56 protein-coding genes, 1 tRNA gene and 1 other RNA gene (1 of these 58 cut by a window edge) are annotated in these 57258 nt (G+C 66.9%); 38 read left to right on the forward strand and 20 right to left on the reverse strand.

The window, feature by feature from the left end; all coding sequences use genetic code 11:
- The 3 genes in view from GD627_RS06295 to GD627_RS06305 are tightly spaced (each overlapping or abutting the next) and all read right to left on the reverse strand, a layout consistent with a single transcriptional unit that may run on beyond the window.
- On the reverse strand, positions 1-385 hold the 5' end (the start) of the coding sequence (locus GD627_RS06295) for an NAD-dependent epimerase/dehydratase family protein (protein WP_152271833.1). The gene continues 617 nt to the left of window position 1, outside the view; 385 of the gene's 1002 nt are visible here — the first part of the coding sequence; its start codon is at positions 383-385; its stop codon lies beyond the left edge, outside the window.
- A complete protein-coding gene (locus tag GD627_RS06300) occupies positions 382-3009 on the reverse strand; it encodes an alpha/beta fold hydrolase (protein ID WP_152271834.1) in 2628 nt (875 codons plus the stop codon). The genes GD627_RS06295 and GD627_RS06300 overlap by 4 nt, the downstream gene beginning before the upstream one ends.
- A complete protein-coding gene (locus tag GD627_RS06305; protein WP_152271877.1) occupies positions 3003-4028 on the reverse strand; it encodes a 3-oxoacyl-ACP synthase III in 1026 nt (341 codons plus the stop codon). The genes GD627_RS06300 and GD627_RS06305 overlap by 7 nt, the downstream gene beginning before the upstream one ends.
- A 215-nt stretch (positions 4029-4243) precedes the next feature.
- On the opposite strand from GD627_RS06305, the gene smc reads away from it, so the two are divergent.
- Positions 4244-7888 carry a chromosome segregation protein SMC gene (smc, locus tag GD627_RS06310; protein ID WP_194265986.1) on the forward strand — a complete coding sequence of 1215 codons (3645 nt, stop codon included), beginning with the start codon at positions 4244-4246 and terminating at the stop codon, positions 7886-7888.
- Here the strand turns inward: smc and GD627_RS06315 are convergent.
- Both GD627_RS06315 and GD627_RS06320 read right to left on the reverse strand, forming a co-directional pair.
- Complete coding sequence (locus GD627_RS06315; RefSeq protein WP_152271835.1) at positions 7885-8616, reverse strand: glutamine amidotransferase; 732 nt, start codon at positions 8614-8616, stop codon at positions 7885-7887. The two genes, smc and GD627_RS06315, sit on opposite strands and share 4 nt — an antisense overlap.
- Complete coding sequence (locus tag GD627_RS06320; protein WP_152271836.1) at positions 8613-9842, reverse strand: MFS transporter; 1230 nt, start codon at positions 9840-9842, stop codon at positions 8613-8615. Before GD627_RS06320 ends, GD627_RS06315 begins: the two co-directional genes overlap by 4 nt.
- Before the next feature lie 62 nt (positions 9843-9904).
- Between GD627_RS06320 and ftsY the strand changes: the two genes are divergently transcribed.
- Entirely contained in the window at positions 9905-11092 is a 1188-nt protein-coding gene (ftsY, locus tag GD627_RS06325; RefSeq protein WP_146364425.1) for a signal recognition particle-docking protein FtsY, read from the forward strand.
- A 109-nt stretch (positions 11093-11201) separates the two neighbouring features.
- Here the strand turns inward: ftsY and GD627_RS06330 are convergent, their stop codons facing one another.
- Complete coding sequence (locus GD627_RS06330; RefSeq protein ID WP_152271837.1) at positions 11202-12872, reverse strand: hypothetical protein; 1671 nt, start codon at positions 12870-12872, stop codon at positions 11202-11204.
- A 235-nt stretch (positions 12873-13107) separates the two neighbouring features.
- Here GD627_RS06330 and GD627_RS06335 point away from each other — a divergent pair, with 235 nt between their 5' ends.
- The 16 genes from GD627_RS06335 to GD627_RS06405 all read left to right on the forward strand — a co-directional run bounded on the left by GD627_RS06335 (position 13108) and on the right by GD627_RS06405 (position 24316).
- A complete protein-coding gene (locus GD627_RS06335; RefSeq protein ID WP_152271838.1) occupies positions 13108-14406 on the forward strand; it encodes an ammonium transporter in 1299 nt (432 codons plus the stop codon).
- Positions 14403-14741: a P-II family nitrogen regulator gene (locus tag GD627_RS06340; protein WP_146364419.1), complete on the forward strand. Its 339-nt coding sequence runs from the start codon at positions 14403-14405 to the stop codon at positions 14739-14741. The genes GD627_RS06335 and GD627_RS06340 overlap by 4 nt, the downstream gene beginning before the upstream one ends.
- 159 nt (positions 14742-14900) lie before the next feature.
- Positions 14901-16484, forward strand: a complete 1584-nt coding sequence (gene ffh, locus GD627_RS06345) for a signal recognition particle protein (RefSeq protein WP_152271839.1) — start codon at positions 14901-14903, stop codon at positions 16482-16484.
- Between the two features lie 116 nt (positions 16485-16600).
- Positions 16601-17140 carry an NUDIX domain-containing protein gene (locus tag GD627_RS06350; protein WP_152271840.1) on the forward strand — a complete coding sequence of 180 codons (540 nt, stop codon included), beginning with the start codon at positions 16601-16603 and terminating at the stop codon, positions 17138-17140.
- Between the two features lie 4 nt (positions 17141-17144).
- Positions 17145-17654: a GNAT family N-acetyltransferase gene (locus tag GD627_RS06355; RefSeq protein WP_152271841.1), complete on the forward strand. Its 510-nt coding sequence runs from the start codon at positions 17145-17147 to the stop codon at positions 17652-17654.
- Positions 17655-17678: 24 nt separating this feature from the next.
- Positions 17679-17837 carry a hypothetical protein gene (locus GD627_RS16450; protein WP_153297119.1) on the forward strand — a complete coding sequence of 53 codons (159 nt, stop codon included), beginning with the start codon at positions 17679-17681 and terminating at the stop codon, positions 17835-17837.
- 76 nt (positions 17838-17913) lie between these two features.
- Positions 17914-18795 carry a VOC family protein gene (locus tag GD627_RS06360; RefSeq protein ID WP_152271842.1) on the forward strand — a complete coding sequence of 294 codons (882 nt, stop codon included), beginning with the start codon at positions 17914-17916 and terminating at the stop codon, positions 18793-18795.
- Between the two features lie 194 nt (positions 18796-18989).
- Positions 18990-19397, forward strand: a complete 408-nt coding sequence (gene rpsP / locus GD627_RS06365) for a 30S ribosomal protein S16 (RefSeq protein WP_146364409.1) — start codon at positions 18990-18992, stop codon at positions 19395-19397.
- 1 nt (position 19398) lies between these two features.
- A complete protein-coding gene (locus GD627_RS06370) occupies positions 19399-19641 on the forward strand; it encodes an RNA-binding protein (protein WP_146364407.1) in 243 nt (80 codons plus the stop codon).
- Positions 19642-19821: 180 nt separating this feature from the next.
- Positions 19822-20385, forward strand: a complete 564-nt coding sequence (gene rimM, locus GD627_RS06375; protein ID WP_146364405.1) for a ribosome maturation factor RimM — start codon at positions 19822-19824, stop codon at positions 20383-20385.
- Positions 20386-21177 carry a tRNA (guanosine(37)-N1)-methyltransferase TrmD gene (gene trmD / locus GD627_RS06380; protein ID WP_146364403.1) on the forward strand — a complete coding sequence of 264 codons (792 nt, stop codon included), beginning with the start codon at positions 20386-20388 and terminating at the stop codon, positions 21175-21177.
- Between the two features lie 231 nt (positions 21178-21408).
- Entirely contained in the window at positions 21409-21768 is a 360-nt protein-coding gene (rplS, locus tag GD627_RS06385; protein ID WP_146364401.1) for a 50S ribosomal protein L19, read from the forward strand.
- Positions 21769-21773: 5 nt separating this feature from the next.
- Entirely contained in the window at positions 21774-22484 is a 711-nt protein-coding gene (lepB, locus tag GD627_RS06390) for a signal peptidase I (RefSeq protein ID WP_152271843.1), read from the forward strand.
- A gap of 11 nt (positions 22485-22495) precedes the next feature.
- Entirely contained in the window at positions 22496-23254 is a 759-nt protein-coding gene (gene lepB / locus GD627_RS06395; protein ID WP_152271844.1) for a signal peptidase I, read from the forward strand.
- Positions 23251-23988: a ribonuclease HII gene (locus tag GD627_RS06400; protein WP_152271845.1), complete on the forward strand. Its 738-nt coding sequence runs from the start codon at positions 23251-23253 to the stop codon at positions 23986-23988. Before lepB (GD627_RS06395) ends, GD627_RS06400 begins: the two co-directional genes overlap by 4 nt.
- 7 nt (positions 23989-23995) lie before the next feature.
- Positions 23996-24316: a DUF2469 domain-containing protein gene (locus tag GD627_RS06405; protein WP_146364393.1), complete on the forward strand. Its 321-nt coding sequence runs from the start codon at positions 23996-23998 to the stop codon at positions 24314-24316.
- A gap of 3 nt (positions 24317-24319) precedes the next feature.
- Here the strand turns inward: GD627_RS06405 and GD627_RS06410 are convergent, their stop codons facing one another.
- On the reverse strand, positions 24320-24910 hold the full coding sequence (locus GD627_RS06410; protein ID WP_152271846.1) for a GNAT family N-acetyltransferase: 591 nt from the start codon (positions 24908-24910) through the stop codon (positions 24320-24322).
- A 41-nt stretch (positions 24911-24951) separates the two neighbouring features.
- Between GD627_RS06410 and GD627_RS06415 the strand changes: the two genes are divergently transcribed.
- Positions 24952-25545 (forward strand): 2'-5' RNA ligase family protein, encoded by a 594-nt coding sequence (locus GD627_RS06415; RefSeq protein WP_152271847.1) that lies wholly within the window; start codon positions 24952-24954, stop codon positions 25543-25545.
- 31 nt (positions 25546-25576) lie between these two features.
- On the opposite strand, the gene GD627_RS06420 is transcribed toward GD627_RS06415, so the two are convergent.
- Positions 25577-26476 (reverse strand): LPXTG cell wall anchor domain-containing protein, encoded by a 900-nt coding sequence (locus GD627_RS06420; protein WP_194265987.1) that lies wholly within the window; start codon positions 26474-26476, stop codon positions 25577-25579.
- A gap of 393 nt (positions 26477-26869) precedes the next feature.
- On the opposite strand from GD627_RS06420, the gene GD627_RS06425 reads away from it, so the two are divergent.
- From GD627_RS06425 to GD627_RS06455, 7 genes are all read left to right on the forward strand, one after another.
- On the forward strand, positions 26870-27226 hold the full coding sequence (locus GD627_RS06425) for a YraN family protein (protein WP_152271879.1): 357 nt from the start codon (positions 26870-26872) through the stop codon (positions 27224-27226).
- A gap of 109 nt (positions 27227-27335) precedes the next feature.
- Positions 27336-28004, forward strand: coding sequence for an STM3941 family protein (locus tag GD627_RS06430; protein ID WP_152271849.1), 669 nt, complete (start codon positions 27336-27338; stop codon positions 28002-28004).
- Between the two features lie 182 nt (positions 28005-28186).
- Positions 28187-29734, forward strand: coding sequence for a YifB family Mg chelatase-like AAA ATPase (locus GD627_RS06435; RefSeq protein WP_152271850.1), 1548 nt, complete (start codon positions 28187-28189; stop codon positions 29732-29734).
- Positions 29731-30993, forward strand: a complete 1263-nt coding sequence (gene dprA / locus GD627_RS06440; protein WP_152271851.1) for a DNA-processing protein DprA — start codon at positions 29731-29733, stop codon at positions 30991-30993. The genes GD627_RS06435 and dprA overlap by 4 nt, the downstream gene beginning before the upstream one ends.
- 52 nt (positions 30994-31045) lie before the next feature.
- Complete coding sequence (locus tag GD627_RS06445; RefSeq protein WP_152271852.1) at positions 31046-31573, forward strand: methylated-DNA--[protein]-cysteine S-methyltransferase; 528 nt, start codon at positions 31046-31048, stop codon at positions 31571-31573.
- 31 nt (positions 31574-31604) lie between these two features.
- On the forward strand, positions 31605-32543 hold the full coding sequence (locus GD627_RS06450) for a tyrosine recombinase XerC (protein WP_152271853.1): 939 nt from the start codon (positions 31605-31607) through the stop codon (positions 32541-32543).
- A gap of 181 nt (positions 32544-32724) precedes the next feature.
- Positions 32725-33228, forward strand: a complete 504-nt coding sequence (locus tag GD627_RS06455) for a DUF3145 domain-containing protein (RefSeq protein WP_146364373.1) — start codon at positions 32725-32727, stop codon at positions 33226-33228.
- Positions 33229-33307: 79 nt separating this feature from the next.
- On the opposite strand, the gene fabF is transcribed toward GD627_RS06455, so the two are convergent.
- From fabF to aceE, 6 genes are all read right to left on the reverse strand, one after another.
- Entirely contained in the window at positions 33308-34546 is a 1239-nt protein-coding gene (gene fabF, locus GD627_RS06460; RefSeq protein ID WP_152271854.1) for a beta-ketoacyl-ACP synthase II, read from the reverse strand.
- Between the two features lie 80 nt (positions 34547-34626).
- A complete protein-coding gene (locus GD627_RS06465; RefSeq protein WP_055240832.1) occupies positions 34627-34872 on the reverse strand; it encodes an acyl carrier protein in 246 nt (81 codons plus the stop codon).
- 114 nt (positions 34873-34986) lie between these two features.
- A complete protein-coding gene (locus tag GD627_RS06470) occupies positions 34987-36048 on the reverse strand; it encodes a beta-ketoacyl-ACP synthase III (protein WP_152271855.1) in 1062 nt (353 codons plus the stop codon).
- The gene (locus tag GD627_RS06475) at positions 36045-36995 is read right to left on the reverse strand and encodes an ACP S-malonyltransferase (RefSeq protein WP_152271856.1); all 951 of its coding nucleotides are present in this window, start codon (positions 36993-36995) and stop codon (positions 36045-36047) included. Before GD627_RS06475 ends, GD627_RS06470 begins: the two co-directional genes overlap by 4 nt.
- Before the next feature lie 109 nt (positions 36996-37104).
- The gene (locus GD627_RS06480) at positions 37105-38328 is read right to left on the reverse strand and encodes a PucR family transcriptional regulator (protein WP_146364365.1); all 1224 of its coding nucleotides are present in this window, start codon (positions 38326-38328) and stop codon (positions 37105-37107) included.
- A 201-nt stretch (positions 38329-38529) separates the two neighbouring features.
- Positions 38530-41274, reverse strand: a complete 2745-nt coding sequence (gene aceE, locus GD627_RS06485) for a pyruvate dehydrogenase (acetyl-transferring), homodimeric type (protein ID WP_146364363.1) — start codon at positions 41272-41274, stop codon at positions 38530-38532.
- 290 nt (positions 41275-41564) lie between these two features.
- Between aceE and GD627_RS06490 the strand changes: the two genes are divergently transcribed.
- The 6 genes from GD627_RS06490 to gndA all read left to right on the forward strand — a co-directional run bounded on the left by GD627_RS06490 (position 41565) and on the right by gndA (position 46086).
- On the forward strand, positions 41565-41984 hold the full coding sequence (locus tag GD627_RS06490) for a DUF3052 domain-containing protein (RefSeq protein WP_146364361.1): 420 nt from the start codon (positions 41565-41567) through the stop codon (positions 41982-41984).
- Positions 41981-42445, forward strand: a complete 465-nt coding sequence (locus GD627_RS06495; RefSeq protein WP_246165365.1) for a peroxiredoxin — start codon at positions 41981-41983, stop codon at positions 42443-42445. Before GD627_RS06490 ends, GD627_RS06495 begins: the two co-directional genes overlap by 4 nt.
- Positions 42442-43395, forward strand: a complete 954-nt coding sequence (locus GD627_RS06500; protein WP_246165366.1) for an NAD-dependent protein deacetylase — start codon at positions 42442-42444, stop codon at positions 43393-43395. The genes GD627_RS06495 and GD627_RS06500 overlap by 4 nt, the downstream gene beginning before the upstream one ends.
- A gap of 82 nt (positions 43396-43477) precedes the next feature.
- A tRNA-Val gene (locus GD627_RS06505) sits at positions 43478-43553 on the forward strand.
- 63 nt (positions 43554-43616) lie between these two features.
- On the forward strand, positions 43617-44531 hold the full coding sequence (locus tag GD627_RS06510; protein ID WP_152271857.1) for a serine hydrolase: 915 nt from the start codon (positions 43617-43619) through the stop codon (positions 44529-44531).
- A gap of 118 nt (positions 44532-44649) precedes the next feature.
- Complete coding sequence (gene gndA / locus GD627_RS06515; RefSeq protein ID WP_152271858.1) at positions 44650-46086, forward strand: NADP-dependent phosphogluconate dehydrogenase; 1437 nt, start codon at positions 44650-44652, stop codon at positions 46084-46086.
- A gap of 64 nt (positions 46087-46150) precedes the next feature.
- On the opposite strand, the gene epsC is transcribed toward gndA, so the two are convergent.
- From epsC to msrA, 3 genes are all read right to left on the reverse strand, one after another.
- Complete coding sequence (gene epsC, locus GD627_RS06520; RefSeq protein ID WP_146364353.1) at positions 46151-46735, reverse strand: serine O-acetyltransferase EpsC; 585 nt, start codon at positions 46733-46735, stop codon at positions 46151-46153.
- Positions 46736-46786: 51 nt separating this feature from the next.
- The gene (gene cysK, locus GD627_RS06525) at positions 46787-47722 is read right to left on the reverse strand and encodes a cysteine synthase A (RefSeq protein WP_152271859.1); all 936 of its coding nucleotides are present in this window, start codon (positions 47720-47722) and stop codon (positions 46787-46789) included.
- Between the two features lie 81 nt (positions 47723-47803).
- A complete protein-coding gene (gene msrA / locus GD627_RS06530) occupies positions 47804-48328 on the reverse strand; it encodes a peptide-methionine (S)-S-oxide reductase MsrA (protein ID WP_146364349.1) in 525 nt (174 codons plus the stop codon).
- Between the two features lie 128 nt (positions 48329-48456).
- On the opposite strand from msrA, the gene GD627_RS06535 reads away from it, so the two are divergent.
- The 3 genes from GD627_RS06535 to GD627_RS06545 all read left to right on the forward strand — a co-directional run bounded on the left by GD627_RS06535 (position 48457) and on the right by GD627_RS06545 (position 51139).
- Positions 48457-49362, forward strand: coding sequence for a Nif3-like dinuclear metal center hexameric protein (locus GD627_RS06535; protein ID WP_152271860.1), 906 nt, complete (start codon positions 48457-48459; stop codon positions 49360-49362).
- A gap of 67 nt (positions 49363-49429) precedes the next feature.
- Positions 49430-50170 carry a zinc ribbon domain-containing protein gene (locus GD627_RS06540; RefSeq protein WP_152271861.1) on the forward strand — a complete coding sequence of 247 codons (741 nt, stop codon included), beginning with the start codon at positions 49430-49432 and terminating at the stop codon, positions 50168-50170.
- Positions 50171-50173: 3 nt separating this feature from the next.
- On the forward strand, positions 50174-51139 hold the full coding sequence (locus tag GD627_RS06545; protein WP_246165367.1) for a reverse transcriptase-like protein: 966 nt from the start codon (positions 50174-50176) through the stop codon (positions 51137-51139).
- 3 nt (positions 51140-51142) lie between these two features.
- Here GD627_RS06545 and GD627_RS06550 read toward each other — a convergent pair whose 3' ends face one another.
- A complete protein-coding gene (locus tag GD627_RS06550; protein ID WP_152271862.1) occupies positions 51143-51907 on the reverse strand; it encodes a YaaA family protein in 765 nt (254 codons plus the stop codon).
- A 76-nt stretch (positions 51908-51983) separates the two neighbouring features.
- Here GD627_RS06550 and rnpB point away from each other — a divergent pair.
- The 3 genes from rnpB to GD627_RS06565 all read left to right on the forward strand — a co-directional run bounded on the left by rnpB (position 51984) and on the right by GD627_RS06565 (position 55360).
- An RNA gene (gene rnpB / locus GD627_RS06555) (RNase P RNA component class A) lies at positions 51984-52389 on the forward strand.
- A gap of 88 nt (positions 52390-52477) precedes the next feature.
- Positions 52478-53776: an MFS transporter gene (locus GD627_RS06560; protein WP_152271863.1), complete on the forward strand. Its 1299-nt coding sequence runs from the start codon at positions 52478-52480 to the stop codon at positions 53774-53776.
- A 117-nt stretch (positions 53777-53893) separates the two neighbouring features.
- On the forward strand, positions 53894-55360 hold the full coding sequence (locus tag GD627_RS06565; RefSeq protein ID WP_152271864.1) for a glyceraldehyde-3-phosphate dehydrogenase: 1467 nt from the start codon (positions 53894-53896) through the stop codon (positions 55358-55360).
- Between the two features lie 91 nt (positions 55361-55451).
- Here the strand turns inward: GD627_RS06565 and GD627_RS06570 are convergent, their stop codons facing one another.
- Both GD627_RS06570 and GD627_RS06575 read right to left on the reverse strand, forming a co-directional pair.
- Entirely contained in the window at positions 55452-56024 is a 573-nt protein-coding gene (locus tag GD627_RS06570) for a peptide deformylase (RefSeq protein WP_152271865.1), read from the reverse strand.
- A 41-nt stretch (positions 56025-56065) separates the two neighbouring features.
- On the reverse strand, positions 56066-57223 hold the full coding sequence (locus GD627_RS06575; RefSeq protein WP_152271866.1) for an acyl-CoA dehydrogenase family protein: 1158 nt from the start codon (positions 57221-57223) through the stop codon (positions 56066-56068).
- Positions 57224-57258 lie beyond the last annotated feature (35 nt).

Here is a 57258-nt window from a genome sequence, read left to right on the forward strand (position 1 = left end):
TGCCGGCACCTGAGCCGGCAATCGGCTCACCGAAGTGGGCCACGGACGGAGAGGACACAAAAACGACGTCGCGCACCCCGGCAGCCCGTGCAGCCCGCAGCAGGACCTGTGTGCCGAGGATGTTGGTTTCCTCGAACTCGTGCCATTCGCCGGTAAAGGAGACCTTCGCCGCGAGATGGATGACGGCATCCATTCCGTCGACAGCGCGGGCAGCGGCGGCAGGATCGGCAACGGACCCGGCGACGGAGTCCCGGCCCGGGATCCCCGGCCGGCGCTGGAAGGTGCGGACCTTGTGGCCCTTGGCCTCCAGCAGATCGGCTACGGCGCCGCCCAGCAGGCCGCTCGCTCCGGTGACCAGGACATTGCGCGGAGTCAGGGCGCTCATCGCTTGCCCCTGCCCAGGCTCGGCACTGGACCGCCGGCCAGCAGGCGCGACGCCCAGCCGGCCAGTGCCGTGCGGTCAATCTTGGAATTGTGCCGGATATCGGTGGGCATCTGCGGCAGCACCAACACCGCGGCGACGTCGAACCCGCACTGCTCCCGTACCCGGTCCCGCACGGCCGCGGTGAGTGCCGCCGGAGCAACTCCGGCCTTTCGGGAGGGAGGATCGGTTTCCACCACGGCCACGGGAACCTGCGCCCCCGCGGGTCCGACGCCCGCCAGTGCGGCCCGCCGCACGCCGTCGACAGCCTCGGCTGCCTGCTCGGCAGCGACCGGAGTCCGGACCCCGCCGGCGGTGGTGAGGATATGCCCGAGGCGTCCTTCCACCCACAGCCTGCCCTCGTCGTCGAAATGTCCGACGTCGCCGGTGCGGTGCCAGCCGTCAATGGACGAACTGCCGCTTTCGGTGATCCAGAGCCTGTCGTAGCGGTCCTTGACGTGCGGGGCGCTGACCAGGATTTCGCCGGTGCGGTTCGGCACGGTGAGCGGCTCGGTGCCGACGGAGCCGTCCGGGAAGACTTCGGCGATGGCCACATCGGCCCGGGAGACGGCAGTACCGACGCAGACGCCGTTGCCGGACCCTGCCGCGCGGATGCCTTCGAGGCTGATGTCGGTGACGGGAAGTGCTTCGGTCATGCCGTACGGGGTGTGCAGGGAGGCCTTGGGGACCAGGTCCTGCACCTGGGCCAGCAGCGGCTCGGCAATGGGTGCACCGGCCGAAAGCAGCAGCTCGACCTGTGCCAGTGCCGCCCGCTGCGGAGCGTCCAGCTCCCCGGACGTCGCGATCACGTTCGTCAATGCTGCCGGGGACGCGAAGATGGTGGTGGCGTTCACGGCCACCGCCGCATCCGCCAGTGCCGCCGCGGTGAGGGTGCGCGGCGACGTGACGTCCATGTCCGGTGTCACCGACGTCGCCCCCAGTGCCGGACCGAGCAGGGCGAACGGCGCGAAGCCGGCCACCAGCGAGGTCCCGGCACGCAGGTTGTAGGTGTCCTTGATGGCATCGCGCATCGCGGCCAGCTGCCGGTGCGTGTAGACCACGCCCTTGGCCGGTCCGGTGGAGCCGGAGGTGAAGAGGACGGCGGCGTCGGCGTCGGGATCCGCGGGGTACCAGGGCACCTCGGATCCGGCGCCGTCGGCAATGAGCTCCTCCACGGAGTGCTGAACGCCGAGCAGGCGTTTGCGCGCCGGTGACAGTTCGGACACGCTGATCCGCGTACCCGGCCAGCCGAAGGCCCGGGCACCGATGAGGGCGCGGTCGATGCCGATGAGGAACGCCGGCCCGGCGCCCTTGATGGCCCGGCCCAGTCCCTTGGCGCCCAGCCCGGCGTCGGCCACCACAATCACGGCGTTCAGGCGCAGGCAGGCGTAGATCAGCGACGTCAGTTCAATGCCGGGCGGAACCAGCAGGTTCACCCGGGTGCCGGGACGCACACCGGCCGCGGCGAGTCCCGCCGCGAGGGCATTCACCCGTTCGGCGAGTCCGGACCAGGACAGGGTGCGCGGTTCGGCGTCTGCGCCGCCGCCGTCCAGCGGTGCCATGTCGACGACGGCCGGCGTGGTGTCCGCGGCGCGTTCATCCAGTTCCGCGAGCATGGGGCGGAACGGCTCGCTGCGCCGCAGCGAGGTATCCGCAGGGGTTTCCACGGCTCCCTGCAGCCAGCTGAATACAGGCGAGGCGATATCCACGTCTTCGGCCAGCAGATGGCTTGCCCCTTCGAACCGGTGCACGGAGGAGGCCGGCATCCGTTCCAGCAGGTCACGCAGGTAGCGGTCGGAGAAAACGGGGTCCTTGGGCCCCCAGAGGACCAGGGACGGAACGTCCAGGCGGCGGATGCCGTCCGCGACGGTGTTGAGGGCACGCCAGCTGGGATGGGTTTCATCGGCGGGAATGTCAGCCACGAAGTTCGCCACACCGTGCCGGCGGGCCGCGCCGCGGTACGGCAGCGCGAACGCCTCGCGCACCGGAGCCGGCAGTGCGGGCTGTGCCAGGGAATGCGTCACCCGGATAAACGCGTCGGTGCTGCGGGTACCCCACGGATGAACCGCGGGATGCAGGGCCAGTTTCAGGGCCGGCGGCAGGGAGAAACCTGCCGGATGCACGGCGGTGTTGGTCAGCACCACGCCCGCGAGCTGGCGGCGGTGCCGCAGTGCCCAGCCCAGGGAAATCACGCCGCCCCAGTCATGGCCGACGGTCACCACGGGACCGGTGATCCCCAGCGTGTCCGTCAGGTTGCCGAGGTCGGTGATCCGGTCCTCCAGCCGCCGGAACGCGCCGGTGCGCTCGGAAAAGCCCATGTCCAGCTGGTCCACGGCCACCACGCGCCACGGCTTCTCCGCCGCGGACCCGGCGGCAAGGAGGCTGCGCCAGAGGTAGGACCAGGTGGGGTTGCCATGCACGCAGAGCAGGGTGCCGGCGGGTTCGATGCCGGCCTCGGCCAGATCAGGTCCGTTGTCGAGGACATGCCACTTGCGGACCGTTCCCGGAGCGTCGACGGCGGCGGTGGAGGGAACATGGACGAACGCGGACCAGGCGGAGGAAACGCCGGGCCAAAGCTCCTCTACCACGCAATCTCCATCATGGTGGTGTTCAGGCCGGAGCCCACGCCCATGCACAGGACCCGGTCACCCGGGTTCAGGGAGCGTGATTCCTGGGCCAGGGTCATCGGCAGCGAGGCCGGCCCCACATTGCCCCAGTTCGGGAACGTCATGGGCACCTTTTTACGGTCCAGGTCCACCGCCTTGATGATGGCGTTGGTGTAGGAATTGGACACCTGGTGGGTGACGTAGCGGTCCATCCCGGACCAGTCCCAGCCGTTGCCGTGGGCTTCATGCCAGGCATCGACCACCAGTTCCAGTCCGCCGTCGAGCAGGCCCTTGGTGTCGGTGTACATGCCGTCGATGCCGCCCACGCACAGTTCATGGTGCTGGGTGCCGGCACGGGAGACGCCGCCGAGGATGCGGTGCGAGCCCGGGTGCCGGTCGGCACGGCCGATGACGGCCGCTGCGGCACCGGAGCCGAGGGTCAGCGTGGCGAATTCGCGCAGGTAGTCGTCGCGGGTGGAGTCGGGCGCGTTCAGCCGCTCGAAGGTGGCTTCCTGCACGCCCTGGGAGTCCTCGCCCGCCACGATCAGGGCATAGTTGATCTGTCCCGAGTCGATCATGTTGGAGGCCAGGGTGACGCCGTTGACGAAGCCCAGGCAGGCGTTGGCCAGATCGAAGTTCAGGGCGGAGGAAGGAAGCCCCAGACCGTTGTGGATCTTCACGGCCACGGACGGTTCCAGATTGCGCCGTGTCACCGAGGTGTTGATGAGCAGCCCGATTTCGGACGCCTCGACGCCGGCTTCGGCCAGCGCCTTGGCTCCGGCCTCGGTGGCGCCGTCGTCGAACGCAGTGCCGGGAGCCCACCACCGCCTCTCGGTGACGCCTGCCACCCGCTCCAGCAGGCGCTTGGAGAGGCGCAGCCGTTTAAGCGAGGGCTCAAGGCGCTCGTCGAATTCACGTGAACTCATGACCACCGGAGCTTCAACGCTGTTCACGCTGAGGATGGCGGAGTTGGAGTGCTGGAAGTTGAAGTTCCCGGTCAAAATGCCTGCCTTGTCTGCTGCTGAACCTATCGCGCTGGCGGCCGCCGTGAAGCCTGCATCCACGCCCTAAAATCATATGACTCTTTCAAGAAGCCTACTGACCGGCCCGGCAATTCCGGGGGGAAAGGCCCGATTACGCTCTCCGAGTAGAGCGGAATTTTGACGGTAACCGCGTAGATTTAATGAATCAACCCCGGTAGGAGAGATTAACCCCCGTGCATCTGAAGACCCTGACCATGCGAGGATTCAAGTCCTTCGCATCGGCCACCACCTTTGAATTCGAGCCAGGTGTCACGGCGGTGGTGGGACCCAACGGGTCCGGAAAGTCCAACGTGGTGGATGCCCTGGCCTGGGTGATGGGCGAGCAGGGCGCCAAGACCCTGCGCGGCGGCAAGATGGAAGACGTGATTTTCGCCGGCACGTCCGGCGCCTCGGGCCGGCAGGCGCTTGGTCGGGCGCAGGTATCCCTGACCATCGACAACGCCGACGGCGCCCTGCCGATCGAATACTCCGAAGTCACCATCTCCCGCACGCTGTTCCGTGCCGGCGGGTCGGAGTACGCCATCAACGGCAGCCCGTGCCGGTTGCTGGACATCCAGGAGCTCCTGTCGGATTCGGGGCTGGGCCGCGAGATGCATGTCATCGTCGGCCAGGGACAGCTGGACAAGGTGCTGCACGCAACACCCGAGGAACGCCGCGGGTTTATCGAAGAGGCCGCCGGCATCCTCAAACACCGCCGGCGCAAGGAAAAAACCCTGCGCAAGCTCGACGCCATGCAGGCCAACCTGGCGCGGGTGACTGATCTCACGGCAGAACTGCGCCGCCAGCTCGGACCGCTGGGCAAGCAGGCCGCCGTCGCCCGCCGGGCCAAGACGGTGCAGCAGGACGCCCGGGACGCCCGGTCGCGCCTGCTCGCCGATGACCTGGCCACGCTGACCGCTGCCTGGCTGAAGGAAACCGCGGATGAGGACGCCCTGAAGGTGCGCCGCGCCGAGGCGGAGGCCGCCGTCGCCGCGGGGCGGCAGCGCCAGGCGGCCCTGGAAACCCTGGCCGCGGACGCGGCACCGCAGCTGAACGCCGCCCGGGACACCTGGTACGAACTGTCCTCGCTGCAGGAGAGATTCCGGTCCCTCGCCGCGCTCGCCGCCGAACGCGCCCGCCTGCTGGGCACGGCGGAACCCGCTGCGGGCAGCGGCCGGGATCCGGACCAGCTGCAGGCCTCCGCGGACCGGGTCCGGGCGGAAGCCGCAGCCCTGGAAGCCGATATTGAGGGCCGGCGGGCACTGCTTCAGGACGCCGTGAAGACCCGCGAGGCTGCCGAAGCCGACGCCGCAGCCGAGGAGAAGCGGTATGCCTCCCTCCTGCGTGCCGCCGCGGACCGGCGTGAGGGCCTGGCGCGGCTGGCCGGTTCGGTGGAAGCAGCCCGCTCCCGGGTGGCCTCATCCCGGTCCGAAGCGGACAGGCTGCGCGCATCGATCAGCGCTGCCGAGGAACGCCGCATCCGGGCGCAGGAGGAGTTCGGGCAGCTGGAAGGCTCCGCTGCCGGTGCCGAAGCGGGCGAAGCGGACCTGGACGCCGAGTACGAGGACGCGCAGGCAGCTGCGGAGGAAGCCGAAGAATCCCTGCGGCAGCTGCAGCAGGCGCGCCAAGACGCGGTCCGGGAAGCGGAGAACCTGGCCGCCCGCCGGGAGGCACTCGCCGTCGGGCTGGACCGGCGCGACGGCAGTGCCTTCCTGCGGGAAGCCGGGCTGCCCGGGGTGCTGGCGCCGCTGGCGGATCTGATCAGCATCAAGCCCGGCTATGAACGTACGGTGACGGCAGCCCTGGGAACGGCAGCCGATGCCCTGGCTGTCCGGGACCTCGACGCCGCCGCGCAGGCCCTGCAGCACCTCAAGGACACCGGAGAGGGGCAGGCCGCACTGCTGCTCGGCGGGACGACCGCTCCGGACCGGACTCTGCCGGCCGATCTTCCGTCCGGCGCAGTCCCGGTGCTGTCCCTGGTGAGCGTGTCCCTGGTGAGCGCCGACGCCGGAGTGCAGGAGGCGCTGGACGCCCTGCTGGGCCATGCCGTAGCGGTGGCGGACCTGGACGCGGCCGTGAGCGTGGTGTCGGCCGTCCCCGCAGCCACGGCCGTGACGGCGGACGGTGATGTCCTGACCGCCTACAGTGTCCGCGGCGGATCGGCCTCGGCCCCGGGACTGCTCGAAATCTCCGCAGCGGTGGAGGACACGGATGCCCGGCTGGCCGCGGCACGTGCCCGCGCGGAGGAAGCCGGCGCGGGAATCGAGGCTGCCGCCGCAACCGTCCGGGCGTGCCGGGTGCGTTCGGAGGCCGCCCTCGCCGCCCTGAACGAGTCCGATGCCCGGCTCGCCGCCGTCGCCGAACGGCTCGGATCCCTCGGCTCGGCCGTGCGTGCCGCCGCGGGGGAGGCCGAACGGCTCGCATCCCTGCTGGCCGCGGCCCAGGCCAACGTCGCGCAGGACGAAGCGGAGCTGGCTTCAGTGTCGGAGCGTCTTGCTGCCGCCGGCAAGGACCACCGCCCCGGCGAAGAACCCTCCGCGGACCGCCGGGACGCCCTGGCGCTCGCCGCCGCCTCCGCACGCCGGGCGGAAACGGACGCCCGGCTGGCCCTGCGCTCGGCCGAAGAACAGCTCAAGGGCGTGTCCGGCCGGGCCGAATCCCTCGAACGTGCCGCCGCTGCGGAACGCCGGACGCTTGCCGCTGCAGCGGAACGTGCCCGCCGCCGGGCCGGGGAACATGCCCGGGCGGTGGCCGTGGGCAAGGCGGCGGAAGCCGTGCTGGCCCACCTGCAGGTATCCCTGGAGCTGGCTGCGGGGGAGCGGACCCGGGCCGAGGAAGCCCGGAGCGCGGGGGAGGCCGAACTGGCCGCCGTCCGCAGCGCCGTCAATGACGCCGCGGCCGACCTGGCCCGGTTGACGGATTCGGTCCACCGCGACGAACTCGCCCGGGCCCGGCAGCGCCTGCGCATCGAGGCCCTGGAAGCGCGTGCCCTCGAGGAACTGGGCATGACCCCGGAGCACCTGGTGGCGAACTTCGGACCGGACCAGCCCGTCCCGGTGCCGGCCGAGCCGGTCAGCGGAGACAAGTGGGCGGCCCTGCGCGCACCGGTGGACGAGGACGGCAATCCGCTTATGGACGGCATTCCGTATGTGCGGGCCGAGCAGGAAAAACGGCTCAAACGTGCCCAACGGGACCTGGCCGCCCTGGGGAACGTCAACCCTCTGGCCCTGGAGGAATTCGCCGCCCTGGAGGAACGCCACCGTTTCCTGTCCACCCAGCTGGAAGATCTCAAGGCCACCCGCAGGGACCTGCTGGACATCATCGCCGACGTCGACCGCCGCGTGGAGGAAGTCTTCACCGCCGCCTACCGGGACACCGCGGAGCAGTTCACGCAGGTCTTCGGCCGGCTGTTCCCAGGCGGGGAAGGCCGCCTGGTCCTGACCGATCCGGACAACATGCTCACCACGGGCATCGAGGTGCAGGCCCGGCCGGCGGGCAAGAAGATCAAACGCCTGTCGCTGCTCTCCGGGGGTGAGCGGTCACTGACGGCCGTCGCCCTGCTGGTGGCCATCTTCAAGGCCCGGCCCTCGCCGTTCTATGTGATGGACGAGGTGGAGGCGGCCCTGGATGACACGAACCTGGGCCGGCTGATCAGCATCTTCGAAGAACTGCGCGAGTCCAGCCAGCTCATTGTCATCACCCACCAGAAGCGCACCATGGAAGTGGCTGACGCACTCTACGGCGTCACCATGCGCGGCGACGGCGTATCCACCGTCATCAGCCAGCGGATCCGGCGCGGCGGGCACCCCGGTCAGGAACCCGGCGCCCCGGAGGACTAGGCGGCGTAGCGCTGCACGAAGTTGCGCAGCACCCGCGGCGGCACATGGACGGCGGATCCCCGGACGGCGTCCATCACGGTCTCCGCCTCCTCCGGCGCGAAGTAGCCGGCATGCCGGTACACGGAGATCCGCGTCAGCAGCCCGGCCACATCCAGCTCGGGATGGAACTGGGTGGCGTAGAGGTTGGACTGCACCCGGAACATCTGCACCGGGCAGGTGGCCGAACCCGCAAGGTTCACCGCGTGCGGCGGCAGCTTCGCCACGGCTTCCTTATGCCCCACGTAGGCGGCAAAGCTGTCCGGGACGCCGGCCAGGAGCGGATCCCGGCGGCCGGCGTCCGTCAGCCGGACCTCAACCGGGCCCACCGGCTCGCCGTACTGCCGGTCTACCGTGGCTCCCTGGTGCCGGCCCAGCGTGCCGACCCCGTAGCAGGCGCCGAAGAAGGGGAAGTCGCGGGCCACGACGTCGTCAAGCAGCGCGGCCATCTCCGCTTCCACCCGCACCTGGACCGGGGACTTGGTCTCCTCCGGGTCGCTGGAGTTGAACGGGCCGCCGCCCACAATCACGCCGCTGTAGGCATCCAGGTCCACCGGCGGCAGCGGGCCGGCTTCAAGCCGCACCCGGTGCAGCTGCTCCTCGGCGAGCCCGCCGAAACGCAGGAAGGACGCGTATTCCTCGTCGGCGGCATCATCTTCGGCCCGGGTGGCCAGGAGCAGGAAAGGCTTCATTCCTCGATGGTAGTGGGGGCAGGGGCCGGTTTCGGGGCAGGAAGGGTTTCGCGCGCCGCCAGCCAGGCGAGGAAGCCCAGTGCGGCAATGGCGCCCGTGACGCCGAACGCCCACGAGTACCCCAGCGAATCCGCGAGCATGCCGGCGAGGATGGGGCCGGCGATCGCCCCGGTGTCACTGGCCATCTGGAACGTGGCCAGGACCTTGCCGCCGCTGCGTCCGTTGCCGATGATGTCACCGACCGCCGCCTGCTGGGCGGGATTGAGCAGCCCGGTGCCCATCCCGGCGATCACGGAAATGATCAGGAACTCGGGCACGCTGGAGCTGAAGCCCATCAGCCCGGTGGCCACGGCGTTCACCGCCAGGCCGATCAGGACCATGGGTTTGCGGCCCCAGCTGTCCGCGAGCCGGCCGGAGAAGGTCAGGACGACGGCGGTTCCGGCGGCGAACGCGGTCAGGGAAATGCCCGCCACTTCCGGTCCCGCGGACAGCGCCGCGGCTGCGAACAGCGGGACCAGGGCATTGCGCACGCCGAAGGAGGACCAGCCGTTGGCGAAGGAGGACGCCAGCGCTGCCCGGTAGGACGAATCCCGCAGGGCCTCCCGGACGGTCAGCACCGGCTTCACGGCAGCCGGCGCGTCATCGGCGCCGGCAACGGGACGGGTGTCCTTGAGCCGCAGGAAGACGACGCCGGCGGCCAGCACCAGGGCGGCGGCGTAGACCAGGAACGGCACGCGCAGTCCCAGGCCCGCGAGCAGGCCGCCGAGCAATGGTCCGCCGATATTGCCCAGCAGGAAGGAGGAGGCATAGGCGCTGGAAACCCGGCCGCGGACCTCCGGAGGTGCCAGCCGGATGATCAGTGCCATGGCCGAGATGGTGAACATGGTGGAGCCGATGCCGCCCAGGCCCCGGAAGACCAGCAGCTGCCAGTAACTCTGCGCAAAGGCACACGCGGCCGTGGACAGGGCCACAATCAGCAGCCCGGCAATGTAGACGGGGCGCTCGCCGAGTTTTTCCAGCAGAACCCCGCCGGCCGGAGCGAACACCAGCCGGGTGAACGCAAACGCACTGACAATCACCGAGGACGCCGTGACGCCGACGTCGAAACTCTGTGCAAACTGCGGCAGTACCGGTGCCACCAGGCCAAAGCCAAGGGCTATGACGAAGGCGGCCGCGATAAGGACCTGGATTTCCTGCGGGATTCGGATTTTAGGGGAGCGCACCATGATAAGGCGATTGTCTCAGATTCCCCGGGAGTCGAGGATCATCGTGTGAGAAGCTTGGGAGCGTGAATGAGACCCTTTCGATAGTGATCTATGTCCTTGTTGCGATCGCCGTTGTCGGCTTCTCCGCGACACTGCTGGTACGGACCCGGCGTACACCCAAGAGCATGTACCCCACCCGCCGGGACGCCAACGATCCGGTGACCGGAACCGGGGGCGGCACCGACACCCTGGAGGCACCGCCGGCGGAGACCGACGTCGTTGTCCCGGATGACCTGCGCGGCCTGGAGGAAACCCCCGCCCCGCCGGCGCCGTCCATCGAGACGCCCGAACCGGTGCAGGGCCGCCTGGCCCGGCTGCGCGCCCGGCTGGCCAAATCCAACAACGCGCTGGGCAAGGCGCTGCTGGCGCTGCTCTCCCGCGACACCATCGATGAAGACGTGTGGGACGAGATTGAGGAAACCCTCCTCCTCGCCGATCTGGGCACCGAACCCACCATGGAACTCGTGGACGCGCTGCGTCAGCGGGTCAAGGTGTCCGGCAGCCAGGACCCGCAGGAAGTCCACGCGATGCTGCGCGAGGAACTGATCAAGCTGGTGGACCCCACCATGGACCGTTCCCTCGCCGTGACCCGCCACGCCGAGACCCCGGCCATCGTGATGGTGGTGGGCGTCAACGGCGTCGGCAAGACCACCACGGTGGGCAAGCTGGCCCGCGTCCTCGTAGCCGAGGACAAGGATGTGCTGCTGGGCGCCGCGGACACCTTCCGTGCCGCCGCCGCCGAGCAGCTGGCCACCTGGGGACAGCGTGTGGGAGTGCCCACCGTCCGCTCCGAGATTGACGGCGCAGACCCGGCCTCCGTGGCCTTCGAAGCGGTCAAGGCCGGCATCGAGGGCGAGGTGGACGTGGTCCTGATCGACACCGCCGGACGCCTGCAGAACAAGGTGGGCCTGATGGACGAGCTCGGCAAGGTCAAGCGCGTCATCGAGAAGCAGGCCGCCGTGGACGAGGTCCTGCTGGTCCTGGACGCCACCACCGGCCAGAACGGCCTGACCCAGGCAAAGGTCTTTGCCGAGGTGGTCAACATCTCCGGCATTGTCCTGACCAAGCTGGACGGCACCGCCAAGGGCGGTATTGTCGTCGCCATCCAGCGCACCCTGGGTGTGCCGGTGAAGCTGGTGGGGCTGGGCGAAGGCGCCGATGACCTGGCGCCGTTCGAAGCCGAGAGCTTCGTGGACGCACTGCTGAGCTAGCCGCCCGCAGCACCACCCCGCAGCAGAAAGGGCCCCGTACTCGCTAGGAGTACGGGGCCCTTCCCTTTGTGCCGGAGTGACGGAGGCAGCCGGGATCAGTTCACCGGAATCAGAACGTGAAGTTCAGGATCGTCACGGTACCGGCGGTCAGCGGGAACGTCTGGGTGGCGGAACCGTACTCAAACCCCGGGACGGTCAGCCGTTCGGCGGCCGGCACGCCCTCTGCGGCGCGGCCGTCAATCAGGGTGCTGTCCTGGGAGGAGTAGGAGGCGCCGGTCATCTGCGTCATGGTGCCGGTGAGGGCCTTGCCCGGCAGCTGCAGGCTGACCTCGGTCTGGGCATCGGTTTCCGGGTTGTTGTTGTTCACTACGGCCACGCTCACGCTTCCGTCTGCGTGCCGCACCGCGTACGGGTAGGAAAGGCCGCCGCCCGCGGTATCGAGCTTCAGGAAGTCGCCCGGCTCCATCTCCGCGACCATCGACATCCCGTAGTAGTTGGACCGCTCGTCGACCTGGCCGTTGGGCTGCAGGTAGGCCCCGCCCACACAGATGGCGGACATGGGCGGACCGCCGGTGCAGGTGATCAGGGAGCTGTGGAAGCTGACCCTGGAGATGCCCATCTGTGCTGCGCTCAGGGCATAGTCCGCGCTCCACACCGCCGAGGCGTGCGTTTTGGTGGTTTCGTTGCTGCCCGGGCAGGCGGAGACGCCGGTCTCCGGGATCCACGCCTGAAGCCCGGCCTCCTGGGCAGGCTTCAGGCCCACCGCGCGGAAGTCGTTGGCGTGGTCATGGATGTACCTGCCCGTCAGGTTCGCCATGGTCGGTTTGCCCAGGGGATCCGAGCCCTCGCAGGAGGAGAGCGGGTAGTGATGGTAGGAAAGGATCCGCTCCTGGGGCAGCTCGGTTTTGGCGAACGCCGCCCACCAGGAGGACTCGTAGGTGCCCGGGCCGACAATGGGCACCTGCGGCGCCACAGCGTGCATGGCCTCGGCATAGGCCTTCAGCTCCACCAGATAGGCATCGATGCCGTAATCGGATCCGCGCAGGCCGGTCTTGGCGAACCCGTTGGGCTCGTTGCCCACCGTGACGCCGACGAGGCGCTCGCCGAAGGCGGCAGCGGCAGCCCTGGTCATGTCCGCGGCGCGTGCCGGATCGTAATGCCCCAGGTCCACCGTGAGGGAAATCTGCCCGTCCACGGCCTCCAGGAGCGTATTCACGCGCTCCAGATCGGCCGGGGTGACCGCCCGGACCGGATGGGCCTCGTCGCCGCTGAGGTTTCCGGGGATGGCTTCCCCCGTGGAGGTCCAGAAGAAACGCCGGTCCACGGCGTTGCCGCCGAAGCGCAGCAGCGGGCGGCCCAGCCCGGTCAGCGACTGCACCATCTCGGGGTTGTCTCCGGACAGCGACGGATCGGCGAGATCGGTGGCCTCCAGGGAAAGCCCGATCAGGCCGTCGGACAGCGACGTGCCGAGGGTTTCCGCCGCCACGTCGATGCTGAGCGGCTCTACCGGATTCAGCGGGGATCCGGCCGGCGGGCCGGCCTGTTCGTAGAACGTGAACTCCGGAGCGGGCGGCAGGGTCGGCTTCGCCGCAAGGGTGAAGGGTGTGCCGCTGGGTGCCGACGCGGCACCGGCGGTGTCCGGGTCCTCCTGGAGCAGGGGAACCGCCACGGCGGCGGCGGCGACAACTGCGACGCCGGCTACGGCGGCGAGTACCTTGGTGCGGCGTCGTACGGGCTTTTTCGGGTCCGGAGTGTTTTGGTCTGGGCTCGCGTGTGGCACGGGGCATGGTCCTTAGGGGTTTGAGACAGTGCCCTCATCCTAGCGACCCGGCTGGCCGGTTCCCCGCGTCCGCCGCGGACGGGGAAACCTCACGGAAACGTGCCCGACACGATCCTTTTACCGGGAGCAGTGGTCTGTAACCTCCCGGCAACACCACCAGCCCCACCCGGAAATCTGGCCCCGGCAGAGTGGTTTCCAGGTGGGAGAGGCCCGCCAAACGTGAAGGGACGTGAAGATGGATCTGTCAGCAGGTCACGTCTGGGTAATGGTTTCGGCAGCGCTCGTGCTGCTTATGACGCCGGGCGTGGCATTCTTCTACGGCGGCATGACCCGCGCCAAGGCCGCCTTGAACATGATGATGATGAGCTTCGTCTCCATCGGGCTGGTTGGCGTGGTCTGGGTACTCTGGGGCTTCTCCATGACGGGCGGGAACGGCGTCGCCGGCCTGTTCGGCAATCCCTTCACCTCCTTCGGACTGGAGGACATCCTCGGCAGCGAGGACCTGATCAGCGCCGGCTACGGCGCAACATTTGCCATCATCACCGTGGCCCTGATCAGCGGCGCGATAGCGGACCGCACGAAGTTCGGCGCCTGGGCAGTGTTCGTGCCCGTCTGGGTGACCCTGGTCTACTGCCCGCTGGCCTTTATGGTCTGGGGCGGCGGGCTGCTCGGCGCGGAGGGCGCGGTGGGCTCCGTGGTGGGTGAAGCCATCGACTTCGCCGGCGGTACCGTGGTCCACATCAACGCCGGCGTGGCCGGCCTGGTCCTGGCCCTGATCATCGGCAAGCGCAAGGGCTTCGGCAAGGACCCCAACCAGCGCCCGCACAACATCCCCTTCGTGATGCTCGGCGCGACGCTGCTCTGGTTCGGCTGGTTCGGTTTCAACGGCGGCGCCGCCGGCACCGCCGAAGAGGCAGGCCTTATCTGGATCAACACCCTCGCTGCTCCTGCCGCCGCCATGCTCGGCTGGCTGCTGACCGAACGGGTGCGGGACGGCCGCGCCACCTCCTTGGGTGCAGCATCGGGTGTTGTGGCCGGGCTCGTGGCCATCACCCCGGCGTGCGCCAACGTCAGCCCGCTGGGCGCGGTGGGGCTGGGACTGATTGCCGGTGTGCTGGCAGCCCTGGCCGTTGGTCTGAAGTACCGGTTCGGCTATGACGATTCGCTCGACGTTGTCGGCGTGCACCTGGTGGCCGGCCTGGTGGGCACCCTCGCCCTGGGCTTCATCGCCCTGCCGGTCGACGGCGCCGGCGGCGGCCTGTTCTACGGCGGCGGTTTCGGGCAGCTCGGCGCCCAGCTGGCCGCAGCGCTGGTCGCCATCGTGTTCGCCGGCGTCATGACCCTGGTGATCGGCCTGGCCATCCACAAGACCATGGGCTTCCGGGTGTCCGAAGAGGCCGAGGTCAACGGCGTGGACCTGAGCGAACACGCGGAAACCGCCTATGAATTCGGCGGACTGGGTACCGGCGGGTCCTTCACCCCCTTCCCGGAGACAGCACGCACCACCAGCACTAAGGAGACGGTCAACTCATGAAACTCGTAACCGCTATTGTCCGGCCGGAGAAGCTCGACGCGGTCCGGGGCAGCCTGGAAAGCTACGGGGTCCAGGGGCTGACCGTCAGCTCCGCCAACGGGTACGGCCGCCAGCGCGGACACACCGAGGTTTACCGCGGGGCCGAATACACGGTGGACCTGCTGCCCAAGGTCCGGGTGGAAATCCTGGTGGCCAATGACTGGGTCAACGACATTGTGGACGTGCTGGTCTCCACGGCCAACACCGGACGCGCCGGGGACGGCAAGGTCTGGGTGGTCAACGTGGAGGAGGCCCTGCGGGTCCGGACGGGGGAACGCGGAGACAGCGCCTTGTAGCGGCAGAAAACCGCAGGAGGAACCCGCCCGGCTGGAGCTCCAGCCGGGCGGCTCCGTGTGCGGGGAAGGGCAGAGGGGCAAATAGCCGGACCGGCTTGGTACCCTTAACAGCTGGGCCTGCCAACATGGCGAAGAACTGACGAAAGAAGTGCGCGGCGCGTGTTCAATTCACTGTCTGACCGGTTGACTTCAACCTTCAAGAACCTCCGCGGCAAGGGCCGGGTGACCGAGGCCGATGTCGACGCCACCGTACGCGAGATCCGCCGCGCCCTGCTGGACGCCGACGTCGCCGTTCCCGTGGTGCGGGCGTTCACTGCCTCCGTTAAGGAACGTGCCCTCGGCCTGGAGGTTTCCCAGGCCCTGAACCCGGGCCAGCAGGTAGTCAAGATTGTCAACGAGGAGCTCAAAGCCATCCTCGGCGGCGAGACCCGGCGGCTGCGCCTGGCGAAGAACCCGCCCACGGTCATCATGCTTGCGGGCCTGCAGGGTGCCGGTAAGACCACCCTGGCCGGCAAGCTTTCCAAGCACTTGAAGTCCCAGGGACACAGCCCGCTGCTGGTCGCCGCGGACCTGCAGCGCCCCAACGCCGTACGCCAGCTGCAGGTCAACGGTGAGCGCGCCGGCGTACCCGTCTACGCCCCGCACCCGGGTGTCTCCTCCGAGTTCGAGGCAGCCACCGGTGACCCGGTTGCCGTCGCCCGCCAGGGCATCGAGGAAGCCCGCACCAAGCTGTACGACGTCGTCATTGTGGACACCGCCGGCCGCCTGGGCGTGGACGCCGAACTGATGCAGCAGGCCGCGGACATCCGCGCCGCCATCAACCCGGACGAAGTCCTGTTCGTCATTGACGCCATGATCGGCCAGGATGCCGTCAACACGGCCCAGGCGTTCAACGAGGGCGTGAACTTCACGGGCGTGGTCCTCACCAAGCTCGATGGCGACGCCCGCGGCGGTGCCGCCCTGTCCGTGGCATCGGTGACCGGCAAGCCGATCATGTTCGCCTCCACCGGCGAGGCCCTGACCGACTTCGAGGTCTTCCACCCGGACCGCATGGCCAGCCGCATCCTGGATCTCGGTGACGTCCTCACCCTGATCGAACAGGCCGAGCAGAGCTGGGACAAGGACGAAGCGAACCGGATGGCGAAGAAGTTCGCCGACCAGGAAGACTTCACCCTCGACGACTTCCTCGCCCAGATGCAGCAGATCCGCAAGATGGGATCCATGAAGAAGATGCTCATGATGATGCCCGGCGCCGCCGGCATGCGTGAGCAGCTGGAAAACTTCGACGAACGCGAAATCGACCGCGTGGAAGCCATTGTCCGCTCCATGACCCCGCACGAGCGGGTAGCCCCCAAGATCATCAACGGTTCCCGCCGCGCCCGCATTGCCCGCGGTTCCGGCGTGCATGTCTCCGAGGTCAACGGCCTGCTGGAACGCTTTGTCCAGGCGCAGAAGATGATGAAGAAAATGGCCCAGGGCGGCGGCATCCCGGGCATGCCCGGGATGGCGGGACCCGGCGGTTTCGGCGGTGCACGCAAGAAGCAGCAGGCTGCCAAGGGCAAGAAGAAGGCCAAGTCCGGCAACCCGGCCAAGGCTGCCCAGGAACGCGCAGCGGCCGAGGCCCGGGCTGCCGGTGCCCGTAAGGCACTGCCGACCGGCAGTGCCTTCGGCGCCCAGGACGCGGATTTTGACCCCGCGTCCCTGAACCTGCCCAAGGGCTTTGATAAGTTCCTCGGTAAGTAAGGACCAGCCATCCCTTCCATAACGCCGGACCTCCTGTCCGGCGTTATGTGTTTAATAGCCGGTGGGCGCTTTCCGCTGCGCACCGGGGAACCCAGGCACCAAAGGAAGGGGCCAGCATGGCGGCACAGGGCCTGACCGGCTTTTACGGGTCGGTCTTCCGGCGCAGCATCACGGCCCGCGTTCTGATCCGCACCACGGATGACCGCGTGCTGCTGCTGCGCAACGGCGCGGACTGGGAGCTGCCCGGCGGTGTGGTGAAAAGCGGGGAGGATCCCCGCTCGGCCGCACGCCGCAGCGCCCGGGAAATCCTGGACCCGGGGTTCGACGTTGGCCGCGTCCTGGTGCTGGAGTATGTGCAGGGAGTCCAGGGGCAGGGGGACTCGATTGCCTTCCTGTTCGACGGCGGCACTATAACCACTTCCGTCACCTCCTTCACCGGCGCCGGCGGAGAGCGGGAGGCACGCTTCGTTCCCCTGGAGGACGGCGGCGGGGGACTGGCGGGGGAACGGCTGCGGGCCGCGCTTCAGGCCCTGGAACTGGGCACGATAGTGGAACTCGTAGACGGACAACCTGCCGTGCCGGCGCCCCTCGCCGCGCCGTCGGACCGCAGGATGATGCCTTCGATGGAGGGCTTCTCCGGAATTCTCGGACGCTGAAGTGATGGACGCCCGGAGCATCCGGGAGGCGGCGCCCGGGGACCTGCCGTTCCTGCCGGCACTGGAGGAAGCCTCCGACACCCTGCTCGGCGCAGCCGCGGGGATGCGCTCGGCCCCGGCGGACCTGCCGCCCGCGGCAACCCTCCCGGAGTTTGCCGCCGCCCGCGGCCTCCTGGTGGCCGGTTGGCCGCCCGTCGGCTTTGCCCGCCTGGAGGAGCTCGACGGACAGGCCCACCTTGAGCAGCTGTCAGTCCACCCCGATGCCGCCGGCGCCGGGCTGGGCCGGGCACTGGTGGAGGCAGCACTGGACTGGGCCCGCAAACAGGGCTACGTCTCCATGACCCTGTGCACCTTCCGCGATGTCCCCTTCAATGCCCCGTTTTATGCCAGCTGCGGCTTCGATGTTGTGCCTGCGCCCGACGGTGAACTGGCCGAACTGCGGCAACACGAAATCAGTGTCGGGATGGATTCCCTTGGACGACGAGTAGCCATGCGTGCCCCGCTGCGGCGGTAACTGGAAAAGCAGCGGCAGCAACACGTGTTCTACGATCCCGGCGATCCCGACGACGCCATAGTCGAAGGAGACACGAAGTCCTACGTGCCGCCGGTTATTTTCCTGACCATCTTCACGGTCGTCGGCGGCTTTTTCACGTATGCCATGGTGGAGACGACCATCAAAGCCAGGAGAAAAACGTAGGCGCAGGCGGTCTAGCCGTGCCGGCGTGACGAGGCAAGCATTAAGAAATAGGTGAAGCTTCAAGTAAGCTCATTGCATGAACCTTCAAGTAAATGACCTGCTGCCGTCCGATCTGTCCATGGGCACGGTAATGCTCAAGGTGGGAGACATGGCGACGGTCTCCGCCTATTACCGCGGCGCCATCGGACTGGACGTGGTCGCCGAAGCCGACGGCGGCATGTACCTGGGCCGCGGTTCCGTGCCCCTGGTGCATCTTGCTCCGGCGCCGGGGCTGCAGGTCGCCTCGCGGGGCGAGGCGGGACTGTTCCACACCGCCATCCTGTTCGAGACGCAGGAGGACCTCGCCGCCACCGTGGCCGCCGCTGCACGGTTTGACGCAGCAGCCTTTGCCGGGTCCGCGGACCACCTGGTCAGCGAGGCGTTCTACTTCACCGACCCCGAGGGTAACGGCATTGAGCTCTACTATGACAAGCCCCGCAACGACTGGGAGTGGAGGAATACGGCACAGGGCACGGAAGTGAAGATGGCTTCCCTCGCCCTGTCCCCGCAGGCCTACCTGCGCGAACATTTGAGCGAAGCGGCACTGGACGGACCCGGCGCCGCCGATGCCGCCGTCGGGCACGTCCACCTGCAGGTGGGGGACACGGAAACCGCCGCCGCTTTCTATATCGACACGCTCGGCTTCGAACGGACGGCCGGCTTCCACGGGCAGGCCCTGTTTGTTTCCGCCGGCGGCTACCACCACCACATGGCCATGAATGTGTGGAACAGCCGCGGTGCCGGTCCGCGCCGGGACACCCTGGGACTGGGTGAGGTGCTCATCAGTGTCCCCTCGGACGACGACGTCGCCGCGCTGGCGGACCGGCTCCGGTTCGCCGAAGTTGCCAGCCGCTCCACGGGTGCGGAACTGTGTTTCGAGGACCCGTGGAGCAACCGGCTCCGTGTCGCCGCGGGCTGAAAATCCGTTGATCCGCAGGACGGCGGCGAAAGTCGCAAAAGACGGAACCATCTGGCACAATGGTCAGGTACTCGATCTGCGCGGCCCCTCTCTCCGTGCATGCATCTTGTCCTTTTGAACCCCAACGTTATGGCCCGCCCCACGGGAGCAGAAGTACGGGTTCGCCCCATTTCAGATCAGGAGTGACCACAAAAGTGGCCGTAAAGATTCGCCTTAAGCGCCTTGGCAAGAAGTTCTCAGCACACTACCGCGTGGTTGTCATGGATTCCCGTGCCAAGCGCGATGGCCGTGCCATCGAAGAAATCGGACTGTACCGTCCGACCGAAGAGCCGTCGTACATCGACATCAAGTCGGACCGTGCGCAGTACTGGCTCGGCGTCGGTGCCCAGCCCACCGAGCAGGTCGCAGCACTGCTGAAGATCACCGGTGACTGGCAGAAGTTCAAGAACATCGAAGGCCAGGAAGGTACCCTGCGTACCAAGGCCCCGAAGGAGCCCTTCGTGGTTCCCGAAAAGAAGTCCGTGATTGTCCCCGAGGCCATCACCCCCAAGGCCAAGAAGGAGGAGGCTCCCGAGGCCTCCGCCGAGGCTGAGGCAGAGTAACTTGCTCGCTGAAGCGCTGGAGCACCTCGTGCGCGGAATCGTTGACAGTCCCGAGGACGTCAAGGTTTCCGCCAAGAGCAACCGCCGGGGGGAAACCCTCGAGGTTCGGGTTCACCAGGACGACCTTGGCCGGGTCATCGGCAGGCAGGGACGGACCGCACGCGCACTGCGCACGGTCATCGCCGCCCTTGCCAACGGTGAGCAGGTACGAGTGGACGTAGTGGACACGGACCGGCGCCGCTGACCCGATCGATGATCGGCTGCGGTGCAGCGGAAGCGAACAGTTCTTCATTGCAGTATCGGAAGTAAAGCAGTAACAGCAGCACACAGGATCCGGCCCCGACACCAGATAATGGTGAAGGGGCCGGATTTGTTTCAGGCGCCGGCCAACAAGGGCTTACGGCGCCCCCATAGAGGAGATTCCATGCAGTTACAGGTGGCACGCATCGGCAAGCCGCACGGCATCCGCGGTGAAGTTACCGTCCAGGTGCTCACCGACGCGCCCCAGGACCGGTTTGTTCCGGGTACCGAACTTACCGTCGAACCGGCCTCGAAGGGCCCGCTGACCGTGATCAGCGCCCGGTGGAACAAGGACATCCTGCTGCTGGGATTCGAGGAGGTCGCGGACCGTAACGGCGCGGAGGAACTGCGCGGCGTGAAGCTGTTCATCGACACCGAAACGGTGGATGAGGATGACGACGACGAAGGCTGGTACGAGCACGAGCTGGTGGGCCTGAAGGCACGGGTGGGCAACGACGTCGTCGGCACCGTCAGCGCGCTCCGCACCCTCACCGTCCAGGACCTGCTGGTGGTCGAGGACAGCCGCGGCGAGGAAATCCTCGTGCCGTTCGTCGAGGCGATCGTCCCCGAAGTCAACATCGAGGACGGCTACGTGCTGCTGACTCCGCCGGAGGGCCTCTTCGAGCTCAACAAGCCCGAGGATAAGAAGGAAGCAGCTCCGGCCGAGACGAAGGAAGCCGGACAGTAAGTGCGCATCGACGTCGTTAGTATCTTCCCGGAGTACCTCGCCGCCCTGGAGCTGTCCCTGATCGGCAAGGCCCGGGCCGAAGGCCTGCTGGACCTGGCCGTCCATGATCTGCGGGATTTCACCACCGACCGGCACCGCACCGTGGATGACACCCCGTACGGCGGGGGAGCGGGCATGGTCATGAAGCCCGAACCGTGGGCCCAGGCGCTCGAGGCGGTAGCCGGTGACGAAGCGGCCGGCGGCGGCGCCCGGCCGGTGCTGATTGTCCCCTCGCCTGCCGGTGCGGTTTTCACCCAGGCCATGGCCTACGAGCTCGCCGAAGAGAAGCACCTGGTCTTTGCCTGCGGCCGCTACGAAGGCATTGACGAACGGGTCCTGGAATGGGCCCGGGACCGCTTCGACGTCCGTCCCGTCAGCCTGGGCGACTACGTGCTCAACGGCGGTGAAGTCGCAGTGCTGGCCATGGTGGAAGCCGTGGGCAGGCTGGTGCCCGGCGTCGTCGGCAACCCCGAGTCCCTCGTGGAGGAATCCCACTCGGACGGACTGCTGGAGTACCCGGTGTACACCAAGCCCTCTGCCTGGCGCGAGCGTGCCGTCCCCGACATCCTGCTCAGCGGAAACCACGGCAAAATCGCCCGTTTCCGCCGGGACGAGCAGCTGCGCCGCACCGCGGCCCGCCGCCCGGACCTGATCGAAAAGCTCGACCCGGCGTCGCTGGACAAGGCGGACCGGGCCACCCTGGCGGCGCTGGGCTACGGCATCCGCGACGGCAGGATCTGCCCGCCGGCCTGATCCCGGTACGGATTAGTGCGGTTCACGGTCCGTATGGCAAAATAGGGAGTTGTGTCATCTGGGTCCGTACCTGCCACAGGGGGAACGCGGCCAACAGATCAGCACACCGGCAGCCCATCCTCGGTCCTGCCGGTCTATTTAGCTTCGACAGCATCCGTGCAGCCTTCGGGCGCATTCTTGCTGCCGTTACCAAAGTGAATGACCTGTGGCGTTCACCAGGAGTGATACACCATGCACATCCTAGATTCTGTTGACGCAGCTTCCCTGCGTACGGACATCCCCGAGTTCCGCGCCGGTGACACCGTCAAGGTTCACGTAAACATCATCGAAGGCAAGAACACCCGTGTTCAGGTCTTCCAGGGCTTCGTGCTCAAGCGCCAGGGCGACGGCCTCCGCGCGACCTTCACGGTCCGCAAGGTCAGCTTCGGCGTGGGCGTGGAGCGTACCTTCCCGGTACACTCCCCGGTCATCGACAAGCTCGAAGTTGTTTCCAAGGGCGATGTCCGCCGCGCGAAGCTGTACTACATGCGCGATCTGCGCGGCAAGGCAGCCAAGATCAAGGAAAAGCGCGACTTCCGTCCCGCCAAGTAACTTACTTGTCTGCAGCATCCGCCTCCGGGGATCCCTCCGCGAAGCACACGAAACGCCGGCCCCGGTTTGTGGGCTGGCGTTTTGTGCTATGTGCTCTCGCCGCGGCCGTGATCCTCGCCGCCCTCGTCCGGGCGTTCCTGTTCGATGTCTTCTACATCCCCTCCGACTCCATGCAGCCGCTGCTGGAACCCGGTGACCGGATCCTGGTTTCCCGCACCGCCTATGACACGGAGCAAATCCAGCGCGGCGATGTCGTGGTGTTCGACGGGCGGGGTTCGCTGGCTCCCCTGCACAGCGGACGCCCGGCAGTGGCCGACGCCGCGGTCACGGTGGGGCGCTGGCTCGGACTCGCCGGCAGCGACACGGTCTACGTCAAACGGGTTCTCGGCGTGGCCGGGGATCACGTGAGCTGCTGCTCCGACGGGGATCCCCGGATTACGGTCAACGGAACTCCGGTGGACGAGTCCTACGTTTATCCGGGGGATACTCCCAGCGACTCCGCGTTCGACGTCGTCGTCCCCGACGGCAGGCTGTGGCTGCTGGGGGACCACCGCTCCGTCTCGGCGGATTCCCGTTCGCTGCTGGGCGCACCCGGCGGCGGCCTGATTTCCACGGAACGCGTCATCGGAAGGGCGGAGCGGATTCTTTGGCCGCTCGAACGCGGTACCAGTATTGACCGGCTATCCTTAGGAGCCGAGTGGAACACGGAGAAATAAGAGGAAACGCAATGTCGCAGCAACCGGACCAGTCCCCTGACGGGACGCCCGGCTCCGGGGAACCGCGGAACCATGCAGCGAAGACGCCGAAGGAGAAAAAGCGCGGCTTCGGTGCCTGGGTCAGGGAAGTCCTGACCATCGTGGTGATTGCCCTGGTGCTGTCCTTCCTGATCAAGACGTTCCTGTTCCGGGCGTTCTACATTCCCTCCGGGTCCATGGAGGAGACGTTGGAAATCAACGACCGCATTTTTGTGAACCTCTTGGTTCCCCAGCCCATCGACCTGAACCGCGGCGACGTCGTCGTTTTCAAGGACACCAAGGGCTGGCTGCCGCAGACCCCCGAGAAGGCATCGAACCCGGTCCGTGAGGCATTGACCTTTGTGGGACTGCTGCCGGACGAGTCCCAGCAGCACCTGGTCAAGCGGGTCATCGGCACCGAGGGCGACCATGTGGTGTGCTGCGATGCGGACGGCAGGATCACCGTCAACGACCAGCCCCTGGACGAGCCCTACCTGTATCCCGGCGCCGCTCCCTCCGACGTCCCCTTCGACGTGGTTGTCCCCGAGGGCAAGGTCTGGGTGATGGGCGACCACCGCAACGCCTCCGCGGATTCCCGCGAGCACCAGTACGGTGAGGGCAACGGTTTCGTGGACGTGGAGGACATTGAGGGCAAGGCGGTCGTCACGGCCTGGCCCCTGAACCGCGTCGGCGGAGTCAGCAGTTACCCGGAGGTCTTCGAGAACGTGCCCGAACCGAGCGGCGGCCAGTGAGTTCCACGGCCAAGGCCCCTACCCTGCGGTATGAACGGACGTTTGCCGCCTCCGGGCACCGGATCCTTGCCGGGTGCGACGAAGTTGGCCGCGGCGCCCTCGCCGGACCGGTATCCGTGGGCCTGGTGGCTGTGGATTTGGCGGCCGTGCGGTCGCTCAAGGGGGTCCGCGACAGCAAGCTCCTGTCCGTGGCGGACCGGAATGCCCTGGTGCCGCAGATCAAGAAATGGGCCCTCGCCTGGGGCGTGGGCCATGCCACGGCCGCCGAGATCGACCTGCACGGGCTGACGGCGGCCCTGCGGCTTGCCGGAACCCGCGCCTGGGACCAGGTGTGCCTGACGGTCCGCCCCGACGTCGTGCTGCTGGACGGCAATTACAACTGGCTCTCGCCTGAGCAGCAAGGCAGCCTCTTTGACGATCCTGACCAGCCGGCCGCAGGCTGCACGGCGCCCGTGCACACCCGGATCAAGGCGGACATGCAGTGCCTGAGCGTGGCGGCGGCCAGCGTCCTGGCTAAAGTTGAACGCGACGCCATGATGGTAGAGTTTGCCGCTGCGAACCCGCATTATTCGTGGGAGATCAATAAGGGCTATGCAACCGGGGCCCACCGCGCGGCCATCGACGTCCATGGCCCTACTCCGCTGCACCGCATGTCCTGGCGGCTGGGGTCGAAGCCCCGCCCGGGGGAACCGGTGCCGGCGCCGGGGGACGACTTAAGCACAGTTGGGGGATGATAGGAATATGAGCGCCGAAGACCTTGAGAACTATGAAACGGACATGGAGCTCCAGCTGTACCGGGAGTACCGCGACGTTGTAGGCCTCTTCAGCTATGTGGTGGAAACGGAACGGCGTTTCTACCTGGCCAACCATGTGGATCTGCAGGCACGGTCCGCCGACGGCGAGATCTACTTCGACCTCACCCTGCAGGACGCCTGGGTCTGGGACGTCTACCGGTCCGCCCGGTTCGTCAAAAGCGTGCGGGTGATCACGTTCAAGGACGTCAACGTTGAGGAATTGACCCCCAACGATGACCTCACCCTGCCCAAGCCGGACGAACTGTAGCGTTTATTCCGTGGTCCCGGGGACGGCAGGAAGCCGCCGGGCGGCGTCCGCCCAGCTGAGCGCGGGCTCCTGCGGATCACCGCTGGCCAGACTGGAGATCCAGCCTTCCACCATCTCTCCCCGGTGGTTCAGCAGGTAGGGAACGGCGATGGGCTGCGGGAACCCGCAGCGCCAGACCGCCTTATAACTGGCGACGTTGCCGGCGTTTGCCGTCCAGGTCACCACGCTCCAGTCCAGCACCCCGAAGGCATGGTTTACTGCCAGCCGGACGGCGCGCGACATCAGGGCCCGGCCGCGGAATTCCGGTGAGACAACGAACCCCAGGGAGCCCGAGGCTGCGCCTTGGAAGCGCAGGTCAATGGTTCCCGCATAGCTGCCGTCGACGTCGAGGGCCCAGGACACCGTGTTGTCCTGCGGGACCGAAATGATCTCCAGATACTCCCGTGCCATTTCCGGGGTGTAATCCAGCGGAACGGTGGTCCACCGAACGGACAACGGATCCACGCAGCGCGCATGTACGGCGTCAAGGTCAGCCATCGTGTGCGGTCGAAGCAGGAGCGTATCGTCGCGTAGCACCGGAATCTCAAAAGCCATGCGGAACAGCCTAGCCGACGGTGCCCGCCTAGACTTTTCCCATGCCTGAATCCGATCCGCCGGGTTTTGACGCCAATCTCCGGCTCTATGCCCAGATGAAGCCCGACGGCGCGTCGCTGGCTCACCTGGTGTCCCTGCAGGGGGTACTGCCCTCCGGCGGCCGGCTGGTCCCGCGCCGGCAGCTGCACGGAACACTGATCCATTTTGGAAAAGTGAGGGATGTGTATTGGGTCATTCGTGAAGAAACGGGCATTTCCCGCGCCGCCTACGAATCTCTCCTCGGCGGATACATTGCCCGGACGGAGGCGCTGCTGCCGTCGTCGTCGTCCTTCCGGCTCGAACCGGCCGGACTGGCGGGGTTCGGTGCGCGGGGATCGACCCTGGTGGTGGAATACCAACCGACGGCGGAACTCACAACCCTGCACGGGCAGCTGTTCACGGTGCTGGTGGACTTCCTGACTGCGTGCGGCGTGTCCGATACGGCCGCCTTCATGGCGGCCGATCCGAACTTTATGTTTGCCTCAACACTGCGGCCGCACATCACCCTGGCCCGGGGATACTCCGGCCCCCTGCCGGCGCTGCGGCTGGAACCGGTGAGGTTGATACCGATGCCGGTGGTGTACCCCGGACACTGAAGCTGTCCGGGGTACACCGGCCGGTTAGGGCCTAGGCCTTCCTGCGGCGGGCCATCACCACCAGCGTCGCTCCGAGAGCGAGGATAGCGGCTCCGGCTACGGCAAGCCAGGTGCCGCCGGCGCCCGTGTGGGCAAGCCCCGCATCAGGTACGCGGGGGTTCGCATTGGCGGCAGCGGGGGGAGTGGTGTCCGTTCCCGCCGGCAGCAATGCTGCCACCGGGGTGCTGGACGGAGCGGACGGGGTGGACGGCGGGGTGACTGCTGCCACCGGGGTGCCGGGCGTGGTCGACGGGGTCGGGTCCGTGACGGGCTTTTCGGACGGCTTGTCCGTGGGGTTCTCCGAGGGCTTCTCGGACGGGGTGTCTGAGGGCTTGTCAGACGGCTTCTCGGACGGGGTGTCCGAGGGCTTCTCGGACGGCTTCTCCGACGGGGTGTCGGTGGGCTTCTCCGACGGCTTGTCAGACGGCTTGTCCGACGGGGTGTCCGAGGGCTTGTCAGACGGCTTTTCTGACGGCTTGTCCGAGGGCTTGTCAGAAGGCTTGTCCGTGGGTTTTTCGGACGGGGTATCCGTCGGTGTGGGCTCCGGGGTGGGATTCTCCGTGGGCTTTTCCGACGGGGTGTCGCACTCCGGGACCGTCATCAGCTCAGCAAGTTCCTGATGCTTGTTGTCCTTCAACGTGGGATCCCCGGGGAAGCTGGAATCCGGGTAGCGGAGTGTCTTCGGCCACTCGTACGTCCCCTTGAACTCGAGTACGTCCTGCTGGATTGCCCAGCCGGTTCCGCACACTTCGGAAGGCACCAGTGCTGAGACATCGGTGAACCACTCGTGGCCCGGCTGCTTGGCCAGGAAGTTCTGCTCCCCGGAGTTCTCCCAGGCGGCAGGCTTCTCGGGGTCCAGCTTCTGGTACAGGTAGACCCCTGTTTCGGTCACGGACGTATCCGACGAGGGAGAATGGGCCGGCTCCGTGGTCAAAGGACCTCCGGTCGCTGGCATGGCGGTGGCCAGAGCAGGCCCGCCGGTGGCAATCGACAGCCCTGCAATGGCTGCAAATCCGGCCACGAGAGCAGGTGTATTTCTCTTGCGGTTTCGCATGATTTCCTTTTGTGGATCGAATTACTCGTTTGCGTCGCTATCCTTGCGGGGGTATCTCAGTGTTTCCTTCAGGAATTACGCAGGCTCCGAGCAAGAACCGCGCAAAAATCGCATCCGCCCACCTTCTTAACCTCGACATACAGGGACCTGTGTGTTTGAACGGCGGGTTCTCCACAGCAGGAACACCCTGTCCTGCCGCACGCCCGGTCCGGAGGACAGGGTGGATGCATGATGAGAGCCAAAGACATCCTGGGCAGCCGCGGCGAGGAACTGGCCGCGCAGTACCTGACCAACGCCGGGTTACGCATCATCGACCGCAACTGGAGGTGCCCCGAGGGTGAAATCGACATAGTCGCGGTGGATGGGGCAACCCTCGTGGTTGTCGAGGTGAAGACGCGCTCATCCCTGGACTTCGGCCACCCTTTTGAAGCGATCAGTGACGCGAAGCTGGCACGCCTGCATTTGCTCGCCGGCGCCTGGGCACGCGCGCACAGCCGCTATTTCACCCACCGCAGGATTGACGCCGTCTCCGTTCTGGACAATGGACAGACCAGGCCGGAGGTGGAGCACCTGCGGGGCATCGGCTGATTTCGCCTGCAGATGGATATCGCCTCCGTGCTGCCGAGAGGGCGGGAACTCGTCCATGCCTGTCGTAGCATGGACGAAAACCAATGGGGGACTCTCAGTGCAAGATGGAGTGGAAACACCGGCAACGCCAATCGGGTCCCTTGAACCGGTGGTCTTTCCCATTCCCCGGTGGACCGTGTTTGCCCTGGCTGCCGGCTGCCTGGCTTTCGTCCTGCTGGGACTTTTCATCATCGATATCGCCGGGTCCAACTTCGGAAAAACCGTTGGAGCGATCTCCATTGTCTTTTTCGGAGCGGGCGGAGGGTTCGCCGTCCTGCGAATGCTGCGCGTACCGGTTGTCCTCACCTTGTCCGAAGAAGGCATTCTGGTGCAGGCCGGCGGGTTCATTCCATGGGACGACGTGGAGGAAATCGGGATCGGGCGAACCGGCGCCGGGCCCGCGGGACCAAAGATTATCGGGATCCGCCTGAAATCCAGCGAACGTTACATCGCATCGTTCACGCCGGAAGAGCAACGGTTGATGCGCGGAACCGCCAGAGCGGGCCGGGTTGCAGGCGCAGCTTTGCGGAACGCACCCATGCGATCAACCCGACGGGGTGCCAGGCAACTGGGATCCCTCCCGCAGCGGGATCCCGCGGCAATGGTGCAATGGGTCCGGAACGTCTCGGGATGGGACGTGACCCTTTCGCCGCTTGTTTTTGGGCGGCCCAGTGCAGGAGTCATACGCGACATCGAAACCTACCACCAGGCCGTTAGGAAACGTCGGCGACGTTTCTAGGGGCCTTTTCCACTCTTCCTCCCCAACCCCGATCCGCCGCCCGGGCGGGGCTCCGTGTCTACATCGGAGGACGGGAACTGCCCGGACCACTCGCTCCGGGAACAGTCTGGAGGCATGGAAACCAACTACACCCCCGGCACCCCACGGGGCCGCGCCGCGGTCGCTGAACACTGGGTAAGGCCGTGAGCCTGGGCAGGACCTATGGAGTAGGTCTGGTGGGGCTCCAGGGAAGAATAGTCGAAATCGAAGCGGACATCGGCCAGTCCCTGCCGTCCTTCGTTCTGCTGGGGCTGCCGGACGCCTCCCTGAACGAGGCCCGGGACCGGGTGAAGTCGGCGGCGAAAAACGCGGGGCTTCCCCTGAGCCGCCGGCGCATCACCGTGAATCTCATGCCGGCAGACGTTCCTAAACACGGCTCCGGCTTCGATCTGGCCATAGCCGTCGCTGCACTTTGCGCCGGTGGTGTGCTGCGAAACCCGGGCCGGTGCATCTTCCTCGCCGAACTTGGACTGGACAGCAGGCTCCGCCCGATCAGGGGCATACTCCCGGCAGTTATGGCCGCGGTTGCCGCCGGGTACAGCAACTTTGCCGTGGCGGCGGAGAACGCCGAGGAAGCTGCCCTGGTCCCTGCAGCCCACGTGCGCGGATACTCCTGCCTGGCCGAGGTGGCAGCCGATCTTGGTGCCGACCCCGGGCAGCTGAACTTTCCGTTGCCGGTTGCCCGGACCGGTCAGGAACCGGATCCGGAGGAGGGCGCGGCAGACGTCCGGTTTCCCGATCTCGCCGACGTAGCGGGTCAGGCCGAGGCCCGGTTCGCTGTCGAAGTGGCCGCTGCGGGAGCACACCATCTGTTGATGACAGGCCCGCCGGGGGCCGGAAAGACCATGCTGGCTGAGCGGCTGCCCGGCATCCTGCCGGATCTTTCCAATGACCAGGCCATGGAGGTCACAGCCATCCATTCCCTGGCCTGGCAGGGACGGCCGTGCCGGCAGCTGCTGCGCAGGCCGCCCTTCGAAAGTCCGCACCACACCGCATCCACGGCAGCGGTAATCGGTGGCGGTTCGGGTATTCCCCGTCCCGGCGCCGCATCCCGGGCGCACCGCGGCGTGCTGTTCCTTGACGAAGCGCCCGAGTATGAGCGGCGGGTTTTGGACGGCCTGCGGCAGCCCTTGGAAAGCGGCAGGCTGGTTCTCCACCGGGCCGCCGGAACTGCTGTATATCCGGCACGCTTCCAGTTGGTCTTGGCGGCGAACCCCTGCCCCTGCGGACTGGCCGCGGGTAAGGGGATTGAGTGCACCTGCACCCCGCAGCAGCGGCGCCGCTATTTCAGCCGGTTGTCCGGGCCGCTGCTGGACCGGGTGGATCTGCAGCTTTCCGTTCAACGGGTCTCCCTGGGCGACTATTTCGGTGGTCAGAGCACGGAGGCCAGCTCGGCCGTGGCGGCTCGGGTGCAGGAGGCCCGGAGGCTGCAGCGCGTGAGGTTGGGTCCACTCGGCTGCGAAACGAATGCCGAGGTTCCCGGTACCCTGCTCCGGAACAGCCTGCGGCCGCCGGTCGGGGCAACAGCGGCACTGGACCGGGCGATGGAACGGCAGCTGTTGACGGCCCGGGGTTACGACAGGGTGCTGCGGGTGGCCTGGACCGTCGCCGATCTCGGCGGACACGGAACACCGGACGCCGACGACGTCGGGCAGGCCCTGGCCTTCCGCCGGCAGGGGGCGGCAGCATGAGCGTCGACGCGGTGCTCACGGCACGCGCTGCACTATCCAGGCTGTTCGAACCCTCGGACATGGTAGGCCTGGCTCTCGTGGCGGCCGCCGGTCCGGAACAGGCCCTGCGGATCGCCACCGGGCAACAAGCGGCACCGCCGGCAGTGGCGGCCGAAACAGCCGGATACCTGTCTTCCGGCGGCAGCCGGGGAACCGCCCTCGCAGAGGGGCTCCAGCGGTGGGCGCCCAGGATTCCGGACCTGGCTCCGGGCCGGGACCTGGACGCCATACGGCGGCTGGGCGGGGAACTTCTTGTCCCCGAGGATTCCCGCTGGCCGGAGTCGCTGCGCCACTTGGACCTGGGCATGCCGCTGTGCCTGTGGGTGCGGGGCAATCTGACCCGGGGTCTTCCGGTCCTGGAACGGACCGTGGCAGTGGTTGGCTCCCGGGATTCCACCGGATACGGCGTATCCATAGCGGGGGACATTTGCGCGGGGCTGGCCGGCCGCGGATACACCGTCGTCTCCGGGGGAGCCTATGGAATTGACGCCCAGGCGCACCGCGCCGCACTCGCGTCGGCATCCGCCGGCACCACGGCCACCATAGCGGTCATGGCGTGCGGAGCGGACCGGTATTACCCGGCCGGCAATGAGGATCTGCTGCGCACGGTCGCTGCCCGCGGACTGCTGCTGTCCGAGGTTCCGCCCGGCTCGGCACCCACCCGCTGGAGGTTCCTCCAACGCAACCGGATCATTGCCGCACTGAGCGCCGTCACAGTGGTGGTCGAGGCACGGTGGCGTTCCGGAGCCCTGAACACTGCCCATCATGCCGCGGAGCTGGGGAGGGCAGTCGGTGCCGTGCCGGGCTCGGTATATTCCGCCAACTCCGCCGGGTGCCACCGCCTGCTGCGTGACGGGAGTGCGGTCTGCGTGACCGACGCACAGGAGATCGCCGAACTGGCCGGGCCGCTGGAAACCCCTGTGACGGATACCGCGGCCACCGACGGTGAACGTCCTGCGCGCCCGGGCGGTGCCGGTCCGGAGAAAGGCGGAGATCCCACCGGTAAGGGTTCAAACCATCGGGCAGTTCACGACGGACTAACCGTGGAGGACCTGCTCCTGCTGGATGCACTGCCCGTCCGCAGCGGAACCACCGTGGGCAAGCTGGCCACCGTCGCGGGCCTGTCCCCTCCGGGGGTACGTGCCGGGCTGGCCCGGCTGGAACTCGAAGGCCTGGCAGTACGGTCCGGCGCGGACCTATGGCGCCGCGGCCGCCACTAACTGAACCGGACCTGCATCTTCTGCTTCACCGTCTAGGAAGGGAAACACCATCATGATTACCCATAAATCCGTTACCTCCCCGATAGGAATGCTCACCCTCACGGCCCTGGACGGTGTCCTGGCCTCGGTCCGGCTCGGGCCGCCGCCCGCATCCGCCGGGGGAGGGCCGCCGTACGGGCTGGCGGCGGAGGATGGCTTTGAAGATGTCGAGCGGCAGCTGTCGGAGTACTTTGAGGGCACACGGTGCTGCTTCACCGTGGACACCAACCCGCTGGGCACCGAATTCCAGCGCAGGGTATGGGAGCAGGTCGCCTGCATCGGCTACGGCCGGACAGCGAGCTACAAGGAACTGGCGGTCCGGCTCGGGGATGCGGCCAAGGCCCGGAGCGTGGGTGCCGCGCTGGCCCACAACCCTCTGAACCTGATCGTTCCCACCCACCGCGTGGTCGGATCCAGGGGCGCCCTCACCGGATACTCAGGCGGGGTCGATGCCAAGCGGTACCTGATCGAGCTGGAGCGGGCACCACAGACGGAGCAGCTGCGGCGGACCTGCCTGCCCGCCGACAGCGTGCCTGCTTGAACGGCAGCCACAAAGAGAGAACAGTGAAGAGGTGACATCAAAAGCAACAGGTACCCACTGGCCGGCGGAATTCCGATCCGCCCTCGAAGGGTTTTGCCGGTATTTGACGGCGGAGCGCGGCCGGTCTGAACATACGGTCCGCGCCTACGAGTCGGATGTGTCCAAACTGCTCGACTACGCCGCGGCCTCGGGTGCCGGCTCCCTCCAGGACCTGGACCTGGGTGTCCTGCGCGGCTGGCTGGGGGAACTGAGCTCGGGCGGACAGGCCCGCGCCACCCTGGCCCGCCGTGCGGCAACAGCCCGCAGCTTCAGTAACTGGGCGCTGCGTGAAGAGCTGATCAGCGAGAATCCGGCCCTGCGGCTCAAGGCACCCAAGAAGGAAAAGACGCTTCCCGGCGTGCTGCGCAGCAGCCAGCTGAATGAGCTGTTCAAAACCCTGGAAGCAGCTGCCGCCGAGGGTGACCCCGTGGCCCTGCGGAACCGTGCCATGGTGGAACTGCTCTACGCCACGGGCATCCGGGTGGGGGAGCTCACCGGCCTGGACGTTGATGATCTCGACCCGGACCGCAGGACCCTGACCGTGCTGGGCAAAGGCAACAAGGAACGCACGGTGCCGTACGGACTGCCGGCTGCACTCGCGGTGGATGACTGGCTGCGCCGCGGCCGCCCCGGTCTGGCCACAGGGGACAGCGGCCCCGCGTTGTTCCTCGGCAGGCGGGGCGGAAGGGTTAACCAGCGCCAGGTCCGCAGCGTCGTGGCCGGGCTTCTGGACACCGTGCCGGACACCGCTGCCACCGGACCGCATGCGCTCCGCCATTCCGCGGCGACCCACCTGCTCGACGGCGGAGCCGACCTGCGTGCCGTTCAGGAAATCCTGGGCCACTCGTCCTTGGCTACCACTCAGCTCTACACACACGTGTCCGTGGACAGGCTGCGCCAAAGCTACAGCCAGGCGCACCCGCGGGCATAACCTCCCGCCGCGGAACACCGGCCCTCCGGACGGCCACTCCCCGTCGAAGCACCGCAAAAGGCTACATTGGCGCATCCGGGCAACTTGCGGCACAATGAGGGTCAGCGGACACATACGGCGCACAATCCGTCCATACAGCAAGGTCGTTGGGGAAGACGTACCTACAGCTATGGAGGATGGAATGTCTGTTGTGATGGCGCGAGGCGTACTGTTTGTGCACTCTGCCCCTTCCGCGTTGTGCCCCCATATCGAGTGGGCCATCGAATCCGTCGTGGAAAAGCGAACGGATTTTCAATGGAGCCCGCAGCCGGCCGCGCCCGGAATGGTACGGGCCGAAATTGCCTGGACCGGGCCGCAGGGCACGGGTTCCCTGCTCGCCTCCGCCCTTCGCGGCTGGGCACACCTCCGGTACGAGGTGACGGAGGACCAGAGTCCCGGAGCTGACGGCAGCCGCTGGGCCCATACCCCCGAGCTGGGCATCTTCCATGCGGCCACGGACGTGCACGGCAACATCATGATCTCCGAGAACCGCATCCGTTACGCATACGAGAACGGAGCGGGCGATCCCTCCGCTGTCTACCATGAACTCTCGCTGGCTCTGGGCGAGGCCTGGGATGACGAACTCGAACCGTTCCGGCACGCCGCACAGGGCGCTCCGGTGCGGTGGCTTCACCAGGTCGGCTAGATAAGAAAACTCCGTAGCAACGCATAAGGCGTCCGGTTCCCGCGGGAACCGGACGCCTTATGCGTTGCAGGGGCAACTGTCAGACGCTGCGCAGTACGGCGACGGCGTTGTGCCCGCCGAAGCCGAAGGAGTTGCTGAGCGCCACAATATCGCCGCCGCGCAGCTGGCGGCTGGAAGTCACCACGTCCAGTGGGATCTCCGGATCTTGATTCTCCAGGTTGATGGTTGCCGGAGCCTGCCGCTCGTACACCGCCAGGGCGGTAAGGACGGCCTCGACTGCGCCGGAGGCACCCAGGAGGTGGCCCATCTGCGACTTCGTGGCGGACACGGCAACCCCGTCGAGGGCCGTGCCAAGCGCCGCCTTGAGCGCGGTGTATTCCGGCTTGTCGCCCACGGGCGTGGACGTTGCATGCGCGTTCACATGGACCACGTCCTCCGCCTGCGCCCGGGCATCGGAGAGCGCGCCCTTCAGTGCCCGGGTGGCGCCCAGGCCCTCGGGGTCGGGGGCGGTGATGTGGAAGGCGTCGGCAGTGACCGCTGTTCCTGCGAGCTCGGCGTAGATCCGCGCTCCGCGGGCAAGGGCATGCTCTTCGCTTTCGAGCACCAGTGCGCCGGCGCCCTCGCCCATGACGAATCCGTCGCGGTCACGGTCATAGGGCCGGGAAGCGTGTTCCGGTTCGTCGTTGCGCCGGGACAGGGCCTGCATGGAGGAGAACGAGGCCAGCGGCATCGGGTGGATGCAGGCTTCCGCTCCGCCGGCGACCACGATGTCGGCCTTGCCGGAGCGGATCATGTCCAGGCCCTGATGCAGGGCTTCGGTTCCGGAGGCGCAGGCGGACACGGCAGTGTGGGCGCCGGCACGCGCACCGAGGTCCAGGCTGACAGCGGCAGCCGGCCCGTTGGGCATCAACATCGGTACGGTCATGGGCAGCACGCGCCGGGGCCCCTTTTCGCGCAGGGTGTCCCAGGCATCAAGCAGGGTCCAGATGCCGCCGATGCCGGTGGCGAAAGCAACACCGAGGCGGTCCTTGTCAATGTCGCCGTCCAGTCCCGAGTCTGCCCACGCTTCACGGGCAGCGACGACGGCGAACTGCGTGGAGGGATCCATCCGCTTGGCTTCGACGCGGGAAAGGACGTCGGTGGCCGGGGTGGAGGCCCGCGCAGCGAAGGTTACGGGGAGGGAGTACTTCTGCACCCACTCGTCTTCGAGCGTGCGGACGCCGGAGACGCCCTGGAGTGCGTTCTTCCACATGGTGGGAACGTCCCCGCCGATCGGCGTGGTCGCGCCAAGGCCTGTGATGACTACTTTGCGGGCCATGATTCACTCTCTTGAAGCAGTTGCGGGTGCAGGTTCCGGCAGAGCCGGGCGGCCGCCGCCGGGCAGCGGCCGCCGTGGGGTTATGCCTGGGCGTTGGAGATGAAGTCCACGGCGTCGCCGACGGTCTTCAGGTTCTTGACCTCTTCGTCCGGGATGCGCACGCCGAACTTCTCTTCGGCGTTGACGACGATGGTCATCATGGAAATGGAGTCGATGTCCAGGTCATCGGTGAAGGACTTGTCCAGCTCGACGGCTTCGGGGGCCAGGCCGGTCTCTTCATTGACGATCTCGGCGAGGCCGGCCAGGATTTCTTCGTTGCTAGCCATGGTGGCTCCTTTTCTTGTAGTGCCGGTGCGGGGACCGGTCGGTTTTCCAACCGCCGAAGCGGTGTGGTTTGGGGGCTGCGCCGGTCCGGACGGACCTGCACAACGGTGGTGCAGCTAGGGGAGGACAACAACCTGGGCGCCGAAGACCAGGCCCGCGCCGAATCCGATCTGCAGCGACAGCTTGCCGCTCAGTTCCGGGTGTTCCTTCAGCAGGCGGTAGGTGGCCAGCGGGATGGACGCGGCGGAGGTGTTGCCGGCGTCGGCAATGTCCCGGGCGATGATCACGGACTCGGGCAGTTTCAGCTGCTTGGCCATTTCGTCGATGATGCGCATGTTCGCCTGGTGCGGGACAAAGGCCGAAAGGTCCTCGGCCGTAATGCCGGCAGCATCGAGCGCCTGCTGGGCCGCCTTGGCCATTTCCCATACCGCCCAGCGGAAAACGGTCTGGCCGTCCTGGCGAAGGGTGGGCCAGAGCTTGGTCTCCCGGGCGGAGAGATCAGCGGCGTCCAGACCGCCGTCGGCCTCCGCGGCGAGGGAGAGTTCCCGGACGTCCAGCATGGAGTGGGTCATGCCGATCGCCCCGGACTTGCTGCCGTCCGATCCCCAGACCGACGGGGCGATGCCGGGGGTGTCGGACGGGCCGACGACGACGGCGCCGGCGCCGTCGCCGAGCAGGAAGGAGATGGTGCGTTCGGTGTTGTCGATGATGTCGGAGAGCTTCTCCACTCCGATCACCAGCACGTACTGGGCGGCACCGGAGCGGACCAGGGCGTCTGCCTGGGCAATGCCGTAGCAGTACCCGGCACAGGCGGCCGAAACGTCGTAGGCGGGCGCCGGGGTGGCCCCGAGCCGTTCGGTGATCTGGGTGGCCGCCGACGGCGTGGCATAGGGGTGGGTCACGGTGGAGACGATGACTGCGCCCAGCTGCGAGCCCTTAATGCCTGCGTTCTCCAGGGCTTCACGGCCGGCTGCCTCCGCCATGTCGATGACCGATGTGCCCTTGTCCGCACGGTGCCGGGTAATGATGCCGGTGCGCTTGCGGATCCACTCGTCGGAGGAATCGATCCACTGGCAGACATCGTCGTTGCTGACAATGACGTCGGGACGGAATGCGCCGATGCCGTGGATGCGGCTGAACTCGTTGACGGGCGACTGCTTCAGGGTGGGCGTGCTCACGCGTTACCTTCTCCGGTTGGTGCTGCTGCGGAATGCTCGCGGATGAACTCCCGGGCAGCGGTTAGATCTTCTGGGGATTTCAGGGCCAGAGTCGGAACGCCCTTCATGCCGCGGCGGGCCAGTCCGGTGAGGGTGCCGGCCGGGGGCAGTTCCAGCAGGCCGGTGACGCCCATGGCCAGCATGTTCTCCATGCACAGGTCCCAGCGGACCGGGCGGGACACCTGGGCAATCAGGCTGTCCAGGTTCGCGTCGCCGGACACCACGGCGGCGCCGTCGCGGTTGGACAGCAGCGTGGCCAGTGGTGCCTGCGGCGTCAGGGACGGGCGGAGTTCTTCCAGGACGGTGACTGCGGGGGCCATGTGGGAAGTGTGGAAGGCGCCGGCGACCTTCAGCGGGATGACCCGGGCCTTGGCCGGCGGTGCTGCGGTGAGGACCTCAAGCTGGTTGTGCGTTCCGGCGGCAACGGTCTGCCCGCCGCCGTTCGCGTTGGCTGCCGTAAGTCCGGCCGCTTCCAGGACGGCGGCGACGTCGTCGGGATCCCCGCCAAGGATGGCGCTCATGCCGGTTGGCTCCACCGCTGCGGCCCGGGCCATGGCATTGGCCCGCTCCCGGACGAACACCAGGGCGTCCTTTTCGGGCAGCGCTCCGGCGATGGCCGAGGCAGTGATCTCACCGACGGAGTGGCCGGCCAGGACGGTGGAGGAAGTCAGTGCCGCGGGATCCAGCAGCAGACGGGCGGCCATCAGCCCCGCTGCCACAATCAGCGGCTGCGCCACGGCGGTGTCCTTGATGGTCTCCTCGTCGGAGACCGTGCCGTGGGCAATCAGGTCCAGGCCGGCGACGTCGCTGAGCGCTGAGAGGTGATCCCGCACACCGGGCAGTTCAAGCCACGGTGCGAGGAATCCTGGCGTTTGGGACCCCTGACCGGGGCAGACAATTGCAAGCACGTATACAGCTTTCCAAACATAGGGGGCGGGACCGGGTGTTTGCGTAGACCAAGCTCCCGGGACGGCTTTGTAGGAAGTCTACAAGCCGGGAAGGGTGCCGGGGGAGGGGTCAGAGGCGGGTGGCGGGCTTCTCCGCGGCCGCCTTTCCGGCCGGGGCCAGGCGTCCGACCACGAGGGCGGTCTGCAGGACAAAGGCTTCCCTCGGCAGCATCGGATCCCATCCGGTGACGTCGCAGACTCGGCGCAGGCGGTAGCGGACCGTGTTGGCGTGGACGAACAGTTCGCGTGCCGTGGCCTCGAGGGAGTGGCCGAGGGAAAGGTACGCGCTGAGCGTTTCGGCGAGGCCGTTGGAGGCGCCCAGCAGGGGCGTGTAGATGCTTTCCACCAGGGCCGTGCGGGCGGTGGCGTCACCGGACATGACCCGTTCGGGCCACAGGTCATCCGCAGCTACCGGACGCGGAGCAGCAGGCCAGGCACGGGCAGCGGTCAGGCCGGCGAACGCGGCCTGCGCGGAGGGTCCGGCCTCGACGAGCGAGGGTGCGGGCGGGCCGTACACCACCGGTCCCGGGCCGAAGAGTTCCGAAAGCCGCGTATAGGAAAAGGCCTTGTCTTCCAGGCCGCCGAGGACCAGGATCAGCCGTTCGCCCTGGATTCCCACGAGGGTGTCTTCCGCCAGCCGGCCGGTGGCCCGGCGCAGCTCGTTGACGAAGGTGGCATTGGCTTCGGCCGGCGAGCCGCCCACCATCACGGTCACCGGCGCGGTCGAGGTCCAGCCTACGGCGGCGATCCGGGAACGCAGCGCATCGGAGCTCTCCCCGCGCAGGATGGCATCCACCACCAGGGCTTCGAGCCGGGTGTCCCACGCGCCGCGGGTTTCGGCGGCACGGGCGTAGACGTCGGCGGCGGCGAAGGCCACTTCCCGGGAATAGCGGAGCACCGCTTCGCGGAGCTTGGACTGGACCTCGCTGCCGGCCAGTTCGGGTACCCTGTCCTCCACCACCTGGACCACTACGCGGATCAGCTGCAGGGCTTTCTGCAGGCTGATCGAGCGGGTGAGCTCGGTTGGTGCGGTCCCGAAGACGTCGCTGAGCACCCAGGCCGGGGATGCGGGACGCTGGTACCAGTTCACGAAGGACGAGATGCCCTTCTGGGCGACCATGCCCAGCGCTGAGCGCTCGTCCGGACGCAGCCCCCGGTACCAGGGCAGGGAAAGGTCAAGCTGCTGCAGGGTGGCGGTGGACAGCCTGCCGATATTTGCCTTCAGGCGCTCGACGGTGGGCTGGTCTGCTTCCGGCGGCGTTTCGGCAGCGGACGTAGGGGGACGCACTGACATAACTGCGAGCTTACGGCCTGCGCGGATGAACCGCTATTTTGTGTGAAGGCTACAAGAGCGCTAGTGGGCCCGAGGCGGCCGCGATACGGGCTTCCCTCGACGGGGCTTCGGAAACCCGCAGGTAATCCGGCACAAAAAAGGGAACCGCCACAGGTGTGACGGTTCCCTTTTTCGGTTCCCTCGGGAACGGAGCGGCGACGCTTAGGCGTCGCCCCCCGCGTTTCCGCTGGTTCCGGCGTTGACATCCAGCAGGTGGTACTTCTCGATTGCCTCCTTGGGGGCGTTCGCATCGACCTCACCGCGGCGGGCGAGCATCTCAAGTGCACGCACCACCATTGAGTGGCTGTCGATCTTGAAGTACCGGCGCGCTGCTGCACGGGTATCCGCGAAACCGAAGTCGTCGGCACCGAGGGTGGCGAATTCGTTCGGCAGGAACTGGCGGATCTGGTCCGGTACGGCCTTCATGTAGTCCGTGGACGCCACGATCGGACCGGTGGCCCCGGCCAGCTGCTGGGTCACGAAGGGCACCCGCGGCTCGGCACCGGGGTTGAGGAAGGCTTCCTCCTCGGCGGCGAGGCCGTCGCGGCGGAGTTCGTTCCAGGAGGTCACGGACCAGACATCAGCCGAAACACCCCAGTCCTCAGCCAGCAGCCTCTGGGCCTCCAGTGCCCACGGCACGGCAACGCCGGAGGCCAGCAGCTGCGTGCGGGGCCCGTCGATCTTCGCCGGCGCGAGCAGGTAGATGCCCTTGATGATGCCTTCCACGTCCAGGTCCTCGGGGGCCTTGGGCTGCTGGATCGGCTCGTTGTAGACCATGAGGTTGTAGATGACGTTGGGATCCTTGGAATCCGGGCCGTACATCTCCTCCAGCCCGTGCCGGACAATGTGCCCGATCTCGTAGCCGTACGCCGGATCGTAGGTCTTCACCGCAGGGTTGGTGGAGGCCAGGATCGGCGAGTGGCCGTCGGCGTGCTGCAGGCCTTCGCCGGTCAGCGTGGTGCGGCCGGCCGTAGCCGAGATCAGGAAACCGCGGGCCATCTGGTCGGTGGCCGCCCAGATGTAGTCGGCCGTGCGCTGGAAACCGAACATCGAGTAGAACACGTAGACCGGGATCAGCGGCTCGCCGTGGGTGGCGTAGGAGGTTCCGGCCGCGGTGAACGCCGCGATGGAGCCTGCCTCGTTGATACCCACATGCACAATCTGGCCCTGCGGGGACTCCTTGTAGGCCAGGACGAGGTCCCGGTCCACGGACAGGTAGTTCTGCCCCTTGGGGTTGTAGATCTTGGCCGTCGGGAAGAACGAGTCCATACCGAAGGTCCGAGCCTCGTCGGGGATGATCGGCACAATGCGCTTGCCGAATTCCTTGTCCCGCATGAGGTCCTTGAGCAGCCGGACGAAGGCCATGGTGGTGGCTGCCAACTGCTTGCCGGAGCCGCGGTTGGCTACTTCGTAGGCCTTTTCGTCCGGCAGATGCAGCGGTTCATGCTTCACCCGGCGTTCGGGCACGTTGCCGCCCAGTTCGCGCCGGCGTTCCAGCATGTACTTGATCTCGGGGGCGTCTGCTCCCGGGTTGTAGTACGGCGGCTGGTACGGGTCGGCCTCGAGCTGCTCGTCGCTGATCGGGATCCGCAGGTGGTCGCGGAAGGCCTTCAGGTCATCGAGGGTCAGCTTCTTCATCTGGTGGGTCGCGTTGCGGCCCTCGAAGTGCGTGCCCAGGCCGTAGCCCTTGACCGTGTGGGCAAGGATGACCGTCGGGGCACCCTTGAATTCCATGGCCGCCTTGTACGCGGCGTAGACCTTGCGGTAATCGTGGCCGCCGCGCTTGAGGTTCCAGATCTCCTCGTCGGTCAGGTTGGCAACCAGTTCCTTGGTCTCCGGGCTCTTGCCGAAGAAGTGCTCCCGGACGAACCCGCCGGACTCGGCCTTGTACGTCTGGTAATCGCCGTCGGGGGTGGAGTTCATGATGTCCACCAGCGTGCCGTCCTTGTCCCGCTGCAGGAGGTCATCCCACTCGCGGCCCCAGACGACCTTGATGACGTTCCAGCCGGCACCGCGGAAGAACGCTTCCAGCTCCTGCATGATCTTGCCGTTGCCGCGGACCGGTCCGTCCAGGCGCTGCAGGTTGCAGTTGACAACGAACGTGAGGTTGTCCAGCTTGTCGTTGGCGGCCAGCTGGAGCAGGCCGCGCGATTCCGGCTCGTCCATTTCGCCGTCGCCAAGGAACGCCCAGACATGCTGCTGTGAGGTGTCCTTCAGGCCGCGGTTCTGCAGGTAGCGGTTGGACTGTGCCTGGTAGATGGCGTTCATGGGGCCGATGCCCATGGACACCGTCGGGAACTCCCAGAAATCCGGCATGCTGCGCGGATGCGGGTAGGAGGAGAGGGCATGGCCCTCGCGGGACTTCTCCTGGCGGAAGCCGTCCATGTCCTCTTCGGACAGGCGGCCTTCAAGGAAGGCGCGGGCGTACATGCCGGGGGAGGCGTGACCCTGGAAGTAAATCTGGTCTCCGCCGCCCGGATGGTCCTTGCCCCGGAAGAAGTGGTTCATGCCCACCTCGTACAGGGTCGCCGCTCCGGCGTACGTCGATATGTGCCCGCCGACGCCGATTCCCGGGCGCTGGGCCCGGTGCACCATAATGGCGGCATTCCAGCGCAGCCAGGCCCGGTAGCGCCGTTCAATTTCCTCGTCGCCGGGGAATTCAGGTTCCTGATCAACCGGGATCGTATTGACGTAGTCGGTGGTAGTCACCATCGGCACGCCCACGCTCTGGGAACCGGCACGCTGGAGCAGCGAACGCATGATGTACTGCGCGCGTTCGGTGCCCTGCGAACGGATCAACTCATCAAGTGACTCGATCCATTCTGCGGTTTCCTCAGGATCACGGTCCGGTAGCTGGTTTGTTAACCCGCTCAGGATGTCCGTTGTGTCTTCTGCGGCCACGGCCAACCTCTCTCATGTACAGATTGTGTCTGTGACATTCTTATCGTGGGATCCGGCCGTTTTCCGCCGGATCTTCGCTTGCGCGCAGGCGCACCTAGGCGCCCAAACCTGCTTCGTTCCACTCTAGTCCCGAGCTGCCCCGGTTGCGTAGCCTGCCCGCGGGTCATCGCTGACGGCGTACAGCCCCGGAACCCTTGAAGCATGCGGGGTTTAGGTGTTTCGTTGACTCTGAGACCGCGCAGATCCGGCAAATGTGTGATTCCCTTGTATTCATGCAGTCAACCAGGAGGAGTGAAGTGAGCGAGGCCGAAGCCGTCACCGAGGAAAACGTGGCGAGCAGATTGGGTTTCAAGGACGGGGACCTGGTTCAGGAGTACGGCTACGACGAGGATGTGGATTTCGACTTCCGTGAGGACCTTGAGGACCTTATCGGCGGGGAGCTCCTCACTGAAGACGACCACGAGGTAGTGGACGGCGTGATCCTCTGGTGGCGTGCCGACGACGGCGACCTTGTCGATGCGCTGGTTGATTCGCTGACCACGCTCGACGACGGCGGCGTGGTCTGGGTCCTGACCCCGAAGTCCGGACGGGACGGCTACGTTCCTCCCGCCGACATCGAGGAAGCTGCCCCCACCGCGGGACTGCACGTCACGACATCGCCGGGCGTCACCGCGGACTGGGCCGCCACCCGCCTGGTGAGCCGACGCAAGAAGTGACTTCGCACCTGCCCACGGCAGGTGCTGCTGTTCCCGACTTCTGCCTCCCCAACCAGTTCGGGGAAGAGGTCCGGCTGGAAGGCCTGCGCGGCGCCGGCGTCGTGCTCGTCTTTTTCCCTTTTGCCTTCTCCCAGGTCTGCCGCGGTGAACTAGCGGAACTCCAGGCCGGGCGTTCCCTGTTTGAGGACGCGGGCGTCCGTCTGCTGGCGGTGTCCTGCGACTCGAAGTATGCCCTGCGGGCGTGGGCGGAGCAGGAAGGATTCGGCTTTGACCTGCTGTCCGATTTCTGGCCCCACGGTGACACCGCACGGGCCTACGGCGCCTTTGACGAGCACCGCGGGCTGGCGCAACGGGCCAGCTTCGTGATTGACGGGCAGGGAATCCTCCGTGCCTGCATCCGTTCCGGGCCGGGCGCCCCCCGCCCGCTCGAGCAGTACCGCACTGCTTTGGAGGAATTGTGAGCGAACAGCGCGACACACGGGACTCCCGCCCCGGGCTCGGCCTGACGGGATTCGCCAGCGGCCGGGCGCTGGCATCCGTTCCGGCACCCACGGAAACAGAGCTGCGGCTGCTTGAGCGCGCCGTGGCATATCTGGGCGGAAAGCGGCTGGCGCTGCTGACCGGGGCGGGGCTGAGTACGGACTCCGGCATTCCTGATTACCGCGGTCCCGACGCGCCGCCGCGCAACCCCCTGACCTATCAGCAGTTCGTCTCGGACCCCGCCCTCCGGCGCCGGTACTGGGCGCGCAACCACGTCGGCTGGCACCACCTGCGCCATGCCGTTCCCAACCCCGGCCACGCGGCAGCGGTGGAACTGGAACGGCGGGGACTGCTGTCCGGGCTGATCACCCAGAACGTTGACCGCCTGCACACGGACGCCGGCAGTGTCAGCGTTATTGACCTGCATGGACGCTACGACCGGGTGGTCTGCCTGAACTGCCGCACAGGGTTCACCCGGTCCGAGGTGGCCGCCCTGCTGCATGAACTGAACCCCGGCTACCTCGACCGCGTGCGCGAGGGCGGGGAGATCGCCCCCGACGCCGATGCCGAGATTACGGACACCGAGGACTTTGTGGTCGCGGACTGTCCGGTCTGCGGGGGGATGCTCAAGCCCGACTTCGTGTATTTCGGGGAGAATGTCCCCAAGGACCGCGTTGCCCGCGCCTATGCGGTGGTGGACGACGCCGGCGCCCTGCTGGTCGCCGGGTCCTCCCTCACCGTGATGAGCGGCCTGCGCTTTGTCCGCTACGCGGCCAAGGCCGGCAAACCCGTGGTCATCATCAACCGCGGCGCGACCCGGGGGGATCCGCTGGCCACCCTGAAGATCGATATGGGTGTGAGCACTGCCCTGACCTGGCTGGCGGAAAACCTTCCGGACCTGCCGGACGGAACCGCGGAAGGCTCCGATTAGGCATCGGTGGCGGTCTTGGGGTAACGTAGTTCCTCGTGATGCAGGGCCTGCAGGGAATTTCCGCGGCCGGCTCACACGGTAAGGGTCTTTAGCTCAGCTGGTAGAGCGCCACGTTTACACCGTGGATGTCATCGGTTCGATCCCGGTAGGACCCACCAAGAAAGCCGCCGTTATCTTCCCCACATGCGGGAGGTAACGGCGGCTCTTTTTCGTTTAAGCCAGTGGACCTCATCGGTGAGGAAACGGAACACGACGAACCGTACGAAGGGGTGTTCATGGCTGAGCTGACCAAGGCGCGGAAATCCGTCTGCACCGCGCTGGCCGGACTGCTCCTGCTGGGGGGCTGCGCCGGACCGGGGGCGGCACCGCGGACTGAAGAATCCGCAGCCCCGCCGGGCATCACGTCGGCCACGCCGGTCCCGGCGCCCGATCCGATGGCCGCGGAGCTTGACCGGATGGCTGCGGAGACCGGGAGGGACTTCTCCGTTGCGGTCTTGGACAACCGCACCGGCCGTTCCTGGAGCTACAACCCGGACGGCCGCTATCTGGAGGCCAGCCTGGTGAAGGTTCCGCTCCTGCTCACCCTCATCCGGCAGGCGACCGAGGAAGAGCGCAGCCTGACGGCGGAGGAAGAGAGCCTGGCGGCACTGATGATCGAGTACAGCGACAATGACGCCACCAGCGAGCTCTATAGCAGGCTGGGCGGCCGGACGGAGCTGAACCGCACCTATGAACTGATCGGCGTGAGCGACACGGAAGCCGGCGAAACCTGGGGAGCCAATGAAACCACGGCGGCGGACCAGGTGCTGATCGCCCGGACCGCAGCCCGGGGGGCCGACTGGCTGGATGCGGACCTGATGGAGTTTGCCGTCGGCCTGATGGAAAACGTCTGCCCGGAACAGAGCTGGGGGATCAGCGCAGGCGTTGCGGACTACGCAGCCGAAGTCGGGCTCAAGAACGGCTGGCTGCAGGACGACGACGCCGACTGGAACGTAGGCAGCGCCGGTTTTGTCCGCAGCGGTGACAGCGATTACAGCATTGTGGTGCTCAGCTCCCGGAATTCCACCCTCGGGGAGGGGATCGACGTCGTGGAAAGCGTCTCCTCAGCGGTCAACGGCTACCAAACCGAGGAGTGAGCTGCGCTCCTGTGTGGCGGCGGGGAACCGAAGAAGCATAGGCTGGAGCGTGAACCGGCGCTTTTTCAGTGCGCCTGCCCCGTGCCCGCCGGGCACCCGAAACATCCTTGGAGAGAACTTGAGTGCACAAATTGGTGTAACCGGCCTTGCCGTCATGGGTGCAAACCTCGCCCGCAACCTCGCCCGCAACGGTTACACGGTGGCCCTGCACAACCGTTCCATCGAGAAGACGGATGCCCTGCTTGCCGCCCACGGCGATGAAGGGGACTTCATCCGCACCGAGACGCTGCAGGAACTGGTGGACTCGCTGGAAAAGCCCCGCCGGGTCCTGATCATGGTCAAGGCCGGCGCGCCGGTGGACTCCGTGATCAGCCAGCTGGTGCCGCTGCTGGAGCCGGGCGACATTGTCATCGACGGCGGCAACTCGCACTTCGAAGACACCCGCCGCCGCGAGGCCGCGCTGGCGGAGAAGGACCTGCACTTCGTGGGCGTCGGTGTATCCGGCGGTGAAGAGGGCGCCCTGATGGGCCCCTCGATCATGCCCGGCGGCTCGCGCGAGTCCTACGATTCCCTCGGCCCCATGCTGGAGAAGATCGCCGCGAAGTATGACGGCAAGCCCTGCTGCACCTGGATCGGGACCGACGGTGCCGGCCACTTCGTGAAAATGGTGCACAACGGCATCGAATATGCGGATATGCAGGTGATCGGCGAGGCCTATGACCTGCTGCGTTCGGCGGCCGGCATCGAACCCGCCGAGCAGGCGGCGATCTTCAACGAGTGGAACACCGGCCAGCTGAGCTCCTTCCTGATTGAAATCACCGCCGAGGTCCTCGGCCACGTGGATGCCAGGACCGGCAAGCCGTTCGTGGACGTCGTCGTGGATTCAGCCGGCCAGAAGGGAACCGGCCGCTGGACCGTCGTCTCCGGCCTGGACCTCGGTTCGCCGGTGTCCGCCATCGCCGAGTCCGTTTTCGCCCGCGCCCTCTCCTCCCAGCGCGGGCAGCGCGCCGTCGCCCAGGAGACGCTGAAGGGCGAGGAAGCCGCCGTCGAGCTTCCCGAGACCTTCGTGGAGGACGTCCGCCAGGCCCTGTACGCCTCGAAGCTGGTCAGCTACGCGCAGGGCATTGATATGCTCAACGCCGCCGCCAAGGAATACGGCTGGGACCTGAAGCTGGACGAGATCGCCTCGCTCTGGCGCGCCGGCTGCATCATCCGCGCCGAACTGCTGGATGACATCATGAAGGCCTATGCAGGCAGCGAGGCCCCCGCCAACCTGCTGTTCGCCCCGGCCTTCGCCGAGTCGATCGCCGCCGCGGTTCCGGCCTGGCGCCGCGTGGTGTCCGTCGCCGTGCAGCTTGGCATTCCCGTGCCGGTGTTCTCCTCCTCGCTGGCCTACTACGACGGCCTGCGCCGCAAGCGCCTCCCGGCGGCCCTGACCCAGGGCCTGCGGGACCTGTTCGGAGCGCACACCTACAACCGGGTGGATGCCGAAGGTACCTTCCACACCATGTGGGGCGAGGACCGCGCAGAGGTCGAAGCGGTGGACACCCACTAGGACCCGCCAGACGCGAAGAAGGCCCGCAGCGGATGCTGCGGGCCTTTCTTTGCACGGTTTCCGGCTAGATATAGATAGCGGGGTCGATGTACTCGGCCGGGTCAACGGCCGGCTCGGTCATCTTGGTATCCCGGTGCCGCCACTTGGCGGGAATACCGGTGATGATCGAATCCGCCGGGGCGTCCTTGACCACCACGGCATTGGCTCCCACGGCACTGTTGGCACCGATGACCACCGGCCCCAGGATCTTGGCGCCGGCACCTACGGTGACGCCGTCGCAGATGGTGGGATGCCGCTTGACCCTGGCCAGCGAACGCCCGCCCAGGGTCACCCCGTGGTACAGCATCACGTCGTTGCCGATCTCGGCGGTTTCGCCGATGACCACACCCATGCCGTGGTCAATGAAGAACCGGCGGCCGATGGTTGCACCGGGGTGGATCTCGATGCCCGTGGCGAAACGGGTCACCTGCGACAGCACCCGCGCCGGGAAGCGCAGGGCAGGCTTCGCCCACATGCGGTGCGTGAGCCGGTGCATCCAGATGGCGTGCAGGCCGGAGTAGACGACGAGGTTTTCGAGCGAGCCCCGGGCCGCCGGATCGTGTGATGCGGCGGCGTCGAGATCTTCACGCAGTCGGGCTAACAGACTCACAGAGAACTTTCTGCTCGGATGATCCGGCCCGCGGACGGGCCGGAGCGCGGCCTAGCCGCGGATATCGTCGTACAGGACGGTGGAAATGTAACGTTCGCCGAAGTCGCAGACAACAGCCACAATCAGCTTACCGGCGTTCTCCTCGCGCTTGGCGAGTTCCAGTGCCGCCCAGACAATGGCACCGGAGGAAATGCCGCCCAGAATGCCTTCCTGGCTGCCCAGCGCGCGGGCCGTGGCCACGGAGTCCTCGATGGAGGCGTCGAAAACCTCGTCATAGATCGTGGTGTCCAGAATCTCCGGAACAAAGTTGGCGCCGATGCCCTGGATCTTGTGCGGACCCGGGGAGCCGCCGTTGAGAATGGCGGAATCCTTCGGCTCGACAGCCACGATCTGTACGCCCGGCTTGCGCTTCTTCAGGACCTGCCCGACGCCGGTGACGGTGCCGCCGGTGCCGACGCCGGCAACAAAGATGTCCACCTTGCCGTCGGTGTCTTCCCAGATTTCCTCGGCGGTGGTGGCACGGTGGATGGCCGTGTTCGCCTCATTGGCAAACTGCTGTGCCCAGATCGCGTTCTCGGTGGTGGCGACGATTTCCTTGGCCTTGTCCACAGCGCCGCGCATGCCTTCGGCACCGGGGGTCAGGACAATCTCGGCACCGTAGGCGCGCAGCATGACCCGGCGCTCGGTGGACATGGTCTCGGGCATGGTGAGGATCACCTTGTAGCCGCGGGCAGCACCGACCATGGCCAGCGCGATGCCGGTGTTGCCGGAGGTGCCTTCAACAATGGTGCCGCCGGGCTTGAGCGCGCCGGCCTTTTCAGCGGCGTCGACGATTGCCACGCCGATCCGGTCCTTGACGCTGTTGGCGGGGTTGTAGAACTCCAGCTTTACGGCAACCTGGGCGGGGAGTCCGGCTGCAAGCCGGTTCAGGCGGACCAGCGGAGTTCCGCCTACGAGCTGGGTAACATCCTCATAAATACGAGCCATGGTTTCCTCTATTCCTTCAACGTTCCTACAATGCCGGACGGAGTTATGCCCGTTCCAGCTTATCGGCGTAGCCTGACGGCCTTATCCCTGAAGCCATTCGGAGTAATACTTGCGGGCTTTGGCCAGTTTCGGATTGATAATCACCTGGCAGTAACCCTGGGCGGGGTGTTTGGCGTAGAAATCCTGATGGAAGTCCTCCGCCGGGTAGAACCGGGGCAGGGGCACGATCTCCGTCACAATGGGATCCTTCCAGTTCTCCCGCGCCCGTTCCAGGGCGGCTTCGAAATCCCTGCGCTGATCTTCATCGCCGTAGAACATCGAGGACCGGTACTGGGTGCCGACGTCGTAGCCCTGGCGGTTTGGCGTGGTGGGATCGTGCTGCGAGAAGAACATGTCCAGGATGATCTCGGACGGAATGATGTCTTCGTCAAAGGTCACGGCCACCACCTCCGCATGTCCGGTGATTCCGGCGCTGACACTGTCATAGTCGGGGTTATCCACCGCCCCGCCCGTGTAGCCGGAAACTACGTCGGTAACGCCGCGGACCTTGCGGTAGAGGGCGTCGAGGCACCAGAAACAGCCTCCGCCTAATACATACGTCTTCATGCCCTTAATAAGGCATCGGGCACCGCTTTGATTCCCGGAACCCCGAAAAAGGAGCAGCAGTGTTGCCTGCGTCACGGCCAGCGCGGCGGAATTGAGGCCGGGAACCGGCGCAGGGTAGAACTGAACCCATGGAAGATCACCCCCACGAGCATGCCGGCACGGACACTGACCGGACGCCGGAAACCGCAGTTCCCACTCTCGGCGACGTACTGCTGGCGGCGGAGGAGTTATGGCCCGAATCGCTGGCTGAGGACTGGGACGCACCCGGCCTCGTGGCCGGACGTGCCGACCGGGAGGTCCGGCGGATCCTCTTTGCCGTCGACCCCACCCGTGAAGTCATCGACGAGGCCCTGGACTGGGGAGCGGATCTGCTCATCACCCATCACCCCCTGTTGCTGAAGCCGGTCAACTCGGTGGCCGCCACAACGTTCAAGGGCGACGCCGTGCACCGTCTGATCGAGGGCGGCTGCGCCCTGCTGACCGTGCACACCAACGGTGACAGCGCGGTCGGGGGAGTGTCCGACGTGCTCGCCGACGCTTTCGGGCTCGGGAATGTCACCCCCCTGGTGCGTGCCGCCGCGGGCCTGCCCGAAGAGGGGATCGGCCGGGTGGGGGACCTGCCCGAGGCGCTCACGCTCGCGGACTTTGCCGAGCGGGTGTTCGGCCTCCTGCCCGCCGTGGCCGGCGGGGTCCGCGTGGCGGGGGACGCCGCGGGACTGATCCGCCGTGTGGCCGTCTGCGGGGGCGCCGGCGACAGCCTGTTCGACGCCGTCCGCGCCGAGCGGGCGGATGTCTACGTCACCGCGGACCTGCGCCACCATCCGGCGTCGGAACTGCGCGAGCGTGCCCACACCGGAAACGGCCGCCCGTACCTCATTGACGTGTCCCACTTCGGCAGCGAGTGGCTGTGGCTGGGCCCGGCCGCCGGCGCACTCGGGAACGTGCTGACGGACCAGGGTTTCACCGCCGAGCTGCGCGTCAGCAGCGTGAACAGCGATCCGTGGGACTTTGTCCTTACCCCCGGGCTGAAGTGATCCCCGCCGGTGGCATAGGCTTAGAAGAGCCGGGCCAGGCAGGTCCGGATATACACGGAGGTAATCGGTGGCAAAAGCATCGCCCGCGGAGCAGCTGAGGCTGCTGGATCTGCAGGCCCTGGACAGCAGGATCAAGTCCCTGCGGAACCAGGCCCGCAACGTTAGCAACAATCCCGAGATCGCGTCCCTTGCCGAGTCCGTTGCCGCCGCTGAAAGCGCACGCGTGGCAGCCGGCACGGAAGTGGCCGACATTGAACGTGAGCTCACCCGGGCCGAAGCGGATGTAGCGTCCGTGGTGGCGCGCATGGCCCGTGACCAGCAGCACCTGGACAGCGGCAAGGTCGGTTCCAAGGAACTCACCGCCCTGCAGGCGGAAATCGTTTCGCTCGAACGCCGCCGGTCCGATCTTGAAGACGTGGAACTGGACGTGATGGAGCGGCTGGAGACGGCCCGTACCCGCGAATCCGAGGCCAATGAGGCACTGACCGCGCTGCACGAGCGGCGCCGGGAACTGGAGGAGAAGCGCGACGCCGAACTGGCGGTCATCGGGACCGACAGCACCGACGCCGAGGCCCGCCGCGAAGAGCTCGCTGCCAGCTTCGATCCCGGGCTGCTCGCCGTCTATGAAAAGACCCTGTCACGGCACGGCATCGGCGCCGCACGCCTGTTCCACGGCACTTCCGAGGGTTCCGGCATGCAGCTGAGCCCCGGTGACCTGGCGGATATCCGCAAGGCCGCGGATGACGAGATTGTGTTCTGCCCGGATTCGGGCTGCATCCTGGTCCGCTCTGCCGAGTGGGGCAGCTGAGCAGTGACATTGTTTGACCCGGAGCCGGACTCCGGCGAGGAACCCGCGGTTGCCCGCATCCCGGCCGGCGGATCCCGCCGCACCCTGATTGTGGAAGCCGACGGCGGCTCCCGCGGCAACCCGGGCATCGCCGGCTACGGCGCACTGGTCCGCGATCCCGACACCGGGCGCATCCTGGCGGAGAAGGCCGAATACGTGGGCCGGGTGTCCAATAACGTCGCCGAGTATTCGGGTCTGATTGCCGCCCTTGAACTGGCGCACAGCATCGATCCCGACTGCTGGATCCTGGCCAAGATGGACTCCAAGCTTGTGGTGGAGCAGATGAGCGGGCGCTGGAAGATCAAGCACGCCGATATGCAGAAGCTGGCGGCGAAGGCCCGTTCGATCGTGAATCCGCAGCGGGTGAAATACCAGTGGATTCCGCGGGAGCTGAATAAGGACGCGGACCGGCTGTCCAATGAGGCGATGGATGCCGGAACCGCAGGTGTGCCGTGGAAGCCGCGCGCCGGTGCGGACATGAAGACGGCGGCTGCCGCGGCGGTGCTGGAAGCAGCCTCGTCTCCCGCTCCCGCAGCCGTACCCACGGGGCGCCTGCATCACACCGAGATCTGGGTCAACGATTTCGCCGCGGCGGAAAAGTCCCTCGGCTGGCTGCTTGAGCGGCTCGGCTACGTCCGGAAGGACACCTGGACCACCGGGGCGAGCTGGCAGGGCGCAGAGGGGTACATCGTGCTGGAGGAAGGCCCCGACGTCGAACGGGGTCCCTATTCCCGGAAGCGGGCCGGGCTTAACCACCTGGCGTTCCGTGCCGGTTCGGAGGCCGACGTCGAGCTCCTGGCACGGCGCGCAGCCAGCCACGGCTGGACCCTGCTGTTCGCGGACCGGCATCCCCATGCCGGGGGAGAAGAGCACTACGCCGCCTACCTCGAAAACGACGAGGGCTTCGAAGTGGAACTGGTGGCCGGCTAGCGCCTACTCCGCCAGGATGAGGTTGAGCTGGTACGGCTTCCGGCCTGCCGGGGGCACCAGCTCGGCCTCCCACTTTTCCTGTGCAGCAGCCAGGAGCTCCTGCGGCGTCGCCGGCTCCGTGCCGGTGCGCAGGAGCAGATGGCGGGCCAGCTCGCCGCGGGTGTGCTTGGCGAAGTGCGAAACCACTTTGCGCTGGCCGTTGCGGACGGAAAAGACGTTCACTGCGGCAGTGTGCTGCGGGTTCGGCGTCCAGGCAGCCGCGTAGGTGCTGGAGCGGCAGTCCACCACCAGCGAATCGCCGGCGTACTCATCGAGCGGACCCGTCAGGTGCTGTTTCCAGAACGCAGCCAGGCGTCCGGTTTCCGGAAGCCGCACCGACATCGAGAGCCGGTACGCCGGAATCGGGTCCGCAAAGCCCAGGGCGCCCCACAGGGCGGACATCACCAGCACGGTATCGTCTGCGCGCCGCTGAACCTCGGCCGGCAGGGAAGGGTAGCCCAGCGCGTCGTACAGCACGCCGGTGTAGACCCGGTGTGCGGGGGCGCAGGGCTCGGTGTCCAGGGCGGTGTTGCGCCGCACTTCCGGTGCGAGGGTTGCACCCACCCCCAGGACCGCCAGGGCATCCCCGGAACTGCTGGCTTCCGCCAGGGCCTTGAGTACCAGCGCGCGTGGTTCGCCAAGCAGCGGGAAATGCAGCCGGGACAGGTCCAGCGGCGGTCCGGACGGAGCAGGCGTTTTACCTTCGGAGGGCGGGAGCAGAATCAGCACTGATTAATCCTATGCGAGGACATCGGGGGCTCCGGTGCCGGCGCAGCAGCTGCGGGACGGTAGAGTTGACTGTGGACGGGTTGGCCAGGCAATCGCGTCGGCGCGGATTCCTTTTGGGGAAAACGCTGCCGCCGAGGAAAGTCCGGGCTCCGCAGGGCAGGGTGGTGGGTAACGCCCACTCGGGGAAACCCGCAGGCCAGTGCCACAGAAAAGAAACCGCCGGCTTATGCTGCTTTGCAGCCTGAGCAGGTAAGGGTGAAAAGGCGGTGTAAGAGACCACCAGCGTCCCGGGTGACCGGGACGGCTAGGTAAACCCCACCCGGAGCAAGGCCATACAGGACACGTTTGAGGGCTGCCCGCCCGATGTGTCCGGGTAGGCCGCTTGAGGCAGCCGGCAACGGCGGCCCTAGATGGATGATTGCCGCTCCCGGTCCGGTAACGGTCCGGGCGTACAAAACCCGGCTTATCGGCCAGCCCGTCCACATACCGCCCCGATAAAGCACGGCGGAAAATTGCGGCTTCGGCACTCTGACTGGTTTTATTCGACAGGTGCTGGGTTATTCTTTGGCCATGTCCCACACCGAGGCGGCAAAGAAGCCATTGGTTCTGCGCAACAGCAATTTCGGCCGGTTATGGATTTCTTCAACCGCCGGAATCTTCGGCACAGCCGTCACGAGTATTGCCCTGCCGGTGATAGCGGTAACGGAGCTGGACGCAACCAATGCAACGGTCGCCGTCCTTTCCGGAATGACTTTCCTCCCCTGGCTCCTGTTTGCCCTGCCTATCGGCGTGCTCGTGGACCGGCATCGGCGCCGTCCGCTGATTGTGGTTTCCCTCGCTGTCCGGACCCTGCTGCTGGCGAGCCTGCCGGTGGCCTGGTGGCTCGATGCCCTGACCACGGTGCAGTTGTTCGCAGTGTCCTTCGGCGCCGGACTGGCAGCCGTGTTCTTCACCCTCGGAGAGCAGGCACTGGTGCCCCTGGCGGTGAACCGCGAGGAACTGGTGGAGGGCAACGGACTGATGACGGGCTCCGGTGCCCTTGGCGACGCCGGCGGCCGTGCCGTAGGCGGATGGGTCACGGACGCCTGGGGTGCCTCCAACGCCCTGCTGCTGCAGGTGGGGGCGTCCGTAGCCTCTCTCGTGGCCATTCTCCGATTGGACATTACCGAACCCCTGCCGGACCGGCAGAAGGACCGGAAGGTCCTCCGGGATATGGCGGAGGGGCTGCGGTACACCTTTAGTACCGTGCCGCTGCGCATGCTCCTGATCACCGGGGCGCTCTGGAACCTCGGCGGCAATATCGTGGTGTCCCTGCTGGTGCTCCTGGTGATCCGCTCCCTCGGAGAGACCCCCGGCATGCTGGGACTGCTCACGGCCGCCACGGCAGCGGGCGGTACCCTCGGCGGGCTGTCCGCGAAACGGATCACCGCACGGTTCGGCTCCGGCCGGGTGTGGCGGTATTCGATGTTTCCCGTTGTGGCCGGATATGCGACCCTGCTGTTCATTACGCCCGGCCGGGGAATGACCGCGGGATTTATCGGTTTGTTTATAGCCGGCTTCTCGATTTCCCTGAACATTGTGGTGTCCACAACCTTCCGCCAGCGGGTGTGCCCGCCGGAAATGCTCGGACGCCTCGGCTCGGCGCAGCGGATGGTGACCTGGGGCATGCTGGCGGTGGCGGCTTTCAGCGCCGGCCTGCTGGTTGAAGCAGTGGACATCCGGGGAGGTATCCTCACCGGAATCCTGGTGGCCGCCCTGGCGCCGCTGGCGGCTGCTTTCGGTCCGCTCCGCCGGGTGCGGGACCTCGCAGACCTGGAGCCGCCCCGTCCGGCGTCGAACGCCGCAGATGCCGGCCAGCCCGCCGCCTGAATGTGACCCATCTCTCATTTGTGTGGCTGGTGGGCCGGATGTGTCCTAATACACTTGTAGGTGATGACCCCCAACCGGCACAACGCGGTGCCGGCTGAGAAAAGGATGTGAAGTTCTGTGAGCTCCAATTCGGATACGTGCCTTGACGCGTGGATGGACCGGGAGGCCCTTGCCGAGGCCATGATTCCGCTGATCGGGCGGCTTTACCGGGAGAACAGCGTGGTGACCTCCGTGTACGGGCGTCCGCTGGTGAATAAGTCAGTCATCGACATTTTGAAGGCGCACCGGTTCGCCCGCCAGATTGATGAAACGGAACTGCCGGTAGCGGAGACCTATCCGCTGCTCCTGGCGCTGACCGGGCTGGAGCTGGGGGCGGCCTCCGTTGACCTGGCGCGGCTGAGCACCAAATACAAAGAGCAGGGCGGAGGGGACCTCACCGAGTTCCTGCGCATGGAACTGGCCGACGTCGCCGGTAAGCGCGGGGCAGACGAGAGGACCAGCACCGACGTCGTGCTCTACGGGTTCGGCCGCATCGGCCGCCTCCTTGCCCGGATCCTCGTGGAGAAGGCCGGCGGCGGGCAGGGCCTGCGCCTGCGCGCCATCGTGGTGCGGAAGGGGTCGGAAAATGATCTCGTCAAGCGTGCGTCCCTGCTGCGCCGGGACTCGGTGCACGGCGCCTTCAACGGCACCATCACGGTGGATGAGGAAAACAACACCATCCAGGCCAACGGCACCCTGATCCAGGTCATCTACTCCAACGACCCGGCCACCGTGGACTACACCTCCTACGGCATCAACGACGCCGTAGTGGTGGACAACACGGGCCGCTGGCGCGACGAGGCCGGGCTGTCCCAGCACCTCGCCGCGAAGGGTGTGTCCCGGGTGCTGCTGACCGCGCCGGGCAAGGGCAGCCTGAAGAACATCGTGCACGGAATCAACCACGGCACCATCACCGACGAAGACCGGATTATCACCGCGGCCTCCTGCACCACCAATGCCATTACCCCGGTGCTCAAGGTCCTCAATGACAAGTACGGCATTGTCAACGGGCACGTGGAAACCGTGCACTCCTTCACCAATGACCAGAACCTGATTGACAACTTCCACAACGGCGATCGGCGCGGCCGGTCCGCTGCGCTGAACATGGTCATCACGGAAACCGGAGCGGCCAAGGCCGTGGCCAAGGCGCTGCCGGAGCTGGAAGGCAAGCTCAGCGGCAATGCCATCCGGGTGCCCACCCCGGACGTGTCCATGGCCATCCTGAACCTGAACCTGGAGAACGCCACCACCCGGGAAGACGTCAACACGTTCCTGCGGGAGACCTCCCTGAACTCCCCGCTGCACAAGCAGATCGATTACATTGCGTCCCCCGAGGTGGTTTCCAGCGACTTCGTCGGCTCCAAGCGGGCCGGCATCGTGGACGGACTGGCGACCATCTCCAACGGCAAGAACCTCGTGCTGTACGTCTGGTACGACAATGAGTTCGGGTACAGCTGCCAGGTGGTCCGCGTGCTGGAGGAAATGGCGCATGTGAACCCGCCGGCGTTCCCCAAGGCGCAGTCGCTGGCAGCCATCGCCGGCTAGCGCTGCGAACAGGGGCGTAAAGCGAAGGGCCCGCAGGAATTCCTGCGGGCCCTTCGCTTTGCCGGAAAACCTGCCGGCAGCGGCGTCAGCGTCAGTGTCCGAACGGGTCCGGATCCACGCCCGGCATCCAGGTGTTGCCCGGAACCGTCCAGCCCTGCGCCTTGATGACCTTGCGGGCCTTCCTGCTCCAGCGGTCGGTCAGCCGGTCCACGTACAGCTTGCCGTCCAGATGGTCATATTCGTGCTGGATGACCCGTGCAAACCAGTCGGTCGCCTCAAACTCCACCGGAGCACCGAACTCGTCGAAGCCCTTGATCTTGGCCCATTCCGCCCGGTTGACCGGGAAGTTCTCGCCCGGCACGGAGAGGCAGCCCTCGGATGTTTCGTCCGGATCCGGGGCCGAGCCCGGGACCTTGGACGTGATGAGGACCGGGTTGATGACGATGCCGCGGTCCGGCGCGTCGTCGTCGTTCTCATACGCGAACGTAAACAGGCGCAGTCCGACTCCGATCTGCGGGGCTGCCAGGCCCACCCCGTTGGCCACGTCCATGGTTTCGAACATGTCGGCAACCAGGGTGCGCAGTTCGTCATTGAACTCTTCCACCTCGGCCGCCCTGCGGTGCAGTACGGGCTCTCCGTGGATAACGATGGGACGAACGGTCATTACTGTCTTTCTCTCGTGATGGTGGTGCCGGGAGGCTGGGGTCAGCGGACGATGCCGCGCCCGATGACTTCCCGCATGATTTCGCTGGTGCCGCCGAAGATGGTCAGCAGGCGGGCTGCCAGGAAGGCCTGGGCAACCGGGTACTCCAGGATGTAGCCGTAGCCGCCGTGCAGCTGCAGGCAGCGGTCGGTGATGGACTTGGCCCGTTCGGAGGCCCAGAGCTTCGCTTTGGCGGCGGAAACGGCGTCGAGCCGGCCCTCGTTGAAGGCAAGGATCGCCGAATCCACGTAGGATTCGGTCACCTCAACCTCGGTAAGGATGTCAGCCAGCGCGAACCGGCTGTTCTGGAAATCGGCAATCCGCCCGCCGAAGGCGTTGCGGTCCTTGGTGTACTCCACGGTGGCTTCGTAGATCCGCCGGGCGACGGCGGAGGAGGCGACGGCGATGGCCAGACGGCCCTGGGGGAGCTGGCCCTCGGCGTACTCGAGTCCCCGGCCGACTTCGCCAACAAGGTCTGCTGCGGAGACACGCACGTTGTCGAAGAACAGCTCGGCGGTATCCGAGGCCTTCAGCCCCATCTTGTCCAGCTGCCGGCCGGTGCTGTAGCCCTCGGTCTTCTCCACCATGAACATGCTGAAGGAGTCCCGCTGGCCGCGGCCGGTGCCGCCGTCGGTGCGGGCCAGGACGAGGGATGCGTCGCCGCTGATGCCGTTGCCGATGAAGGTCTTCTGGCCGCTGATCAGCCAGCCGCCGTCGTCGGTCCGGACCGCCTTGGTGCGGATGCCGCGCAGGTCGCTGCCGGCTCCGGGTTCGGTCCAGGCCACGGAGGTGACCTTGTCGCCGGAGACCATGCCCGGCAGCCAGCGTTCCTTGAGCTCGTCTGAACCGTAGGCCAGCAGGTGCGGGAGCACCATGTCATCGTGCAGGTGGAAGGCCAGTCCCACGGCGAGGTGGTTGGTGCGGGCGAATTCCTCGTCCATCACCGCGCGGAAACGGTAGTCCGGCATGCCTGCGCCGCCGAACTCCTCGGGGACGGCCAGGCCGAGCAGGCCCTGCTCTCCGGCTGCCTTCCACAGGCGGCGGGGCATCATGTGCGCCGAGTCCCACTCCGGATAGCCGGGGGCGACTTCGCGGGTGTCGAACTCCCGGACGACGTCGCGGAACAGCTCATGGTCCTCTTCGAACAGTCTGCGCTCCAAGGCGGCGCCTCCTCATTGATAAGCCACGCATGGCG

Origin of the sequence: Arthrobacter yangruifuii (genome assembly GCF_009192775.1) — a bacterium.
GTDB lineage: Bacteria > Actinomycetota > Actinomycetes > Actinomycetales > Micrococcaceae > Arthrobacter_B > Arthrobacter_B yangruifuii.

Excerpts from the sequence above, each read along its gene's own strand:
- GD627_RS06455 (WP_146364373.1), top strand. The coding sequence starts at position 32,725 with ATGTCTGTTGTGATGGCGCGAGGCGTACTGTTTGTGCACTCTGCCCCT.
- rimM (WP_146364405.1), top strand. The coding sequence starts at position 19,822 with ATGCAGTTACAGGTGGCACGCATCGGCAAGCCGCACGGCATCCGCGGT.
- GD627_RS06535 (WP_152271860.1), top strand. The coding sequence starts at position 48,457 with ATGGAAGATCACCCCCACGAGCATGCCGGCACGGACACTGACCGGACG.
- GD627_RS06320 (WP_152271836.1), bottom strand. The coding sequence starts at position 9,842 with ATGGTGCGCTCCCCTAAAATCCGAATCCCGCAGGAAATCCAGGTCCTT.
- GD627_RS06355 (WP_152271841.1), top strand. The coding sequence starts at position 17,145 with ATGGACGCCCGGAGCATCCGGGAGGCGGCGCCCGGGGACCTGCCGTTC.
- GD627_RS06445 (WP_152271852.1), top strand. The coding sequence starts at position 31,046 with ATGATTACCCATAAATCCGTTACCTCCCCGATAGGAATGCTCACCCTC.
- GD627_RS06415 (WP_152271847.1), top strand. The coding sequence starts at position 24,952 with ATGCCTGAATCCGATCCGCCGGGTTTTGACGCCAATCTCCGGCTCTAT.
- dprA (WP_152271851.1), top strand. The coding sequence starts at position 29,731 with ATGAGCGTCGACGCGGTGCTCACGGCACGCGCTGCACTATCCAGGCTG.
- lepB (WP_152271844.1), top strand. The coding sequence starts at position 22,496 with ATGTCGCAGCAACCGGACCAGTCCCCTGACGGGACGCCCGGCTCCGGG.
- GD627_RS06350 (WP_152271840.1), top strand. The coding sequence starts at position 16,601 with ATGGCGGCACAGGGCCTGACCGGCTTTTACGGGTCGGTCTTCCGGCGC.
- GD627_RS06465 (WP_055240832.1), bottom strand. The coding sequence starts at position 34,872 with ATGGCTAGCAACGAAGAAATCCTGGCCGGCCTCGCCGAGATCGTCAAT.
- GD627_RS06405 (WP_146364393.1), top strand. The coding sequence starts at position 23,996 with ATGAGCGCCGAAGACCTTGAGAACTATGAAACGGACATGGAGCTCCAG.
- GD627_RS06425 (WP_152271879.1), top strand. The coding sequence starts at position 26,870 with ATGAGAGCCAAAGACATCCTGGGCAGCCGCGGCGAGGAACTGGCCGCG.
- GD627_RS06335 (WP_152271838.1), top strand. The coding sequence starts at position 13,108 with ATGGATCTGTCAGCAGGTCACGTCTGGGTAATGGTTTCGGCAGCGCTC.
- GD627_RS06410 (WP_152271846.1), bottom strand. The coding sequence starts at position 24,910 with ATGGCTTTTGAGATTCCGGTGCTACGCGACGATACGCTCCTGCTTCGA.
- GD627_RS06570 (WP_152271865.1), bottom strand. The coding sequence starts at position 56,024 with ATGACCGTTCGTCCCATCGTTATCCACGGAGAGCCCGTACTGCACCGC.
- GD627_RS06340 (WP_146364419.1), top strand. The coding sequence starts at position 14,403 with ATGAAACTCGTAACCGCTATTGTCCGGCCGGAGAAGCTCGACGCGGTC.
- rplS (WP_146364401.1), top strand. The coding sequence starts at position 21,409 with ATGCACATCCTAGATTCTGTTGACGCAGCTTCCCTGCGTACGGACATC.
- cysK (WP_152271859.1), bottom strand. The coding sequence starts at position 47,722 with ATGGCTCGTATTTATGAGGATGTTACCCAGCTCGTAGGCGGAACTCCG.
- fabF (WP_152271854.1), bottom strand. The coding sequence starts at position 34,546 with ATGGCCCGCAAAGTAGTCATCACAGGCCTTGGCGCGACCACGCCGATC.
- GD627_RS06315 (WP_152271835.1), bottom strand. The coding sequence starts at position 8,616 with ATGAAGCCTTTCCTGCTCCTGGCCACCCGGGCCGAAGATGATGCCGCC.
- msrA (WP_146364349.1), bottom strand. The coding sequence starts at position 48,328 with ATGAAGACGTATGTATTAGGCGGAGGCTGTTTCTGGTGCCTCGACGCC.
- GD627_RS06360 (WP_152271842.1), top strand. The coding sequence starts at position 17,914 with ATGAACCTTCAAGTAAATGACCTGCTGCCGTCCGATCTGTCCATGGGC.
- GD627_RS06480 (WP_146364365.1), bottom strand. The coding sequence starts at position 38,328 with ATGTCAGTGCGTCCCCCTACGTCCGCTGCCGAAACGCCGCCGGAAGCA.
- GD627_RS06560 (WP_152271863.1), top strand. The coding sequence starts at position 52,478 with ATGTCCCACACCGAGGCGGCAAAGAAGCCATTGGTTCTGCGCAACAGC.